This window comes from Nonomuraea solani, assembly GCF_900108335.1.
GTDB lineage: Bacteria > Actinomycetota > Actinomycetes > Streptosporangiales > Streptosporangiaceae > Nonomuraea > Nonomuraea solani.
Genome location: NZ_FNVT01000002.1, coordinates 886094 through 943075, shown reverse-complemented (window position 1 = coordinate 943075; position 56982 = coordinate 886094). Strand labels below are relative to the sequence as shown.

The following is a 56982-nucleotide window of genomic DNA, read 5'->3' as shown; positions in this document are numbered from 1 at the left end:
GTCGGCCCCGAGGTGGCCGCGCAGTTCGACTTCGTCTTCTACCTCAGCGCCGGCCAGGACGAGTCGTCCACCTGGCAGGAGTTCGGGATGATGAAATTTCCGACCAAGGAGGACGTGACGGACGAGTGGGGCCCGCCGGACCCCGCGCTGCCCAACTGGATCGAGACCCGCTACGTCGAGTGGTCCTCGTGGCAGGCCGGCTCCAACTTCTGGCCCAACGCCCGCTTCGGCGTCGACTCGGTGCAGGCCGAGAGCTCCGGCATGGCGGTCTACGCCCACGAGCTGAGCCACATCATGGGCATCGCCGACAACTACAACAACCCGTACAGCGTGCCGGCGCGCCGGGCGTACACCGGCATCTGGGAGATGCTCAGCCGCGGCAGCTTCAACGGCCCCGGCGGACCGCACTCCCGATGGCTGATCCCGCCCACCAGCGGCGCGTCCATGGGCGCCCAGCACATGCTCCGCAACAAGATCAAGCTGGAGATGGTGGACGAGCAGAACGTCCTGCGCCTGTCGCGTGAGGCGCTCGACGAGTCCGGCCTGGTCACGGCCAAGGTCGTGGCCCGCTCGGTGCAACCGGGCAAGAACGAGCTGGCCGGCGTCAACATCGCCTTCGACGGCCCCGACAAGAGCTCGTGCCAGGCCGCCGACCCGCTCTGCGACCGCGGCGGCTACCAGAACTACACGGTCGAGGTCGTGGACCGTATGGGCACCGACTCCTTCACCCCGGACGCCGGCGTGCTGCTGGCCAAGACCAAGAACGAGGACCGCGCCCCGTTCGAGTGGGTGATCGACGCCAACCCGCAGGACATCGGCATGACCGACTACGTGATGCCCGACGGGACGCAGGTGCCGATCACGGTCGGCGACTACCGCCAGCTCTCCGACGCCCTCTTCCACGCCGGCACCGACTCCGGCAGCGAGTACGAGTACGTCGACGAGGCCAACCGCCTGCACTTCTACATCACCGACGTGCACCGCAACCGCAAGGGCGAGCTGTCCTACACGGTCGCGATCCGCTCGCTCGACGGCGCGGGCGCGCAGAAGCGCGGCGTCAAGCTGCTCGGCACGGCCGGCCTCCCCACCGGCAAGAACCTGTCCACCTGCAAGTTCCCGCTGTTCAACACCGGCAAGGCGGCCCCGGCGCAGGGGCAGCACCCGGAGGACGTCAGCGCCTACCTCAACTCCGACCTCTACCGGCTCAAGGCCGAGGTCCAGGGCAAGGGCTGGACCGCCCAGCTCCCGAACGCGCTGTCCTCGGTCGCGTTCGGCAAGCAGTCGCTCGTCAGCGTCAACGCCGTGCGCGGCGCCGGCGCCGACCGTCTGGCCAGGGTCAAGCTCACCGCGACGTCGGAGAGCGATCCCAGCAAGACGGTGACCGCCACCTGTCACGTGATCGGCCTTTAGGTGAACGATGGGGTACGGCTGGCGCAAGCCGTACCCCATCGGCTTGAATCACCCCCAAGGGGGTAATCGTTGACAGGGGACCTGCCGGAGAAGCCGCGACGCAGACGAATCCCGTGGGCCGCGCCGGTCTCGGCGGGGCTGGCGGCCGCCGCCGCGAGCGTGCTGGCCGCCTCCGTGGACTGGGAGATCCCGCCCGCCGCCAAGATCGGCGTGACGATGGCCGCGGCCGTCCTCGTCGGCCTGACCACCTGGGCCACCACCAGTGAGGCGCGCCGCCCCAAGCGCCAGGCCCGATTAGAGGCGGGCTCGCTCGCCCCGGACCAGTGGCCGCCCGTCCCCGAGCACTTCACCGGGCGCGCCGAGGCCCTCGCCGAGCTGCGCGAGGTCTTCACCGCCCGCCGGAAGGCCTCCGACCTCGCGCCGCCGCTGGTGGTCTCCGTGTACGGCCGCGGCGGCGTCGGCAAGTCGGCGCTGATGACCAGGTTCGGCCAGGAGGTGGCCGCCTGGTTCCCCGACGGCCGCCTCTACGCCGACCTGCGCGGCGGCGTGGACGCCCCGGTACGGCCCGACGAGGTGCTGATCGGCTTCCTGCGCGCGCTGGACGTGCGCCTGACCACCGACCCCGGCGGCCTGGAGGAGCTGCGCAAGCTCTGGCTCACCTGGACCAAGGGCCGCAAGATCCTCATCGGCCTGGACAACGCCCACGACGCCGACCAGGTGAAATCACTGATCCCGGCCGAGCCGGGCTGCGCGGTGCTGGTCACCTCGCGCGCGCCCCTGTTCCTGAACGGCACGCACGACACCAGGCTCGGCGTGTTCAGCGAGGCGCACGGCGTCGAACTCCTGGCCCGGCTGGCCGGGGGCGCCCGGGTGGTCGATGACCTGGAGGCGACCAGGGAGGTGGTCCGGCTCTGCGATCACCTGCCGCTGGCGATCAACATCTGCGGCGGCCGGCTCGCCACCCGCGAGCAGTGGACCATGCGCGAGATGGCCGGGCGGCTGGCCGACACTCGGCGCATGCTGAACCAGCTTGAGCTGGCCCCGACGGTCGACAAGAGCGTGCGGGCCTCCGTACAGCTCAGCTACGACGACTGCACCGGCATGCAGCGCCGCCTGCTGCGCCTGCTCAGCGCGCTGACCGCGCCCGACGTGCCGGGCTGGGTGGCCGGGGAGCTGCTCGACATCTCCGGGCTCGACGGCGCCGACCAGCTCGAAGCGCTCATCGACGTCCAGCTCGCCGAGTGCTCGGGCACCGACCAGACCGGCGCGATGCGCTACCGGCTGCACGACCTGGTCAGGGTGTTCGCCGCCGAGCTGACCGACCAGGACGAGGAGGAGCGGCGCACGGCCGCGATCGAGCGCGTGCTGCACGGCTACCGCCGCCGCGCCGAGGAGGCCGCCCAGAACCGCTGGCCGCAGGACTGGAGCAGGGGCGGGCGCCGCTCCAGCGCCGAAGGGCAGCACAAGGCCGGCGACTGGCTCAACGCCGAGCGGCTCTCGCTGCTCGCCATGATCCACCTGGCCCACCAGCTCCGGCTCTGGGAGCTGACCTGGGGGCTGGCCAGGGCGTTCTGCTCGCTGTGTCACTCGCTGCGGGCGTACTGGTCCGACTGGTCGGCCGTCGCCGAGCTCGGCTGCGAGGCCGCGGAGAAGACCGGCGACCGGCGGTCCCTGGCCATCGCGCTGCTCGACGCCTCCGCCGTCCACGGCGGCCTGGGGCTGCGGGAGCGCGGGCTGGCGGAGGCGGAGCGGGCCCTGGAGATCTTCACCGAGCTGGGCGAGTCATGGTGGGCCGCCCGGGCGATGCGCACGATCGGGATGACGCTGTTCAGCGACGGCCACCTGGACCGGGCCCAGGACTTCCTCATCGGCGGCATCACCGCGTTCAAGGGCGAGGACGACCTGTGGTGGATGGCCCGCACCCAGCGCAACCTGGCCGAGATGCGCATGGCCGAGCGGCGGCCCGAGGAGGCCAGGGAGCTGCTCGAAGACGCCCTGGAGATCTTCAAGCGGGAGGGCAACCGCTACTCCGAGGCCCAGACCCTGCGCGTCTACGGGGAGGTGCTGGCGGCCCAGGCGCGGGGCGAGCACCGGGCCGGTGACCACCGGCAGGCCGCCAACCTGTTCACCAGGGCCGGGTTCAGCCTCGACCGGGCCTCGGAGATGTTCAAGCAGCGCGGGGAGCTGTGGGAGGAGGCCCGCTGCCTGCGGGCGGCCGGCGAGGTCGGCGACCCGGCGAACGGGCTGCGCGAGCTGGACTACGTCCGGCGGGCCGAGGAGATCCTGGTGGCGCTGGGTGATTCGTGGGGGGTGGCCCGGAACGCGGTGTCGGCCGGGCGGGCGCTGGCCAGGCTGGAACGGATCGAGGAGTCCGAGCGGGAGCTGCGGCGGGCGGTGTCGGGCTTCGAAGAGCTGGAGGACCGCTGGTGGATGGCCCGCAGCCTGCGCTACCTCGGTGAGGCCCACCTGGAGGCGGGCGGGAGCGGGGCCGCCGTCGGGCCGCTGGAGCAGGCGAGGGACATCTACCGCAGCCTGGGTAACGAGGCCGGCATGCAAAGGACGCTGGAGCTGCTCAGGCGGGCCGCCCTCATGTGAGAGGAGACCGCAGCAGCTCGCCGGCCGCCTGCCGGGCCTGCATGATGCTCTCCTCGAACAACTTGCGCACGTGCGCCGCCTGGTCGGCCAGCTCCCTGATGCGCTCGTGGGCCAGCTCGTCGCGTACGGTCTCGGCGATGAGCTGCTGGTATTCGGGGGTCCTGGCGGCCAGCGTCTCCAGCCGGCGGTGGGCGTGGTAGACCTTGTCCGCCTTGAGCACCTGCTTGGCGTACTTCTCCAGGTGGCGCACCCGCTGCGACAGCGAGGTCCAGGCCGCGTCCAGCGCGCTGGTGTAGGGCTTGAACGCGTCCTCCATGCCCGGCGGCAGCTCGCGCGGGATGATCTTGCCGTGCTCGGCGTGCATGACCGACAACCGGCGCAGCCGCTGGCCGATCTGCCAGATCTCCTCCGGCAGCGACACCTGGTTCTCGATGCTGTCGATCAACCCCGCCTTGTGGACCCGGGAGTTCATGATCGCCTCGACGGCGTTCTGCGCGCGGCGCAGCAGCATCTGGCAGGGATAGTCCAGGTCCTCCGGCAGCAGGTAGTGGTTGGCGTGCGCCTGCGCCAGCCGAAGTCTTCGTCTGACCGTGCGATATGTGCTGTCCAGCGCCATCCAGCGGATCAGGACGATCAACCCGACGCCCATGCTCGCGACGAACAGGCCTTCCACGTCGGCCACCAAGAAGACCAGGATCAGGAAGAGGGGCAGCGCGAACAGCATGGCGGGGTTACGTGTGGTGTCCATACGCGCGCCCATTCGGGCCTGGCGGAGCAGATGGGGGCTCGAACGCAGTTCGACCGAGACTTCCTGGGGCAGCGCTGGATCGATCACCAGCCGTGGAGGCAGAGCTCGTGGATCCATACGTTCATGCTGCGTTATGAACCTCGAATTCGCTCATATTTGGTGGACATATAGGGTCGTAATAATGAGCGAGCTGACGAGGTGGATCGAGCTGGAAGGCGCGGTCAACGCGCGTGACCTGGGCGGATTGCCCACGAGTGACGGGGGCGCCACCCGGCGTGGGCGCATCTACCGCGCCGACAATCTTCAGGGCCTGACCCCCGGTGACGTGGCCAGGCTGGTGGGCGAGCTGAATCTGCGCCACGTCGTGGACCTCCGTTCGACCCCCGAGGTGTCCCTGGAAGGGCCCGGGCCGCTGACCCGGGTGCCCGAGGTGCGGCACCACCACCTCACGCTGTTCGCGGAGGGCGGCAGGCACACCGACGTGGAGGCCGACACCATCGACGCCGACCGGGTGCTGCCGTGGGCGGAGCGGGCGCTGGACGAGGAGCTGCGGGTGACCGGCTTCTACTTCGGCTACCTGCGCGACCGGCCGGACGCCGTGGTGGCGGCCCTGCGCGCGATGGCGCTGGACGACGGGGCGGCGCTGGTGCACTGCGCGGCGGGCAAGGACCGCACCGGCGTGCTGTCGGCGATGGCGCTGGAGATCGCCGGCGCGACCAGGGAGGCCATCGTGGCGGACTACGTGGCCACGGGGGAGCGGCTGGAGCTGGTGCTGAAGCGGCTGCGGAGCACCGCGACCTACCGGGGCGACATGGACTCCCGCCCGGCGGACGACCACATGCCGAGGGCCCGCTACATCGAGCAGTTCCTGGGCGTCCTCGACGACCGCTTCGGCGGCCCGATGGGCTGGCTGGACCGGAACGGCTGGACCAAGGCGGACACCGAGGCGATGCGCGCCCGCCTGCGCGACTGAGGCTCTTATCCGAGATGTACGACGATCCGCTGGGTCGCCGACAGCCGGGCCGCCTCGATGACGGCCAGTGTCTCGATCGCGCTCAGCGGATCCACCGGCGGCGGCGCGCCCTCACGCACCGCCGCCACGACCCCCTGGTAGAAGTCCAGGTAAGTCCCCGCCTCGGTACGCACGAACCGCTGCTCCTCCTCCGTGCCCAGGATCCCCCAGCGGTCCTCCTCGTCATCGCCGAACCCGGGCGCCCCCGGCGGCAACCCGGCCCGCAGCCGCTCCTCCTGCACGTCCATCCCGTATTTCACGAAGGCCCCGGCAGACCCCAGCACCCGGAACCGGGGCCCCAGCCGGGCGGCCACCGAGCTCACCCACAGGTGTGACCGCGCCCCGCCGGCGTGGGTCAGCGCGATGAACGTGTCGTCGTCGGAGGCCACCCCCTCACGCCTGATGTCGCTCTCGCAGTAGACCTCACGCGCCGGCCCCAGCAGGTGCAGGGCCTGATCGACGAGGTGGCTGCCCAGGTCGTAGAGCAGCCCGCCGATCTCCGCCTCGCCCCCGGTCTCCCGCCAGCCGCCCTTGGGCACCGGCCGCCACCGCTCGAACCGCGACTCGAACCGGCGCACCTCACCGAGCTCACCCTCGCCGGCCAGCCGCCGCACGGTCCTGAAGTCGCCGTCCCACCGCCGGTTGTGGAACACGGTCAGCATGAGCCCCCGCTCCCCGGCCAGCCGCAGCAGCTCCCGCCCCTCTTCCGCGGTCCTGGCGAGGGGTTTGTCCACGACCACGGGCAGCCCCGCGGTGAGCGCGGCCGCGGCCGTGGCCAGGTGTGTCCTGTTGGGTGAGGCGACCACGACGAGGTCGCACCGCTCCCACAGCTCGCGCACGTCGCTCAGCCCCGCCGCTCCGTATTTCCCGGCGACCTCGGCCTGCCGGCCGGGATCGCGGGTCACGACGGCCGACAGGGTCAGGCCGGGGGTGGCGTGGATCAGCGGGGCGTGGAAGTAGGCCCCCGCGGTGCCGTAACCGACCAGGCCGACCCGGATCTCACTCATCCGCCCAGGCTAACGTCGATCCACTTACCGGGCCCCCGGCGGCGCGCCACTCCATCCCCCGGAGAAAGAGGGTTACTCGTCGTCCCGCTCGGCGAGGAAGCGCTCGAACTGGGCGGCCAGTTCGTCGCCCGTCGGCATGGGGGTGGTCTCTGCCATCAGGTTCTCGCGGTCGGCGCCGCCCGCGAACGCGTCGTACTGCTGTTCCAGCCCGCTGATCGCGGTGGACAGCTCGGTCGAGGCCTGGATCTGCTCCTCGATCTCCGTCGTCGTACGGCGGGCCGCGTCGCGCAGCGCGTCCATCGGGAACACCAGCCCCGTCCCCCGCGTCACGGCCTCCAGGCCCGTCACGGCGGCGGTCGGGTATTCGGCCTGCGACAGATAGTGCGGCACGTGCACCGCGTAACCCAGCGCGTCATGCCCCTGCGCCCCGAGCCGGAACTCGATCATGGCCGCCACACTCCCCGGCACCTGGACCCGCCCGAACGAGCTGGTCTGGGCGTTGATCAACTCCGGCCGGCTGGCGTGCATCGTGATGCCGAGCGGCCGCGTGTGCGGGACTGCCATCGGAATCCCGTGCAACGTCACCAGCTTGCTCACCTTCAGCCGGTCCACCAGCGCCGCCACGGCCTTCGTGAACAGCTCCCACTCCCGGTCGGGCTCGGGGCCGCTCATCACCAGGAACTGCGTCCCCGTCGAGTCCTTGGCGACATGCAGGGCCAGCTCAGGACTTTCGCACTCCACCCAGCGGTCGGTGTCGAACGTCATCACGGGCCTGCGCGACCGGTAGTCGAGCAGCCGGTCCACATCGAACGTCGCCACGACCCGGTGCTCCAGCTCGGCCAGCAGGTGGCCCAGCGCGAGGCGTCCGGCGCCGCCCGCGTCGACGAAACCGTCGAAGTGGTACAGCAACACCGGATCGGGCAGCTCGGGCGCGTCGTCTGCGAGCTTGTAGAGGTCCTTCGGGTCGAACACGGTTCAACAGCCTTTCCCTAGGTACTCTTCTCCAGAACCTACGGCGCGTCGGAACGATTCCGTGCACGGCACCCTATCTAGGGAAAATAGGGTGCAAGACCACAGCCCCGGTGCTCGAAGGGTCCGTTCGGCCTGGCCAGGGCGGGCGGCACGGCGGCGACAGGGGCGGTGGCACGGCGGCGCGGCGGCCGGTGTGCGGATCCGTATGCCGATTCGCCTGGCCAACGGCAAAGGTGACAGTTTGCTGATGCCAGCGGCTTATTACGGTCACGCCGAGACTGTACGCAAGCTTGTAACAAGCGGCGCCGATTACGGCGGTGCCCAGGGCCGGGCGCGGACGCCATTCGCCGGTGCGCTCTTCGCGGCGGAATCTGCCATGGTCAGGGCGTTGCGGGCCGGAGGCGCCGATCCCGCCGCCGGTCAGCCGCTGGTTTTCGCCACGGGGCGATTGTTCGCGAATGGCCAGTTTATCCAATGGTTCTCGCAAAGGGATTCATAATATGAAATAAGCATAAAAGGCCTCGAAGTTGTCGAGTGTGGCCTTTCGAACAGTCCATAGTCATGCTGGATGGCGTGGCTACTTCTGCGCACTCCTTCAGCAGGCGACCGCTCCACATCCCTCCGCTGCCATGTCCGTTCGCGAATGAGATCAACGTTCATGCGTCAGAGGTCGACGAGGAGAGTCACACATGGCTGGCCGCCTCAAACATGCTCAAAGGCGCCGACACCCTCGAGCACTTCCGGCGCTCCCAGATCGGCCTGCTCGCCGCACGGACCAACCCCGCCGTGCCGCGTGACAGCCTCCGGCTGATCAACGACTGGTACAACTGGCTCTTCGCCTTCGACGACGCGTTCTGCGAAGGCGGGCTCATGGGGCACCGGGCCTCCGCGCTGGCCCGGGCCCTGCCGCCGCTCCTCGAAATCCTCGACGGGCGGCGGGCACCCGACGCCGGCGACCCCTTCGGCCTGGCGCTCACCGAACTCCTGCACCGGATCTCGCAAGCGGCCACCCCCGCACAGGTGGACCGCTGGCGGATCACCGTGAAGGAATATCTGTTCGCCCAGATCTGGGAGGCGGCCAACCGCGAGGTCGACCTCATCCCGACCCCCGAGGACTACGTGCTGATGCGCCGCATCACCGGGGCCACGTACACCTGCCTCGCCCTCATCGACGTCGGCGGCGGTTACCGGCTCGAAGCGGAAGAGTGGCACCACCCCGACGTCCGCACCCTGTCCGACCTGGCCTGCGACCTCATCGGCTGGGACAACGACCTGCTCTCGTACGCCAAGGAGCGCGGCAACGACAAGGCCAGGCACAACCTGGTCACGGTCCTGGCCACGCACAAGACCCTCACGGTGCAGGAAGCGCTGCGCGAGGTGTCGCAGATGCACAACGACGCCATCGCCGCCTTCATCCACCGGCGCTCGGCGCTGGAGCAGTGGGCGCCGCTGCCGGTCCGCAAATACGTCCGCGGCCTCGAACACTGGGTACGCGGCCACATCGAGTTCTCCCTCGCCAGCGCGCGCTACCTGCACGCCTGGCCCGACGACACCCGCTGGCCGCAGGCCGTCTAGGAATCAGCCCTCGCCAGAGGCGTCCGCGTCTTCGAGCGCGAGCGTGGACGCCTCATCGAGGTCGAGGCGGGCGCCCTCCTCGAACGCGCTCTTGTAGGCCAGCTCACCCATCCGGCGCATGCAGTCTCTGATGCACGCGTCGTGATCCTCGGTCAGGAACGGCGCGCCGAGCTGGGGCAGCCCGGCCGTCTTCCAGTTCTGCTGCAGCGCCCCGAGCAGCTTCGCGGCCTCGGTCAGCTTCGCCAGCGCGGCGAAGATCCGCGCCACCGTCTCCAGCACCAGCAGGGTGCCGAGCGTGTCGTGGAAGTGCCGCTTGATCCGCAGCCCCTCCCTGGCGCTCTGCAGCGCGTCGTCGTGCCGCCCCGACCCCAGCCTGGTCAGCGACATCGCCCACTGCGCGTACGAGCTGACCCACAGCTCGCCCCGCTCCCTGCACACCTGCAGGCAGTCCTGCAGCAGCGACTCGGCCTCGTAGAGCTCGCCCTGCGCCGACAGCACCAGCGACAGCTCGACGATGGCGGGCAGCAGACCGGGGTTGAGCTCCTTGTTGTCGGTGTTGAACTCGATCGCCACGCCCAGCAGCGCGCTGGCCTTCTGCAGGTCGCCCTGGAGCAGCGCCGCGGTGCCCTGCATCTTCGAGGCCAGGATCACCGCCCTGGAGTCGCCCACCCGCACGGCCTCGGTGCTGCACTGCTCGGCCGCCTTCAACGCCCCGGCGCTGTCACCCTGGGCGCTCTTGACGTAGGACAGCACCCACAGGGCCTTGCAACGTTCCTTGCTCACGGTGGGGTTGGCGTCGAGAGCCCGCTCCAGGTAGAGCCGCCCCTCGCGGACGAAACCGCAGCACACCCACATGAACCACAACGACGACAGCAGCGTCAGCGCCAGCGACGACTTGCCCGGCGTCTTGAGCGCGTGCTCCAGCGCGACCCGGACGTTGTCGTGCTCCTGCCGCATCCGGACGAACCAGTAGATCTGCCGCGGCCCCGACCAGGCGTCCTCACTACGCTGAGCCAGGCTCAGGTAATATTCCAGGTGCCGCTGGCGCATCTGCTCGGCCTGCCCCAGCTTGTCGAGCCACTCCTCGCCATATTCGGCCAGGGTGTCGATCAGCTTGTAGCGCACGCCGGCGTGGTTGCTCCTGATCAGCAGGATCGACTTCTCCACCAGCCCGGTCACCAGGTCGGTGATGTCCTCGGACGGCAGCCGCCCGTCGGAGCACACGAACCGGGCGGCGTCGAGCTCGAAGTCGCCGGCGAACACCGACAGCCGCGCCCACAGCAGCCGCTCGGCCGGCTCGCACAGCTCGTGGCTCCAGCCGATGGCCGCCCGCAGCGTCTGGTGCCGGGGCAGCGCCGTGCGGCTCGCGCCGGCCAGCAGGCTGAACCGGTCGGCCAGCAGGCCCAGGATCTGCTCCACCGACAGCGCCCGCAGCCGCACCGCGGCCAGCTCGATCGCCAGCGGGATGCCGTCGAGGCGGCGGCACAGCTCGGCGACCGCGCCGATGTTCTCCTCGTCGAGCACGAAGTCGGGCACGCTGCCCCCGGCCCTGGCCGAGAAGAGCTGCACGGACTCGTTGGTGAACAGGCTCTCCGCCGGGTCGTCGCCGGGCACCTGCAGCGGCGGCACGGGGATGACGTGCTCGTAGGGCAGGTGCAGCGACTGGCGGCTGGTGGCCAGCACCTTCAGGTTGGGCGCCGCCTCCAGCAGCTCGTGGACCAGCTCCGCGCACCCCTGAACGAGATGCTCGCAGGTGTCGATGATGAGCAGCATGTCGCGCTCGCCCACCCACTCCGACAGCGACTCCGACTCGGTCCGCGAGGACTGGTCGGCGATGCCGAGCGCCGAGGCGATGGTGTGCTTGACCATGCCCGCGTCCTGCAGCCGGGCCAGGTCGGCGAACCAGACGCCGTCGGGATACTGCGAGCGCACCTGGTGGGCCAGGCGCAGCACGGTGCGCGATTTCCCCACGCCCCCGATGCCGGTCACGGTCACCAGGCGGGACTCGCCGAGGTGCCGTCTGAGGTTGGCGAGGAGACGGGTCCGGCCGATGAAGCTCGTGAGCTCCGCCGGTAGATTGCCTTCTCGCCGCCAGCCTGTCGGGGTGGCCATGGGCAGCCTCACGGGGGGTAGGCGACACCTGCCTACGCATCGTACCGCCGCACCCTGCGGGTGTCCTTGGACCTGCGGACACGCTGGGTATGGGTTTGTACTTCTAGGTAGCATGTCTCCGTGGACGATTTTCTACCTGAGCAGACGGCGGACGACACCGACCTGGGATGGGGCGACTGGCGGCAGGATGACCAGGACGCCTTCCATCTCGACAACAAGCCTCCGCACTGGGGCTGAGCGTCACGCACTCGCTACGCGCGGCGACCCCCGCCGACTACGACGCCATCGCCGCCGTGGCCGACGACTGGTGGGGCCGGCCGGTCCTGGCCATCATCCCGCGGCTCTTCCTCGACCACTTCCACCACACGAGCCTGATCGCCGAAGGCCCTGAGGGGATGGCGGGCTTCCTGGTCGGCTTCCCTTCGCCGGCGCTGCCCGGCGAGGCGTACATCCACTTCGTCGGCGTCTCGCCGGACGCCAGGAAGAGCGGCCTGGCCCGCACGATGTACGAGCGCTTCTTCGACGTGGCCCGCGCCCACGGCCGCCACGTCGTCAAGGCCGTCACCGCGCCGGTCAACGAGACCTCCATCGCCTTCCACCGCCGCATGGGCTTCGAGGTCGGCGGCCCCGTCCCGGGCTACAACGGCCTCGGCACCAGCCTGGTCACCTTCACCCGCACCATCTAACGGTCACTTTCCGTTACATATCATGAGCGGGCCGTATGTCTTCCCCTGAATCGGGGAAGGGCACCCAACGCTCTTGAACGTGCGGGGGAGGTGGCGGGTGGCGGGACGTCTCGGCCGGAGAAGCCTGACCGGCGAGCTGATCGCCGAGTTCGCGGGCACGATGGTGCTCATCCTGTTCGGCGCCGGAGTGGTCGCTCAGGTGGTCGCGGGCGGGCTCGGCGACCACGACAGCATCGCCTGGGCCTGGGGGATCGGCGTCGCGCTCGGCGTCTACGTGGCCGGCCGGACCACGGGCGCCCACCTCAACCCGGCCGTCACGCTGGGGTTCGCGGCCTTCCGCGGCTTCCCGTGGCACAAGGTGCTGCCGTACGTGGCCGCGCAGACCGCCGGCGCCTTCACCGGGGCGCTCATCGTGCGCTGGAACTTCACCGAGGTCCTGACCATGGTCGACCCGGGCCACACGATCAAGACCCAGGGCGTCTTCTCGACCCTGCCCGGCAACGGCACCCTGCCGTTCGGCACGTGGGGCGCGCTGCGCGACCAGATCATCGGCACCGCCATCCTGCTCTTCGTCGTCTTCGCCCTGTCCGACACCGCCAACATGGCGCCCAGCGCGAACCTGGGCCCGTTCGTCATCGGCCTGCTCGTCGTCGGGATCGGCATGTCGTTCGGCACCGCCGCCGGCTACGCGATCAACCCCGCCCGCGACTTCGGCCCCCGCCTGGCCAGCTTCCTGACCGGCTACGGCGGCGCCTGGCGAGATCAGTACGGGTCACTCTACTTCTGGGTCCCGATCATCGGCCCGCTGCTCGGCGGGCTCATCGGCGCCGGCCTCTACCAGGCGGCCATCGCCCGCTTCCTGCCGCAGGGCGAGGACCGCGACACAGTGAAGCCGTCTGACTGAGGGAAGCCGTCCGACTGAGGGAAGCCGTCCGACTGAGGAGAACGTTATGCCCGACTTCGTCGGCGCCGTCGACCAGGGCACCACGAGCACCCGCTTCATGATCTTCGATCACGAGGGCGCCGAGGTCGCCAAGTACCAGCTCGAACACGAGCAGCTCCTGCCCAGAGCCGGCTGGGTGGAGCACAACCCGATCGAGATCTGGACCAGGACCGCCGCCGTCATCCAGTCCACGCTCCAGCGCACCGGGCTGCACGACACCGACCTGGCCGCGGTCGGTGTCACCAACCAGCGCGAGACCACGGTCGTGTGGAACCCGCGCACCGGCCGCCCGTACTACAACGCGATCGTCTGGCAGGACACCAGGACCGACCGGATCGCCGCCGCGCTGGAACGCGACGGGCGCGGCCAGGTCATCCGCGACCGTACGGGCCTGCGCCCGGAGGCGTACTTCTCCGGCGGCAAGATCCAGTGGATCCTCGAGAACGTGGACGGCGTCCGCGAGGCGGCCGAGCGCGGCGAGGCCGTCTTCGGCACCACCGACACCTGGACCCTGTGGAACCTCACCGGCGGCGTCAACGGCGGCGCCCACGTCACCGACGTGACCAACGCCAGCCGCACCATGCTGATGGACCTGGACACCCTCGACTGGGACGACGAGCTGCTGTCCTTCTTCGGCGTCCCGCGCGCGATGCTGCCGCGCATCCTGCCGTCCGCGGACCCGTCCGGCTACGGGGTCACGTTCCCGTACGGGCCGTTCGGCGGGCAGGTGCCGATCGCCGCGGCACTCGGTGACCAGCAGGCCGCCACCGTCGGCCAGGTCTGCTTCGCGCCCGGCGAGGCCAAGAACACCTACGGCACCGGCAACTTCCTGCTGCTCAACACCGGCACCGACCGCGTGCGCTCCGAGAGCGGCCTGCTCACCACCGTGGCCTACAAGTTCGGCGACCAGCCGGCGGTGTTCGCCCTGGAGGGCTCGATCGCGGTGACCGGCTCGGCGGTGCAGTGGCTGCGCGACCAGTTGCACGTGATCACCTCCGCCGCCCAGAGCGAGACCCTGGCCAGGCAGGTACGCGACAACGGCGGCATCTACTTCGTGCCGGCCTTCTCCGGCCTGTTCGCCCCCTACTGGCGGGCCGACGCCCGCGGCGCCATCGTCGGCCTGTCGCGCTTCAACACCGACGCCCACCTGGCCAGGGCCACGCTGGAGGCCATCTGCTACCAGAGCAGGGACGTCGTGGAGGCCATGCAGGAGGACTCCGGGGTGATCCTGGACGTGCTGAAGGTGGACGGCGGCGTCACGGCCAACGACCTGTGCATGCAGCTCCAGTCCGACATTCTCGGCGTTCCGGTCAGCCGGCCGACCGTGGCCGAGACGACCGCGCTCGGGGCCGCGTACGCCGCCGGGCTGGCGGTCGGTTACTGGCGTGACACCGACGAGCTGCGTACCCACTGGGCCGAGGACCGCCGCTGGCGGCCGGAGTGGAGCGAGGAGCAGCGCGAGCAGGGCTACGCGGGCTGGAAGAAGGCCGTCGGCAAGGCGTTCGGCTGGAGCGAAACGGACTGAGCCCTCTTGTCACCCAGGTGACTGAGCCCTCTTGTCACCCAGGTGACTGGGCCCTCTTGTCACCCAGGTGACCGTGCCGCCCGGTAGTACTCCTTGAGAGCGGCACGAACGGGAGGACACACGATGGCGGATGGGTTCGCCGAGTACGTCGCGCAGCGGCACGACCGATTGTGCCGGACGGCGTTCCTGCTGACCCGGGACTGGGCCACGGCCGAGGACCTGGTGCAGGCCGCGCTGGTCAAGGCGTGGGCGGTGTGGCACAAGATCGAGACCGACCCGGACCGGTACGTGTACCGGATCCTGGTCAACACGCACGCCTCGTGGTGGCGGCGGCGCTGGCGCGGCGAGGTGCCGACCGAGGCCATGCCGGAAGGGCCGGCCGAGCCGGACTTCGGCACGGCGGTGGCCGAGCGCTCGGCCCTCTGGGCGGCGGTCGGCGAGCTGCCCAGGCGGCAGCGGGCGGTGCTGGTCCTGCGCTATTTCGACGACCTGACACCGGAGCAGGTGGCCGGCGTGCTCGGCTGCTCGGCCGGCACCGTGAAGAAGCAGCTCAGCAGGGCGCTGGCGCGCCTTCGCGTGGATCCCGCTCTCCATGACCTGAAGCTGGAGGCCCATCGATGAGCAACTACACCGAGGACGATCTGCGCACGGTGTTCGCCGAGCACAGCACGCGCGACGGCGGGCGCCCGCCCGAGCTGGACGACATCAGGCGGCGGGGAACACGGGCACGGCGGCGGCGCCGGACGACGGCGGGCGCGGTGCTGGCGGGGGCCGCCGCGGCGGTCGCGATCCTGGCGGGCACGCAGCCGTTCGGGCTCGGCGCCGATCCCGTCACGGGATCGTCGGCGCGGGTCGTCACGGGCCCCGGACTGCCGCGGACCGTGAACGATTCGATCGGCGGGCCCGTGTCGCTGATCCACAGCGAGACCCACCGCTCGTGGGGCCAGGGGGTGCAGGTGGTGTTCCAGCCGACCACCGTCAACACCGGCACCGCCATCCGCTGCGCCGACCCGGAGACGTGGGTGCTCGTGCGCTCCATCGACGACAAGGAGGGATGGAGCGACTTCGGCCGCTGCGGCGACCGGAAGGGGCCGGTCCTGGACAGCCAGTACGACACGCGGTCCATTCAGCCGGGGTGGCTGGAGCGGCCGCAGGGCATCGAGATCTGGATGTTCCCCGCCGACGCGCCGATCGCGGGCGGCGGGGACGGGCCCGGCGCCGGCTGCAAGGCCGCCGACCGGCGCGAGGGCAGGTGTGAGGGCCGCCCCTGGGACCACGAGTCCGTGGGGACGATGCCCGAGGGGCTGGCGGCCCAGCTCGGCGGACCGGGCGAGGGCGCCGAGTGGTCCGTTGGGATCTACGACCGCAGGCCGTGAAAGGGAGGGCCGGGTGCGGGATACGGCACCCGGCCCTCCCCGGTCCCCTACTTACCTCCTTGGATCGTTCCACGCGCCGGCCAGGATCCGGGCCACCGCCGTGCTCAGCACCCGCACGCCGCGCGTGCTGCCCGGCTCGATCCCGACCAGCTCCTGCACGCGGCGCAGGCGGTAGTCGAGGGTGCGCGGGTGGATGTGCAGCGACGTCGCCGTGCGCAGCCGGTTCATGTCGTTGCGGTAGTAGGCGTCCAGCGTGGTCACGAGCTCGGGCCCGCTGGACAACCGCCGCGCCATCTCCCTGAGCCACTCGTCCACCTGCGGCGTCCGCGCGGCCCCCAGTTCGGGGAACATGTCCGCCGCGCTGTAGGACCGGAGCGGCACCTTCTCGACCGGCGCCACCCGGCTGACCTGCCGGGCCAGCATCGCCGGCTGGGCCAGCGCGCCGACCCTGCCTACGGCCATGCCGACCGAGCAGGGCCGGCCGATCGCCTCGGCCACGTCGCGGCCCACCTCCAGCCCCAGGCCCTCCGCCGCCGCCGTACCGCGCGGGTCGGCGCCCGAGCACGGGACCAGCGCCACGACCTCGTCGGGCTCACCCCACAGGAGCGGCAGCCGATGCCGGTCCAGCAGCGTCTGCGTGATCTCCTCCCGGTGCGCCTTGGACAGCCGCGGCCGCCGGTCGGCGATCCGGATCACGGTCACCACGTAGTGCTCGGCCTGCGGCATGCCGACGCTGCCGGCCAGCGCGCTCGCCATGTCGTCGTCGTTGAGCAGCATCGTGGCGAGCCTGCGTACCCGGGCGACGACGGGCAGGAGAGGCTCCTGGCCCCTGAAGTAGCCGCGGGTGTGAGCCTCGGCCGCCGCCACGCCGTACCGGTCGAGCCAGTCGAGCATGAGGACGGTGTCGTCGACGTCGGACGGTTCGGCCGCCTCCGACATCTCGCGCAGCGTGGCCCCGGCGTGCAGCGCGAGGGCGTGCCGGTAGGACACCACCGACACGCCCTGTGCCGCCCGCTGTTCGCCGGCGGACTCGATGAAGGCCAGCTCGGAGTCCGGTAACGGCTCGTCCGCCTCCACCAGATCGATCGTGCGGCGCCTGATGATCACCGCGAGTTCGATCATCGATTCCCTCGCCTCGGCGGCGATGGCCTTGTAGTCGGAAATTTCGTCCATGCACGCCTCGACAACCCGCTGGGCGTTGCCGTCGATCCGGCGTTTGAGCGTGCCAAAGAAGTCCCCCATGTCGATTCCCCCAGAAACCACTGATGTTGGTTCCCCGTCACATCACACGCATCCGGCTATTCGCCTCAGCCAGGGATCTGGATCAACAAAGGGCGGAGGCCGTTCAGCCACACTTGGGACGCTAGCGCCCCCCGCGCCGAGGTGCGCGGGGGGCGCCAGCGGCCGGGGTCAACTGACGACGTCCTTGCGCCGGAAGCGGCGGAAGGCGAGCGCGAGGAGCAGGGCCGCGTACGTGACCGACACCGAGGCGCCCTTGGCCATGCCGCTCCAGTCCAGTTCGGGCGCCAGGGCGTCGAGCCAGGCGGTGTTCCAGAACGTGGGGAGGAACTCGCGCAGCACCCCTAGCGCCTCGACGGCCTGCAGGATGGTGCACACGATCCACAGGCCCACCGCCCCGCCGACCGCGCCCAGCGGCGAGTCGGTCATGGTCGAGATCAGGAAGGCCAGGGCGGCCACCACGAGCTGGCTGACCAGCGCGTACCCGATCACGATGCCGAAGCGCGGCAGCACGTCCAGCGCCGGGATCGTCTCGCCCGTGATCGGCACCCTGATGTCGTCCCAGCCGAACGCCAGCGTGCCCGCGAGCAGCGCCATCAGCGGCAGGCAGATCACCGCCGCCGCCGAGTAGCCGAGCGCGACGACCAGCTTCTGCCGCAGCAGCCGGTCGCGGGGGACCGGCGCGGCCAGCAGGTAGCGCAGCGACGACCAGTTCGCCTCACTGGCCACGGTGTCGCCGCAGAACAGCGCGACCGCCACCACCAGCAGGAAACTGGCCGACACCGACAGGGCGAAGGCGGCGAAGTTCAGGCCGCTCTCCGTGGCCAGGTCAGAGATGCGCAGCGACGACTGGGCCGGCTGGTTCGGCTGCGGCCCGAACTGGAACGCGATCACCAGGATCCACGGCAGCGCCAGCAGCAGCCCGAACATGACCAGCGTCCGCCGCCGCTTGAACTGCCTGACGATCTCCACCCGCAGCGGCAGTGTGTGGCGCGGCGCGTAACCGGTCGCGGCGGTCATGCCTTGTCTCCGATGAGGTCGAGGAACACGTCTTCCAGGCGCGGCCCGTGCCCGTTACCGAGGGCCGACGAGCTGAGCAGTTGCGACACCGGGCCGCTGGACACCAGTTGCCCGCGGTGCATGACCACGACGTGGCTGCAGGTCTGCTCCACCTCGGCCAGCATGTGGCTGGACACGATCACGGTACGGCCGTCGCGCGCGTACCGCTTGAGCACCTCGCGCATCTCCCGGATCTGGGGCGGGTCGAGCCCGTTCGTGGGCTCGTCGAGCACGAGCAGGTCCGGCAGCCCGAGCATGGCCTGCGCGATCGCCAGCCGCTGGCGCATGCCCTGCGAGTACGTGCGCACGGCCCGGTCCAGCGCCTTGCCCAGGTTCGCGATCTCCAGCGCCTCCTCGAAGCGCGCGTCGGCCGCGGGACGGCCGGTGGCGGCCCAGTACAGCTCGATGTTGTCGCGCCCGGACAGGTGCGGCAGGAACCCGGGCCCCTCGACGAACGACCCGAGCCTGGACAACACGGGCGCGCCCGGCGTCACGCGGTCGCCGAAGATGCGGATCTCGCCGCCGTCCGGCTGGATGAGGCCCATCATCATCCGCATGGTGGTCGTCTTGCCGGCGCCGTTCGGCCCGAGCAGGCCCAGGACCTGGCCCTTCTCGACCCGGAACGACAGGTCGTTCACGGCGAGCTCACCGTTGCGGTACGCCTTCTTCAGCCCGCTGATCTCCAGCGGCACGTCCTCGTCCCCGCCGTCCGTCGCGCGGTGGTGCGGGCGGCCCGTCGCGATCAGCACACCGGCGACCACGACGGCGGCCAGCGGCATCGCCCACACCCACCACGCCACCCCGGCAGGCGGCGCGGCCAGCGTGCGGACCGTGGGGACCGCCAGCGCGGGGGAGACCAGGGAGACCTGGTACGCGGCCGGCTCGGCGGGCGTCGCGTAGCCCATGTCGGTCGTGGTCACGACCAGCCGGAGCCGGTGCCCCACGGCGAAGCGGTAGTCGACGGCCGGCAGCGCGATCGTGGCCTCCGCGCCGCCCGCGCCCTCGGGGATCGTGACCCGGACCGGCGAGACGAGCCCGGCGGGCAGGGCGGGCGGCTGGGCGGTGCCGGCCACGTCGTACAGCTTCGCGAACAGCGTCGCCTCGCCCTTGGCGCCCGACACCCTGACCTTGACGGACGGGCTGCCGGTGAGCTGCAGCGGGGCGGTCAGCGGCGCGGACTCGAACGTGGCGCTCTGGCCTGGCATGTCGAGCGAGAACCCGGCGCCGCCGCTCTGCCCGCCCAGCAGCCCGCCGATGCCGGGCACGGTCGAGACCGAGGCGGGCGCGCCGCCGGGCGGGCTGACGATGTTCTGGCCGGGGCCGGTCAGCTCGACGGTGGTCGTGTCGGTGCCGGCCAGGCCCGGGTAGGAGGCGGCCTCCGGGTGCAGGCGGATGCGCTGGCGGGTGCCGGGGTCGCGGCCGCCGTCGCGCGTCACCGTGAACGCGCTGACCGCGGGGGCCGACTCGTCCCGCTTCAGGTGGCGGGCGAACCAGGCCGAGGTCTGCTCGGCGAGCCAGTCGGCCTCGCCGTTGCCGCCGTCGTGCCCGCCGTCGAACCAGGCCAGGCTGACCGGGGTGCCGGCGGCGGCGATGGCCCTGGCGTTGGCGTCGGCGTGGCTCAGCGGGAACAGCGAGTCGCGCTGGCCCTGGATGAGCAGGGTGGGCGCCTTGATCTGCCCGGCCACGGTGATCGGGCTGGACTTGCGCAGGAGGGCGATGGCCTCGTCGGTGGCCTGGCCGTCGGTGGCGACCCGCTGGTAGATGTCGCAGATCTCGGGCAGGAACCGGCCGCAGCGCGCCTGCTCGGGCGTCAGCGGCTGGGCGGCCTGGCGTTGCCCGCCGCCGAGCAGCGACGTCGTGTCCAGGGAGACGCCCTGGCCGAAGAAGATGCCGGCCCACATGCGCTTGAACACGCCGCTCGTCTCAGAGCCCGCCGTCCCGTTGGGGAACAGCGCGTCGGCCAGGTCGGACCAGGTGATCTGCGGCACGATCGCGTCGACCCGCCGGTCGTGGGCCGCCGTCATCAGGGCGATGGCGCCGCCGTACGAGCCGCCCGCGATGCCGACGCGCGGGTCGTTCGGGGCGTCGAGCCGGACCTCGGGCCGCTTGGCCAGCCAGTCGATGAGCTGCTTGACGTCCTTGACCTCGTAGTCGGGCGAGTTGAGCGCGATCTGCCCGGTCGAGCGGCCGAACCCGCGCGCCGACCACGTCAGCACGGCGTAACCCTGCTCGGCGAGGCTGACCGCCTGGGCCCGCATGCTCTGCTTGCTGCCGCCGAAACCGTGGGCGAGCAGCACGACCGGCGCCTTCCCGCCATCGGGCGGCGGGAAGAACGTCGCGTCGAGCTCGACTCGCTGGTCGTCGTCGGGTCCGTCGACGACGGTTATCTTCTGGTCCTGGCCCCGCACCCCGGGATCGGACGGCCATACCAGCCACGTCGTCACCCCGATGAGGGCGAGCGCCACCACCAGGGCGGCCACACGCTTCATGCGGGCAGCCTACTTTCCGCACCTGAGAGATCCCTGAGACGATGATCTTGCTCAGGAAAGGGCGCGCGCCACCGTGAGGCTGTCCTCGTAGATGTGGTAGCGGGTGATCAGTCCGTTCTCGACCGTGAGGTGCAGCGCGAAGGGCGAGGTGTAGGCCGTGCCGGTCGCTCTGACCGTCTGCGCCAGATGGCCGAACACCACCGCGTCGTCGCCGTCCACCAGGATCCGGGTCACCGACGTGCCGTTCAGCTCGGGCACGTGATACTCCGAGAGCAGGCGGAAATGCTCGGCCACGTCATCGCGCCCCGACCGGGGGCGGATCCACGGCACCGACGGATGCCCCTCCTCGGGCCAGTCGAGCTGCCAGTCGATCTTCTCGGCGAACATCTCGGCCACCCCGTCGTGGTCGCCCTCGCCGATCCTGCCCAGCAACTCCGTCACGGTCTCACGCGTCGTCATGGCCCCCAGTCTGCTCACGGACGTGCGGCGTGGCGATTACCCGCGAGGTAATCGTCAGCCCTGTACGGCGTAGACCGTCGTCGCGTGCGCCACCGTGTCGCCGCCGCCCTCGGCGCGCAGCGTGATCTCGGAGAAGGCCAGCGTGCGGCCCAGTTTCGTGATCCGGACGTCGATCAGCACGTCCTGGCCCACCACCGGCCGCTGGAACGTGGTGTTCTGCTGCACCGTCGTCATCGGCACGAACCCGCCGCGCGCCGCCGAGATCGCGACGACCGTGGCCGTGTCGGCGGCCGCCATCATCGCCTGCCCCGACATGCCGCCGCCCGACCTGGCCAGATCGCCGGACCACGGCAGCCGCACGATGGCGTGCCGCTCGCCCACCTCCTCCACGCGCAAGCCGAGCCGCTTGACCCAGGGGGCGAAGTATTCCTGGAGGATCGCCTCTGCCTCTTTGGGAGTCACGGGCCCATCATGCACGCTGGAGGCGCCGATGTCGGGAGGGTGCGCGATGGTGGTCGAAATCTTCAGCCCGTCTACGTACGAGACGGCTGTGCCGTACGAGTTGTTCGCCCGGTTGCAGCGGGATTCGCCCGTGTGCCGGGTGCCCGAGCCGGCCATCGGGCCGTGGCGGGAGGGGCCGGGCTATTGGGCGGTGTTCGGGCACGCCGACGTCAAGCACGTCCTGCGTACCCCTGAGGACTTCTCCTCCCGCACCGGCGCCACCCAGATCCGCGACCCCGACACCCCGGCCGACCTGGAGTTCGTACAGGCCCAGATGCTGAACATGGACCCGCCTGACCATTCCAGGCTGCGCAGGATCGTGGCCGCGGCCTTCACACCGCGCGCCGTGCGGGCCCTTGAGCGCACGATCGCCGCGCGGGCGGCGGCGCTGTTCGCCGAGGGCGAGTGCGACTTCGTGGAGGTGGCCGCCGACCTGCCCGTGTGGACGCTGGCGCACGTCATGGGCGTGCCGTCGCAGGACAGGCGGCTGCTGTACGACTGGGCGTCGCGGGTGATCGGCTACCAGGACGCCGACTACGCGAGCCTGTCCACGGCCGACGTCGCGTCCCTCAGCCCCATGGGGCGCCTGGCCCTCGCCGCCAGGACCGAGCCCGCGCCCGGCGTCAACCCGCGCTCCAGGGCCGCGCTGGCCGACCTGTACGCCTACGCGCACGCCCTGGCCGGCGACCCCGTGGACGGCGAGTCCGTCATGTCGGCCATGCTGAAGGGCGGGCTGACCGGGGCCGAGTTCGAGAACATGTTCTTCCTCTTCGCCGTCGCCGGGAACGAGACGCTGCGCAACGGCATCCCCGGCGGCCTGCTCACGCTCCTCCAGCACCCCGCCGAGCTGGCCCGCCTGCGCGCGGACCCGTCGCTGCTGGGCGGCGCGATCGAGGAGATGCTGCGCTTCTGGCCGCCGGTCATGCACTTCCGCCGGACGGCCACCCGCGACCTCACCCTCGGCGGGCAGTGCATCGGAGCGGGCGACAAGGTGGTCGTCTACCACGCCGCCGCCAACCGCGACCCGGCCGTCTTCCCCGACCCCGGCCGCTTCGACATCGCGCGCACCCCCAACGACCACGTCAGCTTCGGCTTCGGCCCGCACTTCTGCCTGGGGGCGCACCTGGCCCGCGCCCAGTTCCGGTCGGTCTTCACGGAACTGCTCGCCTGGGACGTCGAGCTCGCCGGCAGCCCGGCGCGGCTCACGTCCAACTTCCAGAACGGCCTCAAACACCTTCCGGTGCGCCTGAGCCGCCGCTGAGAAAAGCCGGTGCGCCTACGATGATCACCCGCCTACGCTCGCGGTCATGGACTATCTGCAGCTCAACCGGGCCAACTGGGACTCACGCGTGCCCATCCACGTCGGCAGCGACTTCTACGACGTCGAAGGGTTCAAGGCCGGCCGCAGCCCGCTGCGCTCGTTCGAGGTGGCCGAAGTGGGCCAGGTGGCCGGCCGCCGCCTGGCCCACCTGCAGTGTCACCTCGGCCTCGACGCGCTCGCCTGGGCCAGGCTCGGCGCCGAGGTGACCGGCCTGGACTTCTCCGAGGCCGCCATCGCGCAGGCCAGGGCGATCGCGGACGAGTGCGGCATCCCGGCGAGGTTCGTCACCGCCGACGTCTACGACGCTCCGAGGGCGCTCGGCGAGACGTACGACATCGTCTACACCGGCATCGGCGCGCTGGTCTGGCTGCCCGACCTCACCCGCTGGGCCGAGACGGTGGCGGCGCTGCTGAAGCCGGGCGGGTTCCTCTACCTCGCGGAGTTCCACCCGTTCACCGACCTCCTGGACGACGAGACGGGCACCACCGTCACCCACGACTACTTCGACCGTGGGCCGCACGTGTGGGAGTGGCCGTACACCTACACGGGGGACGAGGTTCTGGAGCACCAGACCTCCGTGCAGTTCCGGCACACGCTCGGCGACGTCGTCAGCGCGGTGGCGGCGGCGGGGCTGCGGGTCGAGTTCCTGCGCGAGCACGGCCAGACCTACTTTCCGCGCTTCGCGTCGCTGGTCGAAAGCGGCGGGGAATACCGCTTTCCCGAAGGCCGTCCGCGCTTCCCCCTCATCTACTCCCTGCGAGCGGCAGCCGGTAGTGGACCTCGTCCAGCGGCGGATCGCCCCGCCTGACCGTCCGCCCCGACGGCGTGAACCCGTAGCGTTCGTAGAACCGCCGCGCCCGCGCGTTCTCGGCCAGCACCCACAGCCCGGCCTCCGGGCAGCCCGCCGCCGTGATCTCCTCCATGGTGGCCGTCATCAGGGCCCGTCCCATGCCGGTCGAGAACTCGGCCGGCAGCACGTACAGGGCGTACACCTCCATGCCGGGGATGTCGTCGTCGCGGCTGGGGCCGTACAGGCTGAAGCCCTGGAGGAGCCCGTCGCGCACGGCCACCATGCCCGACGCGGAGCCGGTCGCGAGGGCTTCGGAGCGGGCGCGCACCTGCTCGGGCCGCACCTCCAGCCCGTCGAGGAGCGACCGCGGCATGACCCCGGCGTAGGCGACGCGCCAGGTGGCCATCCGCACCGTTTCGATCGCGTCCGCGTCGTCGGGGAGAGCTGTCCTGATATGGAATGACATGTCGGGAATTGTGCCAGCGAGGGAGATCACGAATCCGTCGAACGGGGCATCGCGGAGCAGTGTCCCCAAGGACCGTAAGATTCACTCCCGTGAAGTCTCCAGCATCCTTCAAGAAGGCCGCCGAATGGGCCCTGCCGTACTGGACCCGAGGGCAGGCCGGGCGCGAGACGCCGCACGACCTGTTCCGAGTGCTCTATTACGGCTGGCTGGTGGCGTTCACGTTCAAGGTGCTCGGCTCGGCCTGGGACGTCTCGTGGCACTTCAAGTGGCTGCGTGACGACCTCGCCCCGCCGCACCTGCTCAACTCCGCCGGCACGGCGCTCGCCGTCGCCCTGACCGTGATCCACGGCTACACCGGCTACGGCGTCGACAAGGCCGCGCTCAGGCTGATCCAGTGGGGCACCGGGATCTTCCTCGTCGCGGTGCCGCTCGACCTGATCAACCACCGCGTCAACGGCCTCGACATCACCTCGTGGAGCCCGTCCCACATCATGCTGTACGTGGGCACGCTCTTCATGATCGCGGGCGTGATCCGCGGCTGGTTCATGGGCGCGCCGCCCGGCCGGGAGCGGCTGGTCGTGCTGGGGGCGTTCTTCGCGTTCTTCCTGGAGAACATGCACTTCCCCGAGCAGCACCAGGAATACGGCATTCTGTCGCTCGGCGCCTGGGACAACCGGGCCACCTACGCCGAGCAGATCCTGCTGCAGTTCGCCGCCGACCAGATGCAGCGGCCCATCGACCGGGCCATGATGGTGGGTTTCACGCTGCCCGTGCCCGACTACCTCTACCCCGTCTACGCGGTGGTCGCGGGGCTGTCGGTGCTGGTCGTGGCGAGGCTGCTGATCGGCAGGTTCGGCGCCGCCACGCTGGTGGCCGGCGGCTACGTGGCCGTCAGGACGGTGGCCTGGCCGCTGCTCACCTACACCGGCTTCCCGCCGTCGGCGGTGCCGTTCTTCCTGGTCGCCGCCGGGCTGCTGGTCGACGTGGCCTTCCTGGTACGCCTTCCCGCCGTACGCGCCCTGCTGGGTGCGGCAGGGGTGACGGCCGGCGCCTACGGCGCGCTGATCGTGCAGAACGCGGTCATGGGCCCGGTGTACGGCGCCCTCAAGGGTCAGGAAGGGCTGCTCGGGGCACCCCCGCTGGCCACGTCGTCGGCCGTGTGGGCCGGGCTCGGGCTGATGGCGGCCTGGCTGGCGGCCGAATGGCTCGTGAGCCGCCGCAAACCCCACCCCCACGAGACCTTGCCCACCCCCGTGGCCGCCCCGGCGACGACTTAGGCGATCGAGGCGCGGGTGATCGCCACCGCCACCCCGTACGCCAGGCCCATCACCGACACCTCGGCCACCGCCCAGCCCACCAGGGCGGTGGCCTGCCCGCGGCGGATGGCGGGCAGCAGCCGGAAGCGGATGTGCGCGGCCACCGGCACCAGCAGCGCCACCAGCACGGTCTTGACCACGACCAGCAGCCCGTAGTGGCTGGTCACGATCGCGTCCGGCAGCGTCACACCCGGAGTCAGCGCCATCGTGCCGAGCCCCGTGATCAAACCCGACAGAGCGACCAGGAGCAGGCACACCGTGGCCATCCTGGAGAACTTGGGCAGCACCACGGCCAGCAGATCGCGGTGCGGCGCCACGAACGCGGCCGTCGCCGCCAGCCCGCCCGCCCACGCCGCCGCCCCGATGACGTGGATCTCCATCGAGACCATGATGGGGTCGTGCCAGATCGAGTTCACCGCGTGCCCGGTCACCGGGATCGGCAGCAGCCCGAACAACGCCACGATCACCCGCAGCTCGGCCGGCACCTTCTCCCCGAACCGCACCGCCATCAGCCCGATCCCGGCCGCCGCCAGCGCGCACGCCGCACTGAACAGCAGGCCCTGACCGGTGCCGACACTCCCGACATAGTCGGCGATCATCCCGAACGTCGGCACGGCGCCGGGATTGAGCTCGGCGGCCTGGAACACGATGGCCAGCAGGGCGCAGATCGCCCACGCCCAGGCGGCCAGCACGGCCAGCGGCCGCACCCTGAGCAGGACCGGCTCGGTGCGCTCCGGGCGGTCGAACCCGAGCAGCTTGGGCAGCAGGCTCAGCCCGACCACGGCGACGGCGGCCAGGTCGAGCAGCACCCGCACGATGGGCAGCCCGTAGACCACGATGGGGCCCGGCATCGGGATGCCGGGAACGGCCGCCTGCGCCGTGAACGAACTGGCCGCCACGGTCGCGACGACCGCGCACACCCCGAACGCCCCGGCGACATGCCGCCCGCCGACCCGCTGAACCGCCGGCGAAGGAGCGGTGACCGTCACGCGCGCGTCTCCTCGGCCTCTTTCGCCGCGGCCGTGGGGGCCGTGGGGGCCGAGCGGCGCAGGGCCACCGCGGTGCCGGCGGCCAGGACCAGGAGCGCGCCCACGATCCAGACCACGGCCATCCCCGCGCCGCCGTTGGCCGCCGCCTCAGCGGCCGCCGCATCGGAGCCGGTTCCGGTGGCGCCGGTTTCGGTGGCGCCGTTTGTGGTCGTGCCGTTTGCGGTGGCGCCGTCCGCCGGGGAGCCCTGGGTGGTGGCGCCGGTGGCGGCCGGCGTCAGGGTGAAGGTGATCTTGCCGTTGACCGGGTGCCCGTCGGCCGACAGGATCCGGTAGCCCACGACGTAGGACCCGCTCCCCGGCAGCGGCTTGAGCTTCACCGACACCCGTTCGGCCGCCACCACGGCGCTCCCGTCGGCCCACGCGGACCCGTCCGCCCCGGTCACGCCCACCTGCGCGTACCCCTGGCGTACCGCCTGGTCGAACACCAGCGTCACCCGCCCGGGCGCGGCCGTCAGCGTGGCCCCGTCCTTGGGGTCGCTGCCGACCAGGACGTTGTGCGCCCGCGCCGGCGAGTAGGTCACCCCCACCGCGGCGAGCGCGAGCAGCAGGACCGTGAGTAGCCGCCTCACAGATCAGAACCTTCCATCGAACACTTCTCGAACCTGTATATGGTCCCATCCATGGAAGACCTATTCGGCGGCGCGGCTCCCTACTACGTCAAATACCGGGCCGGCCACGGCGATCCGGCCATCGAGCACCTGGCGATGACGTTCGGCCCGGACGCCACCGTGCTGGACCTCGGCTGCGGCCCGGGCACCGTGGCCATCCCGCTGGCCCGGCGCGTCCGCGAGGTCCTGGCGGTCGACCCGGACGAGGAGATGCTCGCCGAGGGCAGGCGCCTGGCCGCCAAGGCGGGCAACATCCGCTGGCTCAGGGGCGACTCGACGACGCTGGCCGATCTGCCGCCGTTCCAGCACGTCGTCATGGGCCGCTCGTTCCACTGGATGGACCGCCGCGCGGTGCTGGCGCAGCTCGACGAGCTGCTGCCGCCGTACGGCGTGGTCGCGCTCATCGGCCCGTCCCGCGAGCCCGTGGAAGAGGCCTGGGAGCCGGCGATGCGGCGTGTACGCGACGAGTTCGGCGTCAGCACCTTCACCGCCACCAACTCCTACCAGGCCACCGGCGAGCACCACGACGACGTGCTCGCCACCTCGCCGTTCAGCGTCCTCGACGCGGCGCGCTACCGGGAGCGCCGCACCTACGACCTCGACGACGTGCTCGGCCTGCAGCTCTCCTACTCCTACACCGCCCCCGCCCGCCTGGGCGACCGGCTCGGCGCCTTCACCGAGGCGGCCAGGAAGGCGCTGCTCGCCCTCAACCCGGCGGGCACGTGGGAGCAGATGACGGTGACCGAGGTCCTGACGGCGAGGCGGCCCGACACGCGTTAGGCCCAGATGCCCATGATCTGCCAGACGCGCCGGGTGACCGGATTGATCAGCCCGATCTCGGCGCACAGCTCGCGCGTCTTGCCGACCGAGTCGCGGATGTCCTGCTGGGCGGCCGGATTGCGCAGGTAGACCTCGGACACCACGTGCACGGGGATCTTGAAGCGCCGGATCATCGCCCCGGGCGGCGCGAGCATGATGCGGGCCATCACGCCGAGGATGATCGGCGACAGGACACCCAGCGGCAGCCGCCGGTACGCGGGCATGCGCGGCACCCGGTTGCGCAGATAGTGCCGGGCGAACGAGATGTGCCTGGCCTCCTCCGCGACGTGGATGCGCATGATCGTCTCTTCCAGCGGATGGTGCTTCCTGGCGTCCTTGAGCACCTTGCGCTGCACGTGGTCGATCGGGTCCTCGCCGCCCAGCACGAAGACGAAGAACAGCTCGGTGGAGATCAGCGGGATCCAGGGCGCGATCTGGGCGATCAGCGAGAGCGGCCGGGGCATGCCGCGAATCGGAAGCTTCGTGCGGTTCACGAACTCCTGGAACATCATCCCGTGATGTCCCTCTTCGATGGTCTCGTGGTAGACGTAACGGAACTCCGGCGCCCCGTTCGGCAGCCGGTAGGCGTAGTTGAGCAGCCCGCGCTTGAGCAGGTTCTCGAACTGCAGCCCGATCTTCATGGCCGTGGCCACCCGCCACAGCCCGATCCGCGCGCGCACCTCGGGGGAGCGGCTGCGGTACCACGGATGGCCGCCCAGCCGGTCGGCCTCGGGCAGCTCCCAGCGCGGATCGGCCGGATCGACGAGGAACTCCGGGTCGTCCCACGGAATGTCCCGGTACGGCTCCCAGTGCTTGTCCACCGACGCCTTCGACAGGCGTTCGATGACCGCTTGGTAGGCACTCTTGCTCGCGACCTGCTCGTCGCGTTCCCTGGCGGCGGTAGAGCTCGGTGCGGATGACATGGCCGGCACTCCTCTCCTCGCCCAGTAATTGTACGGAGAATCCAATAGCGCTGGGAAGGTTGAGGTCACAGCTTTTCCGCGTCCACCCCCAGTTCGTTGGCCGCCGCCGTACGGACGAGCGCGTTGACCCGGCGCCGCGACAGCACCTTGGGATGGGTGTGCATCTGCACGGCCAGCCCGTCGATCAGCGCGAAGAGCCGCCAGCTCGTGCTGTCGGGGTCGGCGCACGCGAACTCACCGCAGTCCACCCCGGCCTCGATGATCGAGCGCATCAGCATGCGGCCCTGGAAGTCGATCCGGCGCGACATCTCCTCCAGTTCGGAGCTGCGCATCGCCTCGGACCAGGCGTCGATCCACAACCGCCACCCCTCGGTGGGGACCGCGGGGGTGCAGAGCCGGAGGAGGGTGCGCAGGCGTTCCAGCGGGGTGCCCTTCGACCGCTCGACGTCGGCGAGCGCGTTGAGGTGCAGGCGTACCGCGTAGCTGAAGGCCTGGGCGAACAGCCGCTCCTTGGTCTCGAAGTGGTAGAAGAGCAGGGCCTGGCTCACCCCGGCCGCCCTGGCGATGTCCAGGGTTCGGGTATGCCCGAATCCCCGCTCCGCGATCACCTCGCAGGCGGTCTTGAGCAAATCCTCGCGCCGTAATCGGCTGAAACCTGTTGTCACAGCGAGTAACTCTAACTTCTGATCATTGTTATTTGTAGGACAAACCGGGCACGGCCCGTTCTGGTATGAGGAACACCAGTACGGGACCGGCAATACCGTTCACCGACAGTCACTTTGATCATGGTAACCGGACGCTGTTGTACGTTCGCGCGCGGGGTCAAAAACCCCCGTCACTCATCCATATCCGGCATCCGGAGGACGAAACGAGCGCCGGACGCGGCGCGGCCGGGCGGTCTCCGCCGCGACCGGCTCGGCCGGACGCCGAAGACCTCCAGAGCAATGCTCTATGCGTGCTGGGGCGACCTGACTAGAGTAAGTGAGCACTGATGCCGAGGAGTCGACGTGAACCTTGCTGATTATCGGCGCGCCGCCAGTGCCTGGCTGCGGGACAACGCTCCAACTGATGACCGGCCGGAGGGCGACGGGCTGGGCCGCGCCAAGGAGTTCATGGCCCGGCTGCACGACGCCGGCTACTCCGGCATCACCTGGCCGGCCCAATGGGGTGGCCAGGGGCTGACGCAGGCGGAGGAGCGCGCCTTCGCCGCCGAGGCCCGCGACTACACCCTCCCGACCTACGTCTTCTCGATCGGCCTCGGCATGACGGGGCCCACGCTCGTGGACCGGGGCACCGACGCCCAGCGCGAGCGGTTCATCCGGCCGCTGCTGCGCGGCGAGGAGATCTGGTGCCAGCTCTTCTCCGAGCCCGGCGCGGGCAGCGACGTGGCCAGCCTGCAGACCAGGGCGGTGCTCGACGGCGACCACTGGGTGGTCAACGGCCAGAAGGTGTGGACCTCCGTCGCCCACCACGCCGACTGGGGGCTGCTGCTGGCCCGTACCGACGTGGACGTGCCCAAGCACAAGGGGCTGACCATGTTCGTGGTGGACATGCACCACCCCGGCGTGACGGTCCGGCCGCTGAAGGACATGACCGGCAGGTCCAACTTCAACGAGATCTTCTTCGACAACGTCATCATCCCCGACGAGCACCGCGTGGGTGAGGTCAACGACGGCTGGAGCGTGGCCGTCACGACGCTGCTGCACGAGCGGCTGTCGATCTCGTCGGGCGTCGGCATGGGCGGGCAGAAGGACAACCCGGCCACGCTGGAGGCGCTGCGCAAGGTCGTCGACACCGAAGACCCGCTGGTCCGCGACCAGCTCGTCGAGCTGCACATCCGCACCCGGGCGCTGGCGCTGTTCAACCAGCGGCTGGCCCAGGAGACCAGGGCGGGCATCTTCCCCGGCGCGCGGGGGAGCGCGGCCAAGCTGCTGCTGGCCGAGCTCTACATGTTCCAGGCGGACCTGGCGACGCGGCTTGTGGGCCCCGAGGCCGCCCTGGCCGATCACCCGCTCGCCCACGCGATCTCGCTGGCGCCGGCCATGGCGCTGGGCGGCGGCACCAACGAGATCATGCGCAACATCGTCGGCGACCGGGTGCTCGGCCTGCCGCCGGAGCCACGCGTGGACAAGACCGTGCCGTTCAAGGACCTGAAGGTGGGGACGCAGACGTGAAGCTCGTACTCAGCGAGGAGCAGCGGGAGCTGCGCGCGGCCGTACGCGACTTCCTGCGCACCGCCTCGCCGCTGCCCAAGGTCCGCCACGGCTACGACCCGCAGGTGTACGCCCGCCTCAACGGCGAACTCGGCCTGTCGGGCCTGATCGTCCCCGAGGAGTACGGCGGCGCGGGCGCCGGTCTGACCGAGCTGGCCGTCGCGCTGGAGGAGACCGGCGCGGCCCTGCTGCCCGGCCCGTTCCTGGCCACCGCGTTCGCCGCCATCGCGCTCACCCAGGTGCCCGACAAGGAGCTGATGACCGGCATCGCCGAGGGCCGGATCGCCGCCACGCTCTCCGAGACCGAGCTCACCCTCGACGGCACGTCCGCGCACGGCACCCTGGCGCAGGTGCTGTCCGGGATGGAGGCCGGCGTGCTGGTGGCGCCCGCCCGCAGCGGCGACGGCCTGGTCATGGTGGCCGTCGAGCTGGCCGGGCCCGGCGTGACCAGGACCGCCCTGGAGACGCTCGACCTCACGCGCGGCCAGGCGAGGATCGAGCTGGAAGGGGCGCCCGCGCGGGTGCTGGGAGCGGCGCCCGAGATCGGCGACCGGCTGTGCGTGGCGCTGGCCGCCGAGCAGCTCGGCGTGATGCGCGCCGCGCTGGACGCCATCGTGGCCTACGCCAAGGTCCGCGTCGCCTTCGGCCGCTACATCGGCTCCTACCAGGGCGTCAAGCACAAGCTGGCCGACATGCACGGCAAGCTCGAACAGGCCGAGTCGATCGTCCGATACGCCGCCTGGGCCGCCGACGAGTCGCCGGAAGAGCTGCCCGGCGCCGCCGCCCTCGCCCAGGCGTACGTCGGCCGCGCCTGCTTCGAGGTGGCCCGCGACCATCTCCTGCTGCACGGCGGAATCGGCTTTACTTGGGAGCACGACGCTCACCTGTTCTACAAGCGGGCCAAGGCGGACGAAGTGCTGCTGGGCCCGCCCCGTATCCACCGCGCCCGCCTCGCACAGTTGCTGGAGCTCTAGATGGACGTGAGCAAGCTGCCCGGTTTCTACGCCATCGCCGCCGCCGACCCCGACCGGCTCGCGGTCATCGACACCGACGGCACCCGGACCTCGTACGGTGACCTGCTCGCCCGGGTCAACCAGGTGTCGCACGGCCTGCGCGCCCGTGGGCTGCGCGACGGCGACGTGGTGGCGGGGGTGCTGCCCAACGGGATCGACGCCCTCGTCATGATCATGGCGACCGGCCAGATCGGGCTCTACTACGTGCCGATCAACTGGCACCTGACCGCCGCCGAGGTGGCGTACATCCTGGCCGACTGCGACGCCAAGGTGGTCGTCGCCGGCCCAGGCTACGACGTGCCCGGCGCCGAAACCGGCACTGGCGGCCTGGCCGAGGGGCAGCCGGCCGACGCGCCCGCCGACCGCGCGACCGGGGCGGTCATGTGGTACACCTCCGGCACCACCGGCTTCCCGAAGGGCGTGCAGCGGCCGCTGCCGGGCACCGAGCCCGAGGCGCTCGTGCCGCTGTACATCTGGTTCTTCGGCGAGGTCGTGGACCTCAAGGCGGGCGACGAGGTGCACCTGGTGACCTCGCCGATGTACCACTCGGCGCCGTGCGCGCACGCCCAGTTCGCGCTGCACCTCGGGCACACCGTGGTGATCACGCCCAAGTTCGACCCGCTGAACATCCTGGAGCTCATCGAGCGGCACCGGGTGACGAACGCGATGATGGTGCCGACCATGTTCCACCGGATGTTGCAACTGCCGGAGGACATCAGGGGCAAATACGACGTCTCCAGCCTGCGCCAGGTCATCCACACGGCGGCCGCCTGCCCGGTCGCGGTCAAGCAGCAGATCATGGACTGGTGGGGGCCGGTGCTCTACGAGTACTACGGCTCCACCGAGTCCACGATCGCCTTCTCCGTCAAGCCGCACGACTGGCTGGCCAGGCCGGGCACGGTCGGGCGGCCCGCGCCCTCGTTCGAGGCCCGGATCCTCGACGAGAGCGGCGCCGAGCTGCCGCCGGGCGAGCCCGGCATGATCTACGTCAAGTCGGGGATGGGCTCGTTCGAGTACCGCAAGGACCCGGCGAAGACGGCCGCCAGCATGCGGGGGGAGTGGTACGCGCCCGGCGACATCGGCTACCTGGACGGCGACGGTTACCTGTTCCTGTGCGACCGGCGTACCGACCTGATCGTCTCGGGCGGGGTGAACATCTACCCCGCCGAGATCGAGGCCGCCCTGCTGGAGCATCCCGCGGTCGCCGACGTGGCCGTCATCGGGGTGCCCGACGAGGAGTGGGGCCACAACGTGGTCGCCCTCGTGCAGCCCGGCGAGGACGTCACACCGGGCCCCGAGCTGACCGCCGCCCTGCTGGAGCACTGCGGGCCGCGCATCGCCCGGTTCAAGCAGCCGAAGGTGATCGAATACCGCGCCACGCTCCCGCGCACCCCGACGGGCAAGCTGTCCCGTTCGAAGGTGCGCGCCGACTACCTGGCCGCGAACACCAGCTCCTCGGAGTAGCCGCGGCCGTCGCCCAGGTAGAAGCGGGTGGACAGGGTACGGTCGGCGGTGTCGAAGACCGTGCTCCACAGCGTGCGGAACGGCATCCCGGCCTCCTCGACCGGCTGGACCGCGCGCAGGCTCGCCCGCAGCTCCTCCGGCGCCATGGTGACGCCCTTGCTGCGCTCGTAGAGCGTGCGCAGCCGCCCGTACGACAGGAGGCTGGCCTCGGTGTCCTCGGGCAGGTTCATCGGGTCGGGGTGGCGGTGCAGCAGGTGGTTGGTGACGCAGAGCGGGCCGTCGCCGAGGTCGATGATGTGCTCGGCGCCGTCCCGGCCGCGCTCCCACACGAACGCCTGCCCGTGCGCGTCGGCCACCAGGTAGTGCAGGGGCACGCCGTGGTCGTACTGCTTGGCGCCCAGCAGCGTCTGCTTGGCCTGGTCCACGTTCTCGCAGGTGTCGATCAGGAACCTGGGCAGTTGCACGCTGCCCACGCCCACCTGCGGCGCGGCGTGCTCCGGGGGCTCGGCGCTCTCGAAGTCGGCGATCAGCAGCATGACCGCGAGGCCGGCCGAGTTGACGCCGTCCATGCAGCCGTCGAGGTCGGACATGGTGATCACGGTCGAGGAGAGGCCCTCGTCGGGGACGGTGGTGATCACGTACGGGCGCGAGGCCATGGGCAGCTCGTTCGGCCGGGCCGGACGGCCCATGACCTCGCCGGCGGTGGCCGTGAAGAAGTCGTAGTTGCGGCCCACCCTGCCGTGGCCGTCCGTGGACGCCGACGGCGGGATCCACAGGGCCGAGCAGGCGGTGCCTTCGGGGACGTAGTTCAGGCCGTCGAGGGCCAGTTCGTCCTGGTCGGGGTCGAGCCCGAGCGCGGCCGCCGCGCCGTCCAGGCGGGCGTGCTGCTGCGGCCAGTGCCGCTCGAACCAGGTCCTGCGGGCCCGGTTCACGATCGGGTCGACCGGCGTGGGGGCCCAGCCCAGGCGGCGGGCCTCCTCGGTGAGCGCCCGGCCGATCTCGTAGTGGCTGCCGGTGAGGGTCAGGTGGGTGACGGTCGCGAAGTCGTCCTTGCCGCCCGCGACCCGCGTCATGTTCTGCATGGTTCTGAGCCTGACCCGGCGCGCTGACCGGGGCCTTACCGCCCGCTGACCGCCCGCCGGTAGCGCTCTGACAGCGTCAGTACGTGCTCGGCCAGCTCCGGCGGGTCGAGCACCTCGAAGTCCACGCCGAGGAACCCGATCCACACCGCCATCCCGTTCACGTCGTCGCCGCCCAGTCTGAGCAGGCACGTGGTGTCGTCCACCGCCTCGATCTCCAGGTCCAGCGGCAGCGCCCGCATCCGCTCGGCCGGGGCGTGCAGCAGCACCGTCGCCCGGTATCGCCACATCGCCGTGTTGACGCCCTTCTCCACGTACGCCGCCACGTCGCCGTCCGCCGGCAGCTCACGCGGCGTGAACCGGGGCCCCGACGGGGTGCGCGGCCGCATCCGGTCCACCCGGAACGTGCGCCAGTCCCGCCGTTCGGCGTCGTAACCCACGAGGTACCAGCGGCCGTGCCGGTGCACCAGGCGGTGCGGCTCCACATCCCGTACGCTCACCTCACCCCCGTGACCGGTGTAGTCGAAGCGCAGCCGCTCGTGGTCGCGGGCCGCGTTCGCGATCGTGGTCAGCACCTCCGGCGCGACGGACGGGGCGTTGCCCGGGATCTGCACGGTGTAGGTGTTGAGGGCGTTCACCCGGCGCCGCAGGCGGGACGGCAGGACCTGCTCCAGCTTGGCCAGGGCACGCACCGAGGTCTCCTCGATGCCCTCGACCCCGCCGCCGGCCGCCCGGCCGAGACCGACGGCGACCGCGACGGCCTCCTCGTCGTCGAGCAGCAACGGCGGCAGCGCCGCGCCCGCGCCCAGCCGGTAGCCGCCCGCCACGCCCGGGGTGGCGTGGACGGGGTAGCCGAGGGAGCGCAGGCGTTCCACGTCGTTGCGGATCGTTCTGGTCGAGACGCCGAGCCGGGTGGACAGCTCGGGGCCCGACCAGTCTCTGTGCGCCTGCAGGAGGGACAGGAGTTTGAGCAGGCGGGCGGAGGTTTCCAGCATGGGCACCAGTGTGCCGTGCTAATGCGGCAAGGACGCTTCCGTATTGATGACGATCTTGCCCAGGAAGTGGCCGTTCTCGCTGCGCCGATGCGCGTCGGCGGCGCGCTCCAGGGGGAACACCTCGGCGACCGGGATCCGTACGTGCTCGTCCTGGCCGTCCTTCGCGTCTCCTCCTGTGGAGAACCGCACGCCGAGACGGGCCGCGCCCGCCCGGTCCGCGATCGTGACGACCTTGGCGGGGTCGCCGGTGAGCTTGACCGACAGCTCCAGCTCGCCCCTGCCCGAGGCGTCCAGCACCCGGTCCACCGGCGCCGGCAGGCGCTCCTCCAGGCCGTCCCCATAGGTGACGGGGTGGACGCCGAGAGCGCGCAGGTGATCGTGGTGGCGTTCGCTCGCGGTGCCGACGACGCTGGCCCCGCGGGCGAGGGCGAGCTGCGCGGCGGCCAGGCCGACGCCGCCCGCGACGGCGTGGATCAGCAGAGTGTGCCCCTTCTCGACGCCGAGCTCGCCGAGCGTGCGCCGGGCGGTCGCGGTCGCCACGGGTAGCGCGGCCGCCTCCTCGTACGTGAGATCGTCCGGCTTGGCCGTCAGCGCCGTCGCGTCGGCGATCGCGTACGTGGCCACCGCCCCCGACGCCACCTGCCCGTACACCGGATCGCCCGGCCGCCACCCGGTCACTCCCGGGCCGAGCGCGTCGACGGTTCCCGCCAGCTCGAACCCCGTCCCCTGGGGCCCGTCGATCGGGGTGCCGCGGAAGCCGTACCGGATCTTCCAGTCGATCGGGTTCACCCCGGCCGCCCTGACCGCGACCCGCACCTGCCCGGGACCCGGCTGGGGGAGCGGGACCTCCTCCAGCGCCAGCACCTCGGGCCCGCCGTGCTCCCGGTAGCGGACGGCCGGCGCGGTGACGAGCAGGAGCGCCTTGCCGACCAGCTCGCGGGCCTCCAGCGCGGCATGCGCCTCGGCCGCCCGCTCCAGGGGCACCGCCAGGCCGACCTGAGTCGTCAACCGGCCCGCCGCGGTCTCGCGCAGGGTGAGCTCGGCCAGCCGCCTGAACTCGTCGGGGGCGAACTGCACCTGCTCCATCCCGATCACCCGCACCCCGCGCCGCTCGGCCTCCGCGGGATCGATCATCGCCGTCGCCCCGCTCGGCACCCCGTACGCGAAGAACCTCCCACCCGGCCCGACCAGCCCAAAAGCGGACCCCCCGACCATCCCGCCCACCCCATCGAACACGACCTCGAACCGCCCCGCGAGGTCTGAGTAGTCGACGGCCTCCGCCGCGCCCGCCTCCAGGGCCGCCGCCCGCTTGGCCGGGCCGTGCGCCGCCGCCGTCACGCGGGCGCCCGCGGCGGTGGCGAGACGCACGATCGGCAGCCCCAGCGCCCCACCGGCCCCCGTGACCAGCACCCGCGCCCCGCGCGTCAGCCCGGCCGCCGCCACCAGGCTCAAGGCCGCCGGCCCCACCTGGATCACCGCCGCGGCCGACCACAAGGGCACCTCGTCGGGCACCACGACCACGGTCGCCACGTCGGCCACGACCCGCTCGGCGTACCCACCGCCCGGGACCAGCGCCGCCACCCGCCGCCCCACCCACGCGGGGTCCACCCCGTCACCCACGGCGAGCACCCGCCCGGCGACCCCGGTGCCCGGCACGAACGGCGGCTCGCCGGGGAACCACTCCCGCCCCCACCCCGCCCGCAACTGCGCGTCGATGGACATCACGTCCGCCACCGAGACGCCGATCACCACCTGCCCCACCCCCGCGACGGGATCCGGCGCCGTACCGGCCACGAGCACCTCGGGACCGCCGTACTTCGTTACCTCGACCACGTTCATGCGGCCGAGTCTGCATCCTTAAGTTAGGTTGAGGTCAAATCACGCGGGAGGCGGCCCGGAAGCCCGGCCGCCTCCCGCGCCGACGTCAGCCGAAGAGCTTCTGGGCCTGCGTGATGACCACGATCACGGTCAGCGTGCCGAAGAAGGCCACCGACCAGATGAGCGCGCCGAGCCGGTACGAACGGACCTTGATGGCCTCGGGCAGCGCCCGCCGGTTCAGGATGATCAGCAGGATCGAGTACACGAACATCATCACGGCCGCGAAGCACGCCGAGAACACCAGCAGGATCAGCGGCTGGTCGAAGCCCGCCAGCAGGATCAAGGTCCCGATCAGCGCCATCGCCCACACCGTGAAGAAGTAGACCCGGTTCACGGAAATGGACTTGTCACGCAGGTAGACCGTCTTGATCGTGTCGGAGGCCAGCCGCGAGGTGTAGTCCACGATGCCCATCGCCGAGGCGAACAGCGCCAGCGCGCCGATCACCCAGAACAGGACCCCGAACCAGACCCCGACGGTCTCCTGCAGCACCTGCCCCTCGACCTGCAGGAAGCCGATGCTGTTCTCCAGCCCCTCCCTGCCGAAGACGGTGGAGTACGCCAGCATCGACATGAGCGCGATCGTCACGAACGACACCAGGGCGAACGTCGACGCCTGCTCGACGTTCGCGAAGCGCCACCACTGCTTCCAGCGGGCCAGGTTCTCCTTGGTCGGCGCGAACTGGAAGCCGGTCGAGGCGGCCGCCTCCTCGTGGCCGGTGACCGGGCTGACCAGGCGCGGCACGTACAGGCCCATGCCGAAGCCCTTGTCGCGGATCCAGTTGCTCTGGCACAGGTTCTGGCCGCCGCCCGCGCCGGCGTACGCGATGGCGCCCATGAGCACCGCGAAGTCCAGCGGCGGGACCGGGAACTGGGCGCCGACGCTCAGGCCCTTGCCCAGCTCGATCCAGCTCTCGGCGTTGATCGCGAACAGGATCGCGACCACGATGAGCGTGATGACCAGGGCGATCTTCACGAAGATCACCCGTTCGAGCGCCGTGTAGATCACGGGCGCCAACGTCAGCCCGAGCGCGATCACGATCAGCATGCCGATGGCGATCCACCGCACGGACTCTTCGCCGGTTCCGGTCAGGTACGTCACCATCGTCGCCGACGTGGTCACCCACCCCGGCCACAGATTCGAGCAGAGCGTCATGATCACGAAGACCAGGCCCCAGTGTTTCCACATCCGGCTGAACCCGGTGAGCGCGGTTTCGCCGGTGGCCAGGGTGTAGCGTTCGATCTCCATGTTCAGGAACCACTGGGTGATGATGCCGATCGCGGCTCCCCAGATGAACACGAGGCCGACCTGTGACGCGATGTAGGGCCAGAGGATGAACTCCCCCGACGCGAGCCCCACCCCGGCGCCGACCAGGCCGGGGCCGATGATGCGCCAGGCCGATCGGGGAGGTTCGGGAAGGTCTCGTACGGCGACGGGGGGCAGGACGCGCGTAGGTACAGTCGGGGTGAACTCCGCCATGCGGATCTCCTTGCTCAACTTGCCTTTCCGCCACATTACAGAGACCCGAAACACCAGTGGAATAGCTAGTTGATTAGCACCACATATTCGCCTCGGTCCGTAAATCCCACGACATGTCCCCCCGCTTCCATCGCCCCGCCGAGCGCCTCCCGTACGGCCGTCCGCCAGTCCTTCGCCGCCTCCGGATCCGTCCGCCGCAACGTCTCGACATCGGACGGGGTCGCGATCGAAACCGCCGCCCCCGCCGCCTTCCCCGCCGCCGCGACGGGCCGCCCGTCCTCCGCCTCCCACAGCAAGGGGTACGTCCTGCGCGGCGGTTCCCCGCCCATCTCACCCTCGTCGCCGGGCCCGATCCGCCACACGGCGAGCAGCCGGTCGGAGGCGTCACCCTCGTTGATCGCGTCGGCCATGACACCGTAAAAGTCCGCCAAGTACTGCTCCGGCCTGGCGCCCAGCTTGACCAGGTTGAACCGGGCGTTGCGTCGTACGAGCGGGTCGAACGTCCACGTGATCTTGTCCAGCCCCCGCTCCAGGCACCAGGTCCGCTGGTGCTGCTTGAGCACGTACCCGACGCCCCGGCCAATGGCGGCGGCCCCGGTCACGTGCGAGTGCAGCGCCCGATCGGCGGCCAGAAACCCCACCGAGGCCCCCACCAGCGTGTCCCCGTCGAACGCCCCCGCCACGTAGTTGCCGGTGTGCGCGAACCCGATCATCAACTCCACGGGGGCCGGCACGTTGCGCGGTTCCGGATGCCAGATCTCGTCGAAGAGCCGGTAGACCTGCTTGAACTCGCCGATCTCTCGCAGCTCCCTGACCACCACCCCGGCCGCGGCCGCCGCGTCTTGGTGACTACCCATCCCCCTATTTACGCACGCCCGCGTCGGCGCTTCCCGCCAGGTCCATGACCAGCGCCGATATCTCTCTGTATCCACATCATCACCATGAGATCACTCGTCTACCAATGGTCACAGATCAACAACTCTCGGTAGTCATAATGCGTGCGCCCCGGAACTTCCGTGAGCCACCCCACCGCTTTGGAGACCCTCATGAAGCTCGCCCTCCCCACCGCCCTCGCCCGCAAGCTGACCGCCCTCGGCCTGTGCGCGGCCGCGACCCTCGCCTCCCCGTTCACCACCCTCCCCGCCGCGGCCGCGGCCGCCGCCCCGGGTGCGGAGCTCCTCATCACCGTCACCCCGCACGACGGCGGCGCGTACTCGACCCGCCTGACCTGCGACCCCGACGGCGGCCTCCACCCGAACCCACCGGCGGCCTGCCGCGTGCTGCGCGCCGTCGACGGCTACGTCGAAAACCTGAACGTCGACCCGGGCCCCTGCCCGCTCATCTGGGACCCGGTGGACGTCGAGGTGAACGGACGCTGGTACGACATGCCGGTCGAGTTCGCGGCGGAGTTCCCCAACGGCTGTGCCATGCGACGAAAGCTCGGCCCCGTCGTCTAACAAAACCCAAGCGTCCTCCCGACCGCCCGCAGCCCCACTTCCCGAGCCGCGACCAGGCTCGGGAACCCCTCACCACCCAGCCCCAGAAGATGCCCCGGTCGCCCTGCCCCGGAGCGCTCCGGCCGATGAGGGCCCGAAGACGGCCGAGTTACCCCCGGGGAAGCAACCCATTCGACCCAGCACCAGAAGCACGACCAGATGATGGACCCAGGCCCGGAAGCAACCCGCCCGCCCAGCACCGGAAAACGACCGGAACCACGGGCAGGGCAGGGGGCAGGGCAGGAGAGGGGACATCCGCCCTATTCGGGCAACCCAGGCTTGGTGTCGGTCCAGCCCGAGCCCAGAACCAGCCAGTCATTGACAACCCTGCCGGGAACCTGCCATTCCTGAGCCTTGGGCCCAGGCTTGACCATGGTGTCCCGACTGCCCAGAACCGCACCGGTCTCCTGATCGAAAACCAGATCCCGCTGAATCGTCCCCCGCCCATCAGCAGCCTCGAACGAGGCAGCGAGCCCCACCCCACTCCGCCCGATCGAATCGGTGACGGTACCAAGCCGCCGCACACCGGGATAGTCGGCGAGCAACCGCATGAGCCCAGCCCGCACCTTGGGCGGAACGGGAGTCTCATGCAACGTGAAGAAGACCTTGTTGAGCACCTGCGACGCCTTGTCACACCGCTTCGGCGCCGCACCGAGCCCACCACGCCGCAACTGCTTGGCCACCTCCGGCATCAGCCGAACCCTGCCCTCACACAGCACCTCGCGCAGCTCCGCGGGCTCGGTGGGAAACTTCTGCAGCTCAGCGTAGGTGTACGCCCCGATCCCGGGAATATTGAAGACCCCGCCCTCGTCCTTCGGCGAGTCCGCTTCCCACTCGCCCGACTTGGACCCGACCGTCCGAGTCAGCCCCGAGGACCGTATCTTCCACTTCTCCGGCGACCCCGCCTCTCGCCACGCTTCGACATCGCCCTCGGTCTGAGGCGCCCCGGCGAAGTCCCGCCCAAAGAACGCCTGCCCATCATCCCGAGCCCGCCCGGTCCAGTGAAAGTACTCGTACCGCTCCTCCACGACATACCCCCCACCCTTGCCGAGCGCGAACGCAGGGAAAGCGGTCCGCTGATGGGTGTACCAGTACCGCCCCTGCTCCTGCCGCTCAGCCTGGGAAGCAGCGGCCAGCACCATCCCCCGAGCCGACAGAGGAGCCCGAACCCCGGGATCCACCCTGCTCTCCCGAGATCCCCCAGCCTCAGGCGGTCCCCCACCCTCATCGGAAGTGATCGCCACCCCCGCCACCACAGCCGCGACCACCGCAGCAGCCACCATCCCCACCGGCACCCGCCACCTACGCCGCCCCCGAGCAGGACTCTGCCCGACCTCACCATGCTCCAGCCCCTGGGACTGTACGAGCCCACCCTGATCCGACACATGAGGCTGTACGGCCCCGACCTGCCCTGACGCGCGGGGACGCGCACCGTGCGCCTCGCCCGGCATGCCCGAACGCTCGGCCCCGGCCTGATCCGGCATGCGGGACCGCTCGCTGTTCGTCCCGTCCAACTCGCCCAGCCGCACAGACCCGACCCGGCCCGGCCCACCGGGACGCACGCCGTTTACCCGATCTGGCCGACCCGTTTCCCAGCTCGACCCACCCGCGCCGCGCTCCGGCTCATCCGCACTGCGGTGCAGCTCATCCACGGCCCACCCCGGCGTGCCCATGGCTGGATCCGGCATACCCGGATGGACCCCCTCGGACTGATTCAACATGCGGGCCCGGGCAGCGGCCATGGCATCGCGAGCCGGCGGGGGCGGGTCCTCGTACAACTCCCGTACAAGATCCAGATCGTTCATCGACGCATCTCTTCCTCGTCGTCGTCAAGCAGCGGATTCGTCCCACCCAGCGCCTTGCGCAGCTTCTTACGGGCCCGGTTCAGCCGCGACGAAACCGTCCCGAAAGGCACTTCCAGAGCCTGCGCCACCTCGTCGTAGCTAAGCCCCGACAGCACGACGAGCAGCAGCACGTCCCGCTGGTCAGGGGGCAGCGCGGCGATGGCTTCGGTCAGCGCACCCCTGACGCCTTCCGCACTCGCCCGTCTGGCCACCTCGTCCTCGTGCCCGCCGACCGGCTCCCCTCCCGGGTGCACCCGCCCCATGGCACGCAGAGCACGTACCTCGTCGCGATGGTGGCGGCTGATGAGGTTGGTCGCGATCCCATAGAGCCAGGGGCGTGCGCTGCCGTGGCTCAGGTCGTACCGGTGGCGCTGGCGAAACGCCAGTGCGAACGTCTCGGCGGAGACATCGTCGGCGGCATGCGGCCCAAGCCGCCGAGACGCGTACCGATGAATCTCCGCATAGTGGGCATCGAAGACGACACCGAAACACTCGGGTTCATCCCAGGACCGCTCGATCACCGCCGCGTCGTCCTGCCATGGCGGTACGACGCTTGGGGGAGCGGCCACGCGTGGCTCCTTCATTCAGATGCCTTGTCGTCGGCGATACAACGGTCACCTGTTGTTGTCCGAACCCCAGCACCGCCTTCCCCTCAATCTCAACCGTCTGCCACCAAACCAACTACGACCAGAGAAGACCCGCCCAACCCCACCCCAAACAACCCCCGCTCGCCGACGTCTCCAAGGCAAGCAGCCCTCGCTCACCGGAAAGCCCTCAGAAACGAGCAACCCCTGCTCAACGAACAGACCCCTTGAAGGCGGGCCACGCCCTACCGACAGGGGCAGAGTCCTCTGGGGCGAGCACCGTCTGCCCACATGGCAGCACCCGCTGAGGTGAGGAGCTTCTGTTCGCCGGGAGAGCCCTCGGAGGCGCTCATCCCGACGCATGCGGGCTGAGCCCTCGGGGGTGAGTCGCCCGATGCTCCCGGGCTGAGCCCTCGGGGGTGAGTTGCCCGACGCGCGCGGGCTGAGCTCTCAGAGGCGAGTTACCCGACGCTCCCGGGCAGAGCACCCAGAGGCGAGCGATCCCAATGGGCGGGGACCTTGCGGGTGAGCAGCCCGGCGCTCACCCGGCAGCCCTCAGAGACGGACAGCGTCCGCTCGCCGGTGCCCATCAGAGGGCGGATCCCCTCCATGGCCCACCTCTTGGCCTGCTCAACCACCTCCGCGTGCCGACCCTCCGAGGTCGAGGTCCCAACGGCGCCCTCCAAGACGTCGTGTGTCTCCGACAGACGTCAACCATCCGACACGTCACGTCCCTCCTTCGAACGGCAACCCCTCAGGATGTCGGCCTCTCGGAGCGGGGAACCCTCTCAGGGCGTTGGCCCTTCAGGGCGTCGGCCCCTCAGCGCATCGGCCCCCTCAAGGTGGCGGCCCTTTGAGGCGGTGCGAAGCCCAGCGGCACCAAGGAAATCCTGCGGTCAGGAGGGAGCTACCGGACCGCGTTGATCAAGGCGCGGAGGAGGGCGGTGCGTCCCGGCATTTCGGCCAGGATGACGTGTTCGTGGTCCGCGTGCGCCCCGCCGCCCACCGCCCCCAGCCCGTCGAGCGTCGGACACCCCACTCCCGCCGTGAAGTTGCCGTCGGAAGCGCCGCCCACCGAGGCCGACCTCAGCGGTTTCAGGCCCAGTCCCGCCGCCAATTCCTGGGCCACCGCGAAGAGCGGGGCCGACATGGCGGCTTCGAGCGGCGGCCGGTTGGCACCGCCGAGGATCTCCAGGCGGGTGCCGGGCACGACAGAGCGCAGCGCGCGCATCGCCGCGTCCACCCGCTCCTGCTCCAGCACCTCCGCCACCCGTACGTCCACGGCGACCGAGGCCGAGGCCGGGACCGTGTTGGCCGCCGACCCGCCCGACAGCAGTGTCGGCGTGACGGTCGTCGCGCCCGCGCCGATGGCGGAGATGGCCAGGATCTGGTGAGCCAGCTCGATCCCGGCGTTCGCCCCCTTCTCCGGCTCCAGCCCGGCGTGCGCCGCCTTGCCGTGTACGTTGACGGTGTAGAGCGCGGTGCCCTTGCGCGCGGTCTTGAGCGCCCCGCCGTCCGCGCTGGCCTCCATGACGAACGCGGCCGCCAGCCCGCGCGCGGTGTCCTGGATCAACGGCGACGACGTGACCGAGCCGACCTCCTCGTCTCCCGTCACCAGCACGGTGATCCCGTCGAGCGAGTCGAGCCCGGCCAGCGCGTGGAACGTCTGCACCAGCCCCGCCTTCATGTCGAACACACCCGGCCCCCGCGCCACCCCGTCCACCACCGACCAGGGGTGCGTGGCCAGGCTGCCCATCGGCCAGACGGTGTCGTGGTGGCCGAGCAGCAGCACCTTCGGGCTCCCGAAGGCCCACCTCAGGTGCGTCACACCGTCGATCACCAGCTTCTCGGGCGGGGCACCCAGATATCTGGCCCCCATCGCGGCCACGACCTCGGCACTCCGGGCCACGGCCGCGAGGTCGCTGGAGAACGACTCGCACACGACCAGCTCTTCGAGATCCTCGACCATGCCGCCACTCATGCCGCCGCTCATGCCGCCGCTCATGCCCTCACCGCTCACGCCAGCCGCTCCCCGAAGAACCGGTGCACGTTGCCGCCGATGATCTGCATGACGTCCTTCTCCGGCAGGCCCCGGGCGAGCAGGCCCTCGGTCACCATGGGCAGCCCGGCCGGGCCCTCCAGCCCGGGCACGCAGGCCTTCGGATCGACACCTCTCAGCTGGACGTCCTCGCAGCAGGGCGGCGTCAGATCGTCCATGACCTCGCGGATGAAGTCGGGGCCCAGGCCCACGTGGTCGATGCCGGCGACCGACACCATGTGCTCGATGTGGTCGAGCAGGCGGTCGAGCGTCATGTCCGCCGGCCGGTCGGCCAGGAACGGCGCGAAGAAGTTGACGCAGATCACGCCCCCCGTGGCGGCCACCCCGCGAAGCTGGTCGTCGGTGAGGTTGCGGTGGTGGTCGCGCAGGGCGCGGGCCGAGGAGTGGGTGGCCATGACCGGCTTCGTGGCCAGCTCCAGCACGTGCGCGACGCCGGAGGCGCCCAGGTGCGAGACGTCGAACACGATGCCCAGCCGCTCCATCTCCGCCAGCGCGGCCACGCCATGGGAGGTCAGGCCGCTGCCCGTCGCGTCTTCGGCGCTGCCGTCGGCCAGGGGCGTGCGGCCGAAGTGGGCGATGGAGGCCACCCGCACGCCCAGCCGGTGCAGGGTCGGGATCAGCTCGATGCTCGCGTCGAGGCCCGGCATGCTCTCCATCGCCAGCACCAGGGCGATCTTGCCCTCCTCGATCGCACCGTCGATCTCACCCGCGTCGAGACAGAGCCGGACCCGGTCGGCGTTGCCCTCGGCGATCACGTGGGCGCACTCGATCATGCGCAGCGTCTGCCGCAGCGCGCCCTCCGGCCGGTATTGATCGTCGATGAAGACCGGCAGGACCTGCAGGTCGACCCCGCCGTCGAGCAGTTGGGGCAGCCATCTCTCCCGGAAGAACGAGGCCCACAGCTGCGGCGGCCGGGCGGAGACGGCCATGAGCAGATCGTTGTGGGTGTCGGCCACGACTGCGCGCTGGTGCAGGGGAAGCGTCATGCGTTGGACGTTATCGCGTGGCCGTAGCCGCTGGGATGAGCCCCAGGTTTGATCTTTTGGATCACGTGTACGACCTGGATCCGACGCCCAGGCGTCCTACCCGGGTTCGACGACCTGGTAGGCCGGGCGCGGCGGCCTGGCCGTCAGCCTGCGGTAGAGCGTAGTGGGCCCGGGCCAGTTGTTGGTGACGCGGCCGTCCGCCGTCTTGTACCAGCTCTGGCAGCCCTCGCCCCACACCATCCGCTCCATCGCCGCGCCGAGCTGCCTGTTCCACGCCGCCATCGCCTCCGGCCGCACCTCCATCGGCGGGCCCGACAGGTACGGCAGGCACGCCATGATGTGGTTCACCTGACATTCGATCATGAAGATGATGGAGTTGTGTCCCAGGTTGGTGTTGGGCCCGTACAGCAGGAAGAGGTTGGGGAAGTTCGGCATGGAAATGCCGAGATATGCCGCCGCCCCGCCCTTCCACTGCTCCTCCAGCGACCGCCCGCCGCGCCCGGCGATCTCCATCGGGGCCAGGAACTCGGTGCTCCTGAAGCCGGTGGCGTACACGATCGTGTCCACCTCCCGCAGGCCATCGGTGGTCTCGACGCCCTTCGGCGTGATCCGTACGATCCGGTCCGTCACCAGATCCACGTTCGGCCGCGTCAGCGCCGGATAGAACATACTGTCGATGACCACCCGCTTGCACCCCGGCGGATAGTCGGGGGTGAGCTTGGCACGCAGCTCCGGGTCGGGCACCTGGTCGCGCAGGTGCCGCAGCGCCCGCTGCCTGAGCAGCCCCACGCTCCAGCCCTGGGCGAGCGCGGGATAGAGGGTGCCCTCGGCGTACCGGTAGATCCATTCTCGGTAGGCCCGCTGCAGCCCCGGTACGAAGTGCAGCGCGAGCCTGGTCAGCGGGGCGAACGTGGCGTCCGGCTTGGGGATCACCCAGTTCGGCGTGCGCTGGAAGACGTACAGGTGCTCGGCCCGCTCCGCCACGGGCGGAATGAACTGGGCCGCCGACGACCCGTTCCCGATCACCGCGACGCGCCTGCCGGTGAGATCGTGGTCGTGGTTCCAGCGGGAGGAGTGAAAGGAGATCCCCTCGAACTCCGCCATGCCGGGAATGTCGGGCAGCCGGGGCCGGTTGAGCTGCCCCACACTCATGACGACCACGTCGAACGCCTCGGTACGCTCCCTGCCCCCTTCCGTCGCGCTCGTGACCTGCCACCGCGACTCATCGAAGACGGCCCGGCGCACCTCCGCACCGAAGCGGATTTTCCCCCTGACGCCGTATTTATCGGCGCAATGCTCCAAATAGCCGAGAATCTCGGGCTGCCCGGGATAGCGGCGCGTCCAGCTCGCGTACTTCTCGAACGAGTACGAGTACAGATGCGAGGGAATGTCACACCCCGCCCCCGGATAGCTGTTGTCGCGCCATGTGCCGCCGAGATCGTCCGCCTTCTCGAACACCGTGTACGTCCCGATCCCGGCCCGTTCGAGCTGGATCGCCATGCACAGCCCGCCGAACCCCGCTCCGATGATCGCGACGTGTGGTGCCATGCCGTCCTCCGCGTGTCAGGATTCACTTACATTACGCCGAACCCCGTTCTCAAGACACCCCTCCACAGCCCCGCCACACCCCTCCCCGCAGGCCGATAGTCTGCGCAGGTGGCTGCTGAGACGTTGACGGACGTGATCGAGGTGCTCGAGGCGGCCTACCCGCCCGCCCGGGCCGAGTCGTGGGACGCGGTGGGCCTGGTCACCGGCGATCCCGCGCAGGTGGTGCGGCGGGTGCTGCTCGCGGTCGACCCGGTCTCCGCCGTGGCCGAGGAGGCCCTGGAGTGGGGCGCCGACCTGATCGTCGTCCATCATCCCCTCTACCTGCGCGGCACCACCAGCGTCGCCACGACCACGCCCAAGGGCCGGCTCCTCCATACCCTGATCAAGCACGACATCGCCCTCTACACCGCCCACACCAACGCCGACGTGGCCAATCCCGGAGTGTCCGACGCCCTGGCCAGAGCGGTCGGCCTGGTGGGCGACCTGGTGCCGCTCAAACCGTTCCCGGACGACCCCTGGCGCGGGCTGGGCCGCATCGGGGAGCTGCCGCGGGAGATGCCGCTGGGGGAGTTCGCTGCGCTGGTGGCGAACGGCCTGCCCGAAACGTCCTGGGGCATCCGGGTGGCGGGTGATCCGTCCCGTCCGGTCTCGAAAGTGGCCGTCAGCGGAGGCGCGGGCGACTCCCTCCTCGGTACGGCCGCGGCCGCCGGCGTCGACGTCTTCCTGACGGCCGACCTGCGGCATCACCCGGCCAGCGAGTTCGTGGAGTCGGGCGGCCCCGCGCTGATCGACGCCGCCCACTGGGCGACCGAATGGCCGTGGCTCGACAGCGCGGCGTCCATCCTGCACGCGAGTGGCGTTACCGTTGAAACGCGTGTCTCCGCCACGGTCACCGATGCTTGGACAAAAGGATATTGATCATGAAAGCAGCCCCTGAGGCACAGAAGCGACTGCTCGACCTGGCAGAGCTCGACTCCGTGATTGACCGGCTGGCCCACCGCCGCCGCACTCTGCCCGAGCTGGCCGAGATCGACGAGCGCTCGAAGCTGTTCGCCAAGCTCGCCACCCAGGTGATCGAGGCCGAGACCGAGGCGGGCGACCTGGCGCGCGAGCAGACCAAGGCGGAGGGCGACGTCGACGCCGTGCGCACGCGTTCCGACCGTGACCAGAAGCGCCTCGACTCCGGAGCCGTGACCTCGCCGCGCGACCTGGCGAGCCTGCAGTCCGAGATCGCCTCGCTGCAGAAGCGCCAGGGCGACCTGGAAGAGATCGTGCTGGAGATCATGGAGCGCAGGGAGGCCGCCGACACCAAGGTGACCGACCTGGCGGCGCAGCGCGACGAGGTCCGCGCCGCGCTCTCCGCGGCCGAGGACCGCCGCGACTCCGCGCTCGGCGAGATCGAGAAGGAGGCCGGCGACGTCCAGGGCCGCCGCTCAGGCGTCTCCGGCGACATCCCCGCCGACCTGCTCAAGCTCTACGAGAAACTGCGCGATCAGTACGGCGTGGGCGCCGCCATGCTGCACGGCGGCCGATGCCAGGGCTGCAAGGTGGCTCTGTCCATCGCCGAGATGAACCGCATCAAGGCCGCCCCCCACGACGACGTGATCCGCTGCGAGGAGTGCCGTCGCATCCTCGTACGCACCGCAGAGTCGGGCCTGTGACCTCATACGTCATCGAGGCGGACGGCGGCTCGCGGGGCAACCCGGGGCCGGCGGGTTACGGCGCGGTCGTCATGGACGCCTCCGACGGCCAGGTGCTGGCGGAGGCGGCCGAGGCGATCGGCGTCACGACCAACAACGTCGCCGAATACCGCGGCCTGATCGCCGGCCTCAGGGCGGTGCTGGACCTGGGCGGCGACGGGGCGGCGGTGGCCGTCCGGATGGACTCCAAGCTCGTCGTCGAGCAGATGGCGGGCCGCTGGAAGATCAAGAACGAGGGCCTGCGCCCGCTGGCGGCGGAGGCCGGGTCGCTGGTCAGGCGGCTGCGGGTGACGGAGTGGACCTGGATCCCCCGCGAACGCAACAAGCACGCCGACCGCCTGGCCAACGAGGCCATGGACGCCGCCGCCAAGGGCCTGACCTGGAAGGCCGGCGGCACCACGACCACACCGCCGGACGACTCGTCCGGCACCGCGGACTCCCACCCAAAGGCGACGGGCGCGGCGGATTCGCCCCCAAAGACGGCTCGGGGTGCGGCGGCCCCGTCCCGGAGCGGCACCGGGGCCACGCTGACCGCGAAGCAGACAGACCTCCTCGACGCGGGCGACATTTCCGAACTATCCGCCCCCACCGCCTCCATCGCCACCGCCCAGCAGCGCGGCAAGGGCACCGGCACCGGCTGGGCCCCGCCCACCCGCGTCGCCATCTCCCTGCTCCTCCTGCGCCACGGCGAAACCGAGCTGTCCATCGAACGCCGCTTCTCGGGCAGGGGCGACGCCGAGCTCACCGCCAACGGCCTGGCCCAGGCGTCGGCGGCGGCCGAGAGGCTGTCGCGGGAGCCGTACCGGCTGGACGTGATCGTCACCTCGCCGCTCAAGCGCGCCCGCCAGACCGCCGCGGCGGTCGCCCAGCGGACGGGCCTGGAGGTGGAGGTGGACGAAGACCTCAGGGAGACCGATTTCGGCGCCTGGGAGGGTCACACGTTCACCGAAGTGCAGCGCCGCTGGCCCGCCGAACTGGCCGCCTGGCTCGCCGACCCCGAGGTGGCCCCGCCGGGCGGCGAGAGCTTCGCCACGGTCGCCCACCGCGTCGAGACGGCGCGAGAGCGGCTGGTGGAGCGCCACGAGGGCAAGACGGTCCTGGCGGTCTCGCACGTCACACCCATCAAGATGCTCCTGCGCCTGGCCCTCACGGCCCCGCTGCAGGCTCTCTACCGCATGCACCTCGACCTGGCGTGCCTGTCGCTGATCGAGTATTACGCGGACGGGCCGGAAGTGGTGAAGTCGTTCAACGACACCTCGCACCTGCGCTGACCGAAGGCCGTGCCGGATGCCTCGGTGAGCACCCGGCACGGCCGCTGGCGCCACCGCCCCCCTCAGGCGATGACCAGGCCATTCCAGCGCATCGATCTTGCGAGTGGCTTGGAGGTCACTTGAAATTTGATAACCTCCACCAGACGAGTCGGCCGGGCGACCGCGTCGGGCCTTCGGGCCCGCCGAGGAAGGTCCGGGCTCCACAGGGCAGGGTGGTCGGTAACGCCGACCCGGGGCGACCCGCGGGACAGTGCCACAGAAAGCAGACCGCCTCCCGGTTCTGATCGGGAGGTAAGGGTGAAAGGGTGGTGTAAGAGACCACCAGCGCCCACGGTGACGTGGGCGGCTAGGTAAACCCCACCCGGAGCAAGGTCAAGAAGGAACGCTCTTCGGAGCGCTCCGCGCGCGACGTTCGAGGGCTGCCCGCCCGAGTCGCGCGGGTAGACCGCTCGAGGCCGCCGGCAACGGCGGTCCTAGATGGATGGTCGTCCCTTCGCAAGAAGGACAGAACCCGGCCTACAGGCCGGCTCGTCACCCATCCTCAGGCGACGGACGCGTCGTCGATGTCCGAGCAACCGCATCGCGACCAGGATGAGCAGCCCCACGATCATGAGGGCGGCCCAGGCGATCAGAATGCCTGGCGCGATGGTCCAGACGGGGTCAAGATTCATGGGACGCTGCCCTTTCATGGTGCCGCGCAGGACAGCCGGCCTTCAAGCGGGCGCCCGGGCATGCCCGAGGACGTGGGCCATCCGGGGGATCAGCGGCTGCGGTGCGAAGGTGAAGCGTTCGACGTCCCCCACCGCGAACCCCGCCCGCTCGATCGCCCGCACCGTGTCCCGGTTCGGGCGGCAGCCCGCCGCCGCCCGGCGCCACGCGGGCGTGATGAGGTCCTCGACCAGGCCGAGCACCGGGTTGGATGAGCGTACGTGCTCGTAGAAGCACAGCAGCCCACCCGGCCTGAGCACCCGCCGGATCTCCGTCAGCGCCCGCGACTGCGACGGCACCGAGCACAGCACCAGGGACACCACCGCCGCGTCGAAGGAGGCGTCCCCGGCGGGCAGTGCCTCGGCGTGCCCGAGCACCACCGACACGGGGACCGGGGCCGACTTGGCCTGTGACTCGGCGAACCGGCGCAGCGTGTCCTCCGGTTCCACGGCCACCACCTCGGTGACCGCCGCCGGGTAGTGGGGGAAGTTGCGGCCGTTGCCGGCGCCGATCTCGATCACTCTCCCGGTCAGCCCGGCCACCAGCCGCCTCCGGTGCTCGTACGCGCCCCGCCGGTCGGCCATCTCGGACGCCTCCACGTACATGCGGGCGAAGCGCGGGTGCTGGAAGTTCATCGAGGTCCCCTCAGAGTCACCGGCAGACCCTTCCAGCATGCCGCGCCACACCAGCACAGGAGCAGACCGCCCTGGCGACGTGCTCGATCGCCTTCACCCCGGCCCCCATCGAGGTGTTCCCCTTCGAGATCACCGCGATCAGGTACGTACGCCCGCCGTCCCGCACCCGCCCGATGCTGTTGACCGTCCACCGGCCCCCGTCGCGCGCCCGTGGCAGCCAGCCGTTCTTCAGCTCCGCCCGCCCGGCCGCGCTGACGCCCCACGCCTGTTCCGGCGCCACGTCGCCCATCAGGCGCAGCATGTACGCGCGGTGCTCGGCCGGTAGCGGGCTCTTGGGCGAGACCAGCGCGTTCAGCAACCGGACCTGGTCGGCGGCGCTGGTGGTGGTCGCACCCCAGGCGCTCCCGGGACGGGTCTCGCGCAGGCCGAGCCGCTTGTTGGCGGCCGCCAGCCCCGCCGCGCCGCCGATCGCCGACCACAGGGCGGACGCGGCGGCGTTGTCGCTCACCTTGATCGCCCGCGCCGCCGCCCGCTTCTCCCAGTCCGACAGCCGCCGGCGCTTGAGCAGCAGGGCCATCACGATGTTCACCTTGACGATGCTGGCCGTGGCCGTCCTGAGCCCGCGGTTGTAGGTGTAGGAGAAACCGGTCGAGAGCTCCCGCACCGACACCGACAGATCGCCGGAGAGGCCGTCCAGGTAGCGGGTCAGCGTCCTTTCGTCAGCGCCGTTCGACGTCAGGACGGTCATCGACGCGATCAAGGCCACCAGCGCCCGGAGCACGACGGCCTACGCGAAAGTGTGACGGGAACACATGGCAGGCAGCATCGCGGGGCGGATGTTTCCAGGGCGTTAGCCACAAAAAGGTGGCAGCCGCCCGTACCAGGTCGTCACCGCGCGGGCCCCAGCAGAACGGGCAGTTCGCGGACGTCGTTGCTGATGAACGACGGCTGAGGCGCCGGCGCGCGGTCCGGCTCGGCCAGCCGCAGGCCCGGGAACCGGGCGAACAGGGCGGGCAGCGCGATCCCGGCCTCCAGCCGAGCCAGCGGCGCGCCCAGGCAGAAGTGCATGCCGTAGCCGAACGCCAGGTGCTGCCGGTCGTGCCGGTCGATGTCGTAACGGTCGGGATCGGGGTTGACGGCGGGGTCACGGCCGTGCGCGCCGAACCCGATGAGGATGAGGTCGCCCGCGGCGATGACGACGCCGTCGCCGAGGTCGATGGGGGCGGTCGCGTAGCGGAGTGGCAGGTGCATGATGGGCGGATGCTGGCGCAGGCTCTCCTCGATGGCGTCGCTCCACCGGTCGGGGGCCGCGCGGACGGTCGCCAGCTGGCCGGGATGGGTCAGCAGGGCGATGGTGGCGTGGTCGATGAGGGAGACCGTGGTCTCGCTGCCCGCGCCGATCATCAGGATCAGCGTGCTGACGAGCTCTTCCATGGTGAGCTGGTTCAGCAGCAGGCTCGTGAGGTCGTCGCCGGGCCGGTCGCGTTTGGCGGCGATGAGGCCGTGGATGGCGGCGAACAGGTTCGTCTGCACTGTGGTCGCCTGCTCGGTGGTGACGCTGGTGTCCAGGACGGCGTCGATGGCGGCGAGCGTGGCGGGGCGCAGTTCGTCCGGTACGCCGAACAGGTCGCAGATGACCCGGCTGGGGATGCGGTAGGAGAAGCGGGCGCGCAGGTCGACCGGCCGGTCGGCGGGGACGGTGGTGGCCAGGTCGTCGAGCAACGAGGTGACGATGGCGTCGATGGCGGGGCGCATGGCGTTGATGCGGCGGCCGGTGAAGGCCCCGCCGACCAGGTCCTTGAGGCGTTTGTGGTCGCCGCCGTCGACGGTGAACATGCTGACGACGTCGACCCAGGCGGTCAGCCAGGCGATGGCGAAGGGGCGGTAACCGGGCCAGGACTTGCGGGCGTCCTTGGAGACGTCGGGATGGGTGAGCAGGTGTTTGACGACGTCGCCGCGGGTGACGGACCAGGCGACGAGGTCGTGCGGGAGGAGGACGCGGGTGGCGGGGCCGGCGGAGCGCAGTTGGTCGGCCTGTTCATACAGGTGTGTACCGGTGGGGTCGAGGATCGTGGTCACGGTTACCTCCGGCGGGCGGTGCGGTGGCGGGGGTGTCCGCCGCGTGCGGACGGAAGCGGATGCCGAGGGTGGCGGGGCATTGGTGGAACGGACCTGGCCGATGGGGTGTGTCGGCGTCGATGAGGTCGACCTTCCACAGCCGGTCGAGGAGTGTCTCGATGCCGGTCTGGGCGATCACGGAGGCGTGGCTCTCGGCCGGGCAGCGGTGTGGCCCGGCCGACCAGGCCAGGTGGGAGCGGTTGTCGTAGCCGGGATGGGGGAGTGAGGGATCGGTCCCGGTGGCGGCGTGGCTGATCAGGATGGGCACACCGGCCGGGATGGGGACGCCGTACAGGGCGGTGTCGTGGCGGGCGTAGTGGACGGAGAAGTTGGCCATGGGCGAACGCGTCCACAGCACCTGCTCCATGGCCCGGCGGACCGTGACCGCACCGCCGGCCAGGTCGCCGGCGTAGCCGTTGTCGGTCAGCAGCAGGCGTAGCGTGGAGGCGATCCAGGCGGCGGTGGGGACGGTCCCGGCGCCGATGAGGACGACGAGCTGATGCAGGATCTCCTCGGGCGTGAGCCGGGCGGGGTGCGACAACATCCACGAGGTGCAGTCGTCTCCCGGCCGGGTGCTCTTCATCTGGATGATCTCGGCCAGGCACTGCGCGAGGTCGCCCGCGGCCTGCTCGGCCTCCGGGCCGGCGTTGATCATGCCCTGGCAGGCCGTGAGCATGCGCTCGACCAGGGGCGGCGGGCAGCCGAGCAGGTCGGTGAAGACCCGCAGCGGCAGCGTGTCGGCGTACTGCGCCATCAGGTCGGCGTGCCCCTCTAGGGCGAAGCCGTCGATGAGGCGCGAAGCGTGGGCGCGGGTGTTGTCGTGCAGGTGGTGCAGGTTGATCCGGGCCAGGCAGTCGTCCATGGCGTGCCGCAGCCGGGCGTGCGGGCCGCCGTCGGCGTACAGGAGGCTGGGGCGGTAGGCCATCAGGGCCAGGACCGGGCTGTCCCGCGGCACGCGCCCCTTCGCCAGGTCGCCCCACAACCGGCTGTCCTTGCTGTACGTGGCGTCGTCGTTGAGCAGATCGCGGGCGGCGTGCCGGCTGGTGACGACCAGGGCGTGCACGCCTTCGGCGATCTCGGCCCAGGCGATCGGGCCCGCGGCGCGCAACGCCTGGTAGGCGTCCTGCGGGCGGATGGCGAACACGTCGCCGAACAGCCGGACCGAGGAGGGGGAGGAGGGGATCATCGGGCGGGCTCCAGGCGGGACTGCGAGAGGATGGCGGTGACGAGGGCGATCAGACCCTGCTTGGCGGAGCGGAGCTCGCGCGCGTCCAGGCTGACCAGGGAACGGTCGAGGGGCAGGCTGAGGCTGTCGCGCAGGTCGGCCTCGGCGTATCGAGGGCCGCCGTCGAAGTGGTTGACGGCGACGGTGTAGGGCAGGCCCGCCTCCTCCAGCAGGTCGATGGCGGGAAAGCTCTGCTCGATGCGGCGGGTGTCGACCAGCACCAGCCCGCCCAGGGCGCCTTCCATGAGACAGCGGACCATGCCGCTGAACCGCTGCTGCCCGGGGGCGCCGAACAGGTAGAGCACGATGTCGGAGGTGAGGGTGAGACGACCGAAATCCATCGCGACGGTGGTCGTGCTCTTGTCGCGCACATCATGAAGGTCGTCCACGAGTTGTCCCGCTTGGGTCATTTGTTCTTCTGTGTGCATCGGCCGAATTTCCGACACGGTGCCGATGAACGTTGTTTTACCCACTGCGAACGGGCCCAGTACGACGATCTTCACCGGACGCGCCGCGACCGGTACATAACGATCAGAGTTTGTGTAAGGCATCCAACACCTGCTGGAGGAATTCGACATCGAAATGTCCGGCGGTGGGGGTATAGGGCGCGCGGGCGGACAGATGCCCGCTGTCGATCAGCGCCGTGACGATGGCCTTGACGACCGCGCCGGGCAGCCGCAGATGGTACGAGACCTCCGCCACGGACAGCACGCCCGGCAGGCACAACGCCATCGTGCGCCGGGCGTGGGCGGCCAGGCCGTCGAGCGGCCGCCCGGGGTCGGCGATCAGGAGGGTGGCCTCGTCCAAGGGGGAGGGGGACGGCATGGGGCTGCCACCGGTGGCGGCGTGCGAGCGCACCACACCGGCCCGCCGCTGCGCCGGGTCGCTCACGAGGGCTTGCCCCGTTCCCGGGCGCCCAGCACCGGCTGGAGGCCCCTGATCGTCTTCATGATGGCCTGGATGGCCACGCCGACCGGCGCGGTCGTGGAGCCGCCACGGACCGACACCGCCAGCCCGGTACGCTCGCCCGCGGCGAACAGCAGCACGGTCACATCGGTCAGATCGCTGATCATGTGCCGCCACGGCGCCGCGAGCTGCTGCTCGGGCGGCATGCCGCAGAAGCCGGCCAGTTGCCGCTGCAGCGACTGCAGGCCCGCCATCATCGCCGCCGTGCGCTCGCCCTCCTCCTGGCTGAGGCGCTGCGAGCGCGCCAGCAGCAGCCCGTCGGTGGTGAACAGCATCGCGTTGACGATGGCGTCGTGCTCGGTGACCAGCCGGTTGAGGGTCCCGGTCATGTCGATCATGTCGGCGGTGGGCTGGGTGGTCATGGCTATGACTGTCCTTGCTCGGTGTCACGGTCGGCGTATCCGGCGCGCAGCGCCTCGAAGAGCGATTCCATGCCGGCGTCCTCCCCTTCGGCGGGAACGGCGCCGGTGATCGGAGACCGGGCGGTCGGTGCGGGCCGCGCGTGCGCCTGGCGTTTGGGCAAGCCCGCCGCCGTGGTGATCGACGGCGGCTCGGCCGGTTCGGGCTCTTCCCTGGGCGGGGGCGCCGCCTGGCGGGGCTCCGGGCGCGGGCTCCTCCCGGTCAGATGAGCCGGTACGAGGCAGACGGCCTTGACCCCGTTACTGCTGGACGGGGCGTCGACGTCGACGCGGAAGCCGTAGTCGCAGGCCAGCCGCCCGACGA

The 56982-nt window shown here is 70.7% G+C and carries 53 protein-coding genes and 1 other RNA gene (2 of these 54 only partly in view); 22 read left to right on the top strand and 32 right to left on the bottom strand.

Going from position 1 to position 56982, the window contains the following annotated elements; genetic code table 11:
* Positions 1-1410: the 3' portion of a M6 family metalloprotease domain-containing protein gene (locus tag C4V41_RS10020; RefSeq protein ID WP_235030017.1), read on the top strand. 696 nt of this gene lie to the left of the window's left edge; 1410 of the gene's 2106 nt are visible here — the last part of the coding sequence; the start codon falls outside the window, past its left edge; it ends in the stop codon at positions 1408-1410.
* Between the two features lie 69 nt (positions 1411-1479).
* A complete protein-coding gene (locus C4V41_RS10015; protein WP_103955466.1) occupies positions 1480-4005 on the top strand; it encodes a tetratricopeptide repeat protein in 2526 nt (841 codons plus the stop codon).
* Here C4V41_RS10015 and C4V41_RS10010 read toward each other — a convergent pair.
* Entirely contained in the window at positions 3998-4753 is a 756-nt protein-coding gene (locus C4V41_RS10010; RefSeq protein WP_146103606.1) for a hypothetical protein, read from the bottom strand. The genes C4V41_RS10015 and C4V41_RS10010 overlap by 8 nt on opposite strands.
* 181 nt (positions 4754-4934) lie before the next feature.
* On the opposite strand from C4V41_RS10010, the gene C4V41_RS10005 reads away from it, so the two are divergent.
* Positions 4935-5726, top strand: coding sequence for a tyrosine-protein phosphatase (locus tag C4V41_RS10005; protein WP_103955464.1), 792 nt, complete (start codon positions 4935-4937; stop codon positions 5724-5726).
* 5 nt (positions 5727-5731) lie between these two features.
* Here C4V41_RS10005 and C4V41_RS10000 read toward each other — a convergent pair whose 3' ends face one another.
* Complete coding sequence (locus C4V41_RS10000) at positions 5732-6772, bottom strand: Gfo/Idh/MocA family oxidoreductase (RefSeq protein ID WP_103955463.1); 1041 nt, start codon at positions 6770-6772, stop codon at positions 5732-5734.
* Positions 6773-6844: 72 nt separating this feature from the next.
* The gene (locus C4V41_RS09995) at positions 6845-7744 is read right to left on the bottom strand and encodes a proteasome assembly chaperone family protein (protein WP_103955462.1); all 900 of its coding nucleotides are present in this window, start codon (positions 7742-7744) and stop codon (positions 6845-6847) included.
* 205 nt (positions 7745-7949) lie between these two features.
* Here C4V41_RS09995 and C4V41_RS60640 point away from each other — a divergent pair, with 205 nt between their 5' ends.
* The gene (locus C4V41_RS60640; RefSeq protein ID WP_146103605.1) at positions 7950-8243 is read left to right on the top strand and encodes an ankyrin repeat domain-containing protein; all 294 of its coding nucleotides are present in this window, start codon (positions 7950-7952) and stop codon (positions 8241-8243) included.
* A 209-nt stretch (positions 8244-8452) separates the two neighbouring features.
* Complete coding sequence (locus C4V41_RS09990) at positions 8453-9319, top strand: terpene synthase family protein (RefSeq protein ID WP_103955461.1); 867 nt, start codon at positions 8453-8455, stop codon at positions 9317-9319.
* A 3-nt stretch (positions 9320-9322) separates the two neighbouring features.
* Here the strand turns inward: C4V41_RS09990 and C4V41_RS09985 are convergent, their stop codons facing one another.
* Positions 9323-11443 (bottom strand): ATP-binding protein, encoded by a 2121-nt coding sequence (locus tag C4V41_RS09985; RefSeq protein ID WP_235030016.1) that lies wholly within the window; start codon positions 11441-11443, stop codon positions 9323-9325.
* A gap of 281 nt (positions 11444-11724) precedes the next feature.
* Between C4V41_RS09985 and C4V41_RS09980 the strand changes: the two genes are divergently transcribed.
* The 5 genes from C4V41_RS09980 (at position 11725) to C4V41_RS09960 (ending at position 15961) form a co-directional block, all read left to right on the top strand.
* Complete coding sequence (locus tag C4V41_RS09980) at positions 11725-12117, top strand: GNAT family N-acetyltransferase (RefSeq protein WP_235030015.1); 393 nt, start codon at positions 11725-11727, stop codon at positions 12115-12117.
* 97 nt (positions 12118-12214) lie between these two features.
* Complete coding sequence (locus tag C4V41_RS09975) at positions 12215-13021, top strand: MIP/aquaporin family protein (protein ID WP_103955458.1); 807 nt, start codon at positions 12215-12217, stop codon at positions 13019-13021.
* A 46-nt stretch (positions 13022-13067) separates the two neighbouring features.
* Positions 13068-14585, top strand: coding sequence for a glycerol kinase GlpK (gene glpK, locus C4V41_RS09970; RefSeq protein ID WP_103955457.1), 1518 nt, complete (start codon positions 13068-13070; stop codon positions 14583-14585).
* Between the two features lie 123 nt (positions 14586-14708).
* Positions 14709-15206, top strand: coding sequence for a SigE family RNA polymerase sigma factor (locus C4V41_RS09965; RefSeq protein WP_103955456.1), 498 nt, complete (start codon positions 14709-14711; stop codon positions 15204-15206).
* Positions 15203-15961 carry a hypothetical protein gene (locus tag C4V41_RS09960; protein ID WP_103955455.1) on the top strand — a complete coding sequence of 253 codons (759 nt, stop codon included), beginning with the start codon at positions 15203-15205 and terminating at the stop codon, positions 15959-15961. The genes C4V41_RS09965 and C4V41_RS09960 overlap by 4 nt, the downstream gene beginning before the upstream one ends.
* A gap of 51 nt (positions 15962-16012) precedes the next feature.
* On the opposite strand, the gene C4V41_RS09955 is transcribed toward C4V41_RS09960, so the two are convergent.
* The 5 genes from C4V41_RS09955 to C4V41_RS09935 all read right to left on the bottom strand — a co-directional run bounded on the left by C4V41_RS09955 (position 16013) and on the right by C4V41_RS09935 (position 21669).
* Positions 16013-17203, bottom strand: a complete 1191-nt coding sequence (locus C4V41_RS09955; RefSeq protein WP_103955454.1) for a PucR family transcriptional regulator — start codon at positions 17201-17203, stop codon at positions 16013-16015.
* A 168-nt stretch (positions 17204-17371) separates the two neighbouring features.
* The gene (locus C4V41_RS09950; RefSeq protein ID WP_103955453.1) at positions 17372-18220 is read right to left on the bottom strand and encodes an ABC transporter permease; all 849 of its coding nucleotides are present in this window, start codon (positions 18218-18220) and stop codon (positions 17372-17374) included.
* Entirely contained in the window at positions 18217-20748 is a 2532-nt protein-coding gene (locus C4V41_RS09945; RefSeq protein ID WP_103955452.1) for an alpha/beta fold hydrolase, read from the bottom strand. Before C4V41_RS09945 ends, C4V41_RS09950 begins: the two co-directional genes overlap by 4 nt.
* A gap of 51 nt (positions 20749-20799) precedes the next feature.
* A complete protein-coding gene (locus C4V41_RS09940; protein WP_103955451.1) occupies positions 20800-21207 on the bottom strand; it encodes a nuclear transport factor 2 family protein in 408 nt (135 codons plus the stop codon).
* A gap of 54 nt (positions 21208-21261) precedes the next feature.
* Positions 21262-21669 carry a PaaI family thioesterase gene (locus C4V41_RS09935; RefSeq protein ID WP_103955450.1) on the bottom strand — a complete coding sequence of 136 codons (408 nt, stop codon included), beginning with the start codon at positions 21667-21669 and terminating at the stop codon, positions 21262-21264.
* 46 nt (positions 21670-21715) lie between these two features.
* On the opposite strand from C4V41_RS09935, the gene C4V41_RS09930 reads away from it, so the two are divergent.
* Together C4V41_RS09930 and C4V41_RS09925 are read left to right on the top strand one after the other, a co-directional pair.
* Positions 21716-22969, top strand: coding sequence for a cytochrome P450 (locus C4V41_RS09930; protein WP_103955449.1), 1254 nt, complete (start codon positions 21716-21718; stop codon positions 22967-22969).
* Between the two features lie 46 nt (positions 22970-23015).
* Positions 23016-23837, top strand: a complete 822-nt coding sequence (locus C4V41_RS09925) for a class I SAM-dependent methyltransferase (protein ID WP_103955448.1) — start codon at positions 23016-23018, stop codon at positions 23835-23837.
* On the opposite strand, the gene C4V41_RS09920 is transcribed toward C4V41_RS09925, so the two are convergent.
* Positions 23773-24285, bottom strand: a complete 513-nt coding sequence (locus C4V41_RS09920; protein WP_103955447.1) for a GNAT family N-acetyltransferase — start codon at positions 24283-24285, stop codon at positions 23773-23775. The genes C4V41_RS09925 and C4V41_RS09920 overlap by 65 nt on opposite strands.
* An 89-nt stretch (positions 24286-24374) precedes the next feature.
* On the opposite strand from C4V41_RS09920, the gene C4V41_RS09915 reads away from it, so the two are divergent.
* Positions 24375-25562: a hypothetical protein gene (locus C4V41_RS09915; RefSeq protein WP_235030014.1), complete on the top strand. Its 1188-nt coding sequence runs from the start codon at positions 24375-24377 to the stop codon at positions 25560-25562.
* On the opposite strand, the gene C4V41_RS09910 is transcribed toward C4V41_RS09915, so the two are convergent.
* Positions 25559-26590 (bottom strand): CopD family protein, encoded by a 1032-nt coding sequence (locus C4V41_RS09910; RefSeq protein ID WP_103955446.1) that lies wholly within the window; start codon positions 26588-26590, stop codon positions 25559-25561. The genes C4V41_RS09915 and C4V41_RS09910 overlap by 4 nt on opposite strands.
* Positions 26587-27219: a copper resistance CopC family protein gene (locus C4V41_RS09905; RefSeq protein ID WP_103955445.1), complete on the bottom strand. Its 633-nt coding sequence runs from the start codon at positions 27217-27219 to the stop codon at positions 26587-26589. Before C4V41_RS09905 ends, C4V41_RS09910 begins: the two co-directional genes overlap by 4 nt.
* Positions 27220-27270: 51 nt before the next feature.
* Between C4V41_RS09905 and C4V41_RS09900 the strand changes: the two genes are divergently transcribed.
* Complete coding sequence (locus C4V41_RS09900; RefSeq protein ID WP_160150229.1) at positions 27271-28038, top strand: class I SAM-dependent methyltransferase; 768 nt, start codon at positions 27271-27273, stop codon at positions 28036-28038.
* On the opposite strand, the gene C4V41_RS09895 is transcribed toward C4V41_RS09900, so the two are convergent.
* Positions 28035-29000 (bottom strand): AurF N-oxygenase family protein, encoded by a 966-nt coding sequence (locus C4V41_RS09895; protein WP_103955443.1) that lies wholly within the window; start codon positions 28998-29000, stop codon positions 28035-28037. The two genes, C4V41_RS09900 and C4V41_RS09895, sit on opposite strands and share 4 nt — an antisense overlap.
* A gap of 65 nt (positions 29001-29065) precedes the next feature.
* Positions 29066-29665 (bottom strand): TetR/AcrR family transcriptional regulator, encoded by a 600-nt coding sequence (locus C4V41_RS09890; RefSeq protein ID WP_103955442.1) that lies wholly within the window; start codon positions 29663-29665, stop codon positions 29066-29068.
* Positions 29666-30007: 342 nt separating this feature from the next.
* Between C4V41_RS09890 and C4V41_RS09885 the strand changes: the two genes are divergently transcribed.
* Genes C4V41_RS09885 through C4V41_RS09875 form a run of 3 tightly spaced genes read left to right on the top strand, consistent with a single transcriptional unit; the run spans position 30008 to position 33690 of the window.
* Positions 30008-31174, top strand: coding sequence for an acyl-CoA dehydrogenase family protein (locus tag C4V41_RS09885; RefSeq protein ID WP_103955441.1), 1167 nt, complete (start codon positions 30008-30010; stop codon positions 31172-31174).
* Positions 31171-32187: an acyl-CoA dehydrogenase family protein gene (locus C4V41_RS09880; protein WP_103955440.1), complete on the top strand. Its 1017-nt coding sequence runs from the start codon at positions 31171-31173 to the stop codon at positions 32185-32187. The genes C4V41_RS09885 and C4V41_RS09880 overlap by 4 nt, the downstream gene beginning before the upstream one ends.
* Positions 32188-33690, top strand: a complete 1503-nt coding sequence (locus tag C4V41_RS09875) for an AMP-binding protein (protein WP_103955439.1) — start codon at positions 32188-32190, stop codon at positions 33688-33690. It begins immediately after the preceding gene.
* On the opposite strand, the gene C4V41_RS09870 is transcribed toward C4V41_RS09875, so the two are convergent.
* The 5 genes from C4V41_RS09870 to C4V41_RS09850 form a co-directional block, all read right to left on the bottom strand.
* Entirely contained in the window at positions 33657-34772 is a 1116-nt protein-coding gene (locus C4V41_RS09870; RefSeq protein ID WP_200823856.1) for a C45 family autoproteolytic acyltransferase/hydolase, read from the bottom strand. The genes C4V41_RS09875 and C4V41_RS09870 overlap by 34 nt on opposite strands.
* A 35-nt stretch (positions 34773-34807) precedes the next feature.
* Entirely contained in the window at positions 34808-35764 is a 957-nt protein-coding gene (locus C4V41_RS09865) for a helix-turn-helix transcriptional regulator (protein ID WP_103955723.1), read from the bottom strand.
* 18 nt (positions 35765-35782) lie between these two features.
* Complete coding sequence (locus C4V41_RS64115; RefSeq protein ID WP_235030013.1) at positions 35783-37603, bottom strand: zinc-binding dehydrogenase; 1821 nt, start codon at positions 37601-37603, stop codon at positions 35783-35785.
* Positions 37604-37688: 85 nt separating this feature from the next.
* Positions 37689-39119: an Nramp family divalent metal transporter gene (locus C4V41_RS09855; RefSeq protein WP_103955438.1), complete on the bottom strand. Its 1431-nt coding sequence runs from the start codon at positions 39117-39119 to the stop codon at positions 37689-37691.
* 65 nt (positions 39120-39184) lie between these two features.
* Positions 39185-39976, bottom strand: a complete 792-nt coding sequence (locus tag C4V41_RS09850) for a GNAT family N-acetyltransferase (RefSeq protein WP_103955437.1) — start codon at positions 39974-39976, stop codon at positions 39185-39187.
* A 189-nt stretch (positions 39977-40165) separates the two neighbouring features.
* On the opposite strand from C4V41_RS09850, the gene C4V41_RS09845 reads away from it, so the two are divergent.
* Positions 40166-40576, top strand: coding sequence for an SSI family serine proteinase inhibitor (locus C4V41_RS09845; RefSeq protein ID WP_200823855.1), 411 nt, complete (start codon positions 40166-40168; stop codon positions 40574-40576).
* A gap of 299 nt (positions 40577-40875) precedes the next feature.
* Here C4V41_RS09845 and C4V41_RS09840 read toward each other — a convergent pair whose 3' ends face one another.
* The 5 genes from C4V41_RS09840 to C4V41_RS09815 form a co-directional block, all read right to left on the bottom strand.
* Positions 40876-42066, bottom strand: coding sequence for a CU044_5270 family protein (locus tag C4V41_RS09840; RefSeq protein WP_268808573.1), 1191 nt, complete (start codon positions 42064-42066; stop codon positions 40876-40878).
* 350 nt (positions 42067-42416) lie between these two features.
* Positions 42417-43028 carry an RNA polymerase sigma factor gene (locus tag C4V41_RS09835; protein WP_235030012.1) on the bottom strand — a complete coding sequence of 204 codons (612 nt, stop codon included), beginning with the start codon at positions 43026-43028 and terminating at the stop codon, positions 42417-42419.
* 922 nt (positions 43029-43950) lie between these two features.
* Positions 43951-45063, bottom strand: a complete 1113-nt coding sequence (locus C4V41_RS09825; protein WP_235030011.1) for a M20 family metallopeptidase — start codon at positions 45061-45063, stop codon at positions 43951-43953.
* Positions 45060-46088 carry a dipeptidase gene (locus C4V41_RS09820; protein ID WP_103955433.1) on the bottom strand — a complete coding sequence of 343 codons (1029 nt, stop codon included), beginning with the start codon at positions 46086-46088 and terminating at the stop codon, positions 45060-45062. Before C4V41_RS09820 ends, C4V41_RS09825 begins: the two co-directional genes overlap by 4 nt.
* Before the next feature lie 96 nt (positions 46089-46184).
* On the bottom strand, positions 46185-47636 hold the full coding sequence (locus C4V41_RS09815) for a flavin-containing monooxygenase (protein WP_103955432.1): 1452 nt from the start codon (positions 47634-47636) through the stop codon (positions 46185-46187).
* Positions 47637-47744: 108 nt separating this feature from the next.
* On the opposite strand from C4V41_RS09815, the gene C4V41_RS09810 reads away from it, so the two are divergent.
* The 4 genes from C4V41_RS09810 (at position 47745) to rnpB (ending at position 51142) form a co-directional block, all read left to right on the top strand.
* Positions 47745-48554: a Nif3-like dinuclear metal center hexameric protein gene (locus tag C4V41_RS09810; RefSeq protein WP_103955431.1), complete on the top strand. Its 810-nt coding sequence runs from the start codon at positions 47745-47747 to the stop codon at positions 48552-48554.
* A 2-nt stretch (positions 48555-48556) separates the two neighbouring features.
* The gene (locus C4V41_RS09805; protein ID WP_103955430.1) at positions 48557-49297 is read left to right on the top strand and encodes a zinc ribbon domain-containing protein; all 741 of its coding nucleotides are present in this window, start codon (positions 48557-48559) and stop codon (positions 49295-49297) included.
* On the top strand, positions 49294-50607 hold the full coding sequence (locus C4V41_RS09800; RefSeq protein WP_103955429.1) for a bifunctional RNase H/acid phosphatase: 1314 nt from the start codon (positions 49294-49296) through the stop codon (positions 50605-50607). The genes C4V41_RS09805 and C4V41_RS09800 overlap by 4 nt, the downstream gene beginning before the upstream one ends.
* 144 nt (positions 50608-50751) lie before the next feature.
* An RNA gene (gene rnpB, locus C4V41_RS09795) (RNase P RNA component class A) lies at positions 50752-51142 on the top strand.
* Positions 51143-51320: 178 nt separating this feature from the next.
* Here the strand turns inward: rnpB and C4V41_RS09790 are convergent.
* The 8 genes from C4V41_RS09790 to C4V41_RS09755 all read right to left on the bottom strand — a co-directional run.
* Entirely contained in the window at positions 51321-51950 is a 630-nt protein-coding gene (locus C4V41_RS09790; RefSeq protein ID WP_103955428.1) for a class I SAM-dependent methyltransferase, read from the bottom strand.
* Positions 51951-51966: 16 nt separating this feature from the next.
* Positions 51967-52698: a serine hydrolase gene (locus C4V41_RS09785; RefSeq protein WP_146103604.1), complete on the bottom strand. Its 732-nt coding sequence runs from the start codon at positions 52696-52698 to the stop codon at positions 51967-51969.
* Between the two features lie 140 nt (positions 52699-52838).
* Positions 52839-54029: a cytochrome P450 family protein gene (locus C4V41_RS09780; protein WP_103955426.1), complete on the bottom strand. Its 1191-nt coding sequence runs from the start codon at positions 54027-54029 to the stop codon at positions 52839-52841.
* Positions 53989-55254, bottom strand: a complete 1266-nt coding sequence (locus tag C4V41_RS09775; RefSeq protein ID WP_103955425.1) for a cytochrome P450 family protein — start codon at positions 55252-55254, stop codon at positions 53989-53991. Before C4V41_RS09775 ends, C4V41_RS09780 begins: the two co-directional genes overlap by 41 nt.
* Positions 55251-55844, bottom strand: coding sequence for a GTP-binding protein (locus C4V41_RS09770; RefSeq protein WP_103955424.1), 594 nt, complete (start codon positions 55842-55844; stop codon positions 55251-55253). Before C4V41_RS09770 ends, C4V41_RS09775 begins: the two co-directional genes overlap by 4 nt.
* Entirely contained in the window at positions 55825-56184 is a 360-nt protein-coding gene (locus tag C4V41_RS09765) for a DUF742 domain-containing protein (RefSeq protein WP_103955423.1), read from the bottom strand. The genes C4V41_RS09770 and C4V41_RS09765 overlap by 20 nt, the downstream gene beginning before the upstream one ends.
* Positions 56181-56621 (bottom strand): roadblock/LC7 domain-containing protein, encoded by a 441-nt coding sequence (locus C4V41_RS09760; RefSeq protein WP_103955422.1) that lies wholly within the window; start codon positions 56619-56621, stop codon positions 56181-56183. Before C4V41_RS09760 ends, C4V41_RS09765 begins: the two co-directional genes overlap by 4 nt.
* 2 nt (positions 56622-56623) lie before the next feature.
* Positions 56624-56982: the end of an ATP-binding protein gene (locus C4V41_RS09755; RefSeq protein WP_103955421.1), read on the bottom strand. 985 nt of this gene lie beyond the right edge of the window; the window shows 359 of its 1344 coding nt (coding positions 986-1344); the start codon falls outside the window, past its right edge — the gene reads right to left on this strand; the stop codon is at positions 56624-56626.

Excerpts from the sequence above, each read along its gene's own strand:
- C4V41_RS10010 (WP_146103606.1), bottom strand. The coding sequence starts at position 4,753 with ATGGACACCACACGTAACCCCGCCATGCTGTTCGCGCTGCCCCTCTTC.
- C4V41_RS10005 (WP_103955464.1), top strand. The coding sequence starts at position 4,935 with ATGAGCGAGCTGACGAGGTGGATCGAGCTGGAAGGCGCGGTCAACGCG.
- C4V41_RS10000 (WP_103955463.1), bottom strand. The coding sequence starts at position 6,772 with ATGAGTGAGATCCGGGTCGGCCTGGTCGGTTACGGCACCGCGGGGGCC.
- C4V41_RS60640 (WP_146103605.1), top strand. The coding sequence starts at position 7,950 with ATGCCGATTCGCCTGGCCAACGGCAAAGGTGACAGTTTGCTGATGCCA.
- C4V41_RS09990 (WP_103955461.1), top strand. The coding sequence starts at position 8,453 with ATGCTCAAAGGCGCCGACACCCTCGAGCACTTCCGGCGCTCCCAGATC.
- glpK (WP_103955457.1), top strand. The coding sequence starts at position 13,068 with ATGCCCGACTTCGTCGGCGCCGTCGACCAGGGCACCACGAGCACCCGC.
- C4V41_RS09965 (WP_103955456.1), top strand. The coding sequence starts at position 14,709 with ATGGCGGATGGGTTCGCCGAGTACGTCGCGCAGCGGCACGACCGATTG.
- C4V41_RS09960 (WP_103955455.1), top strand. The coding sequence starts at position 15,203 with ATGAGCAACTACACCGAGGACGATCTGCGCACGGTGTTCGCCGAGCAC.
- C4V41_RS09955 (WP_103955454.1), bottom strand. The coding sequence starts at position 17,203 with ATGGGGGACTTCTTTGGCACGCTCAAACGCCGGATCGACGGCAACGCC.
- C4V41_RS09950 (WP_103955453.1), bottom strand. The coding sequence starts at position 18,220 with ATGACCGCCGCGACCGGTTACGCGCCGCGCCACACACTGCCGCTGCGG.
- C4V41_RS09945 (WP_103955452.1), bottom strand. The coding sequence starts at position 20,748 with ATGAAGCGTGTGGCCGCCCTGGTGGTGGCGCTCGCCCTCATCGGGGTG.
- C4V41_RS09940 (WP_103955451.1), bottom strand. The coding sequence starts at position 21,207 with ATGACGACGCGTGAGACCGTGACGGAGTTGCTGGGCAGGATCGGCGAG.
- C4V41_RS09930 (WP_103955449.1), top strand. The coding sequence starts at position 21,716 with ATGGTGGTCGAAATCTTCAGCCCGTCTACGTACGAGACGGCTGTGCCG.
- C4V41_RS09925 (WP_103955448.1), top strand. The coding sequence starts at position 23,016 with ATGGACTATCTGCAGCTCAACCGGGCCAACTGGGACTCACGCGTGCCC.
- C4V41_RS09920 (WP_103955447.1), bottom strand. The coding sequence starts at position 24,285 with ATGTCATTCCATATCAGGACAGCTCTCCCCGACGACGCGGACGCGATC.
- C4V41_RS09900 (WP_160150229.1), top strand. The coding sequence starts at position 27,271 with ATGGAAGACCTATTCGGCGGCGCGGCTCCCTACTACGTCAAATACCGG.
- C4V41_RS09895 (WP_103955443.1), bottom strand. The coding sequence starts at position 29,000 with ATGTCATCCGCACCGAGCTCTACCGCCGCCAGGGAACGCGACGAGCAG.
- C4V41_RS09875 (WP_103955439.1), top strand. The coding sequence starts at position 32,188 with ATGGACGTGAGCAAGCTGCCCGGTTTCTACGCCATCGCCGCCGCCGAC.
- C4V41_RS09870 (WP_200823856.1), bottom strand. The coding sequence starts at position 34,772 with ATGCAGAACATGACGCGGGTCGCGGGCGGCAAGGACGACTTCGCGACC.
- C4V41_RS09865 (WP_103955723.1), bottom strand. The coding sequence starts at position 35,764 with ATGCTGGAAACCTCCGCCCGCCTGCTCAAACTCCTGTCCCTCCTGCAG.
- C4V41_RS64115 (WP_235030013.1), bottom strand. The coding sequence starts at position 37,603 with ATGAACGTGGTCGAGGTAACGAAGTACGGCGGTCCCGAGGTGCTCGTG.
- C4V41_RS09855 (WP_103955438.1), bottom strand. The coding sequence starts at position 39,119 with ATGGCGGAGTTCACCCCGACTGTACCTACGCGCGTCCTGCCCCCCGTC.
- C4V41_RS09850 (WP_103955437.1), bottom strand. The coding sequence starts at position 39,976 with ATGGGTAGTCACCAAGACGCGGCGGCCGCGGCCGGGGTGGTGGTCAGG.
- C4V41_RS09845 (WP_200823855.1), top strand. The coding sequence starts at position 40,166 with ATGAAGCTCGCCCTCCCCACCGCCCTCGCCCGCAAGCTGACCGCCCTC.
- C4V41_RS09840 (WP_268808573.1), bottom strand. The coding sequence starts at position 42,066 with ATGCCGGGCGAGGCGCACGGTGCGCGTCCCCGCGCGTCAGGGCAGGTC.
- C4V41_RS09820 (WP_103955433.1), bottom strand. The coding sequence starts at position 46,088 with ATGACGCTTCCCCTGCACCAGCGCGCAGTCGTGGCCGACACCCACAAC.
- C4V41_RS09815 (WP_103955432.1), bottom strand. The coding sequence starts at position 47,636 with ATGGCACCACACGTCGCGATCATCGGAGCGGGGTTCGGCGGGCTGTGC.
- C4V41_RS09805 (WP_103955430.1), top strand. The coding sequence starts at position 48,557 with ATGAAAGCAGCCCCTGAGGCACAGAAGCGACTGCTCGACCTGGCAGAG.
- C4V41_RS09790 (WP_103955428.1), bottom strand. The coding sequence starts at position 51,950 with ATGAACTTCCAGCACCCGCGCTTCGCCCGCATGTACGTGGAGGCGTCC.
- C4V41_RS09785 (WP_146103604.1), bottom strand. The coding sequence starts at position 52,698 with ATGACCGTCCTGACGTCGAACGGCGCTGACGAAAGGACGCTGACCCGC.
- C4V41_RS09775 (WP_103955425.1), bottom strand. The coding sequence starts at position 55,254 with ATGATCCCCTCCTCCCCCTCCTCGGTCCGGCTGTTCGGCGACGTGTTC.
- C4V41_RS09770 (WP_103955424.1), bottom strand. The coding sequence starts at position 55,844 with ATGCCTTACACAAACTCTGATCGTTATGTACCGGTCGCGGCGCGTCCG.
- C4V41_RS09760 (WP_103955422.1), bottom strand. The coding sequence starts at position 56,621 with ATGACCACCCAGCCCACCGCCGACATGATCGACATGACCGGGACCCTC.